The sequence below is a fragment of the Streptomyces daliensis genome, assembly GCF_054782395.1.
The window spans coordinates 32867-89395 of sequence record NZ_BAAGSO010000093.1; the positions used below are offsets into that span (position 1 = coordinate 32867).

General features: G+C 72.0%; 52 protein-coding genes (1 of these 52 running past the window's edge). 24 read left to right on the forward strand and 28 right to left on the reverse strand.

Annotated elements, in window-relative coordinates:
- Positions 1–304: 304 nt before the first annotated feature.
- Together ACYVOO_RS22275 and ACYVOO_RS22280 are read right to left on the reverse strand one after the other, a co-directional pair.
- Positions 305–616 (reverse strand): helix-turn-helix domain-containing protein, encoded by a 312-nt coding sequence (locus ACYVOO_RS22275; RefSeq protein WP_453344689.1) that lies wholly within the window; start codon positions 614–616, stop codon positions 305–307.
- 59 nt (positions 617–675) lie between these two features.
- Positions 676–930, reverse strand: coding sequence for a YkoF family thiamine-binding protein (locus ACYVOO_RS22280; RefSeq protein WP_461017437.1), 255 nt, complete (start codon positions 928–930; stop codon positions 676–678).
- Between the two features lie 162 nt (positions 931–1092).
- Between ACYVOO_RS22280 and ACYVOO_RS22285 the strand changes: the two genes are divergently transcribed.
- The 6 genes from ACYVOO_RS22285 to ACYVOO_RS22310 all read left to right on the forward strand — a co-directional run bounded on the left by ACYVOO_RS22285 (position 1093) and on the right by ACYVOO_RS22310 (position 8173).
- Entirely contained in the window at positions 1093–1947 is an 855-nt protein-coding gene (locus ACYVOO_RS22285) for a TIM barrel protein (RefSeq protein WP_461017438.1), read from the forward strand.
- Between the two features lie 122 nt (positions 1948–2069).
- On the forward strand, positions 2070–2975 hold the full coding sequence (locus tag ACYVOO_RS22290) for a 2-hydroxy-3-oxopropionate reductase (RefSeq protein ID WP_461017439.1): 906 nt from the start codon (positions 2070–2072) through the stop codon (positions 2973–2975).
- Positions 2976–3274: 299 nt separating this feature from the next.
- Positions 3275–5053, forward strand: coding sequence for a glyoxylate carboligase (gene gcl / locus ACYVOO_RS22295; RefSeq protein WP_461017440.1), 1779 nt, complete (start codon positions 3275–3277; stop codon positions 5051–5053).
- A 183-nt stretch (positions 5054–5236) separates the two neighbouring features.
- The gene (locus ACYVOO_RS22300) at positions 5237–6694 is read left to right on the forward strand and encodes a catalase (RefSeq protein WP_461017441.1); all 1458 of its coding nucleotides are present in this window, start codon (positions 5237–5239) and stop codon (positions 6692–6694) included.
- A 281-nt stretch (positions 6695–6975) separates the two neighbouring features.
- Positions 6976–7701, forward strand: coding sequence for a hypothetical protein (locus ACYVOO_RS22305; protein ID WP_461017442.1), 726 nt, complete (start codon positions 6976–6978; stop codon positions 7699–7701).
- Positions 7702–7765: 64 nt separating this feature from the next.
- A complete protein-coding gene (locus ACYVOO_RS22310; RefSeq protein ID WP_461017443.1) occupies positions 7766–8173 on the forward strand; it encodes a DnaJ family domain-containing protein in 408 nt (135 codons plus the stop codon).
- A 28-nt stretch (positions 8174–8201) separates the two neighbouring features.
- Here the strand turns inward: ACYVOO_RS22310 and ACYVOO_RS22315 are convergent, their stop codons facing one another.
- Positions 8202–9224 carry an aldo/keto reductase gene (locus ACYVOO_RS22315; RefSeq protein ID WP_461017444.1) on the reverse strand — a complete coding sequence of 341 codons (1023 nt, stop codon included), beginning with the start codon at positions 9222–9224 and terminating at the stop codon, positions 8202–8204.
- A 184-nt stretch (positions 9225–9408) separates the two neighbouring features.
- Between ACYVOO_RS22315 and ACYVOO_RS22320 the strand changes: the two genes are divergently transcribed.
- Positions 9409–10263 (forward strand): helix-turn-helix transcriptional regulator, encoded by an 855-nt coding sequence (locus tag ACYVOO_RS22320; RefSeq protein ID WP_461017445.1) that lies wholly within the window; start codon positions 9409–9411, stop codon positions 10261–10263.
- 40 nt (positions 10264–10303) lie between these two features.
- On the opposite strand, the gene ACYVOO_RS22325 is transcribed toward ACYVOO_RS22320, so the two are convergent.
- A complete protein-coding gene (locus tag ACYVOO_RS22325; protein ID WP_461017446.1) occupies positions 10304–12004 on the reverse strand; it encodes an AMP-binding protein in 1701 nt (566 codons plus the stop codon).
- 303 nt (positions 12005–12307) lie between these two features.
- Between ACYVOO_RS22325 and ACYVOO_RS22330 the strand changes: the two genes are divergently transcribed.
- Positions 12308–13687 carry an MFS transporter gene (locus ACYVOO_RS22330; protein ID WP_461017492.1) on the forward strand — a complete coding sequence of 460 codons (1380 nt, stop codon included), beginning with the start codon at positions 12308–12310 and terminating at the stop codon, positions 13685–13687.
- A gap of 19 nt (positions 13688–13706) precedes the next feature.
- Here the strand turns inward: ACYVOO_RS22330 and ACYVOO_RS22335 are convergent, their stop codons facing one another.
- Positions 13707–14552 (reverse strand): AMP-binding protein, encoded by an 846-nt coding sequence (locus ACYVOO_RS22335; protein ID WP_461017447.1) that lies wholly within the window; start codon positions 14550–14552, stop codon positions 13707–13709.
- A 318-nt stretch (positions 14553–14870) separates the two neighbouring features.
- On the opposite strand from ACYVOO_RS22335, the gene ACYVOO_RS22340 reads away from it, so the two are divergent.
- The 5 genes from ACYVOO_RS22340 to ACYVOO_RS22360 all read left to right on the forward strand — a co-directional run bounded on the left by ACYVOO_RS22340 (position 14871) and on the right by ACYVOO_RS22360 (position 18910).
- The gene (locus tag ACYVOO_RS22340; RefSeq protein ID WP_461017448.1) at positions 14871–16067 is read left to right on the forward strand and encodes an endonuclease/exonuclease/phosphatase family protein; all 1197 of its coding nucleotides are present in this window, start codon (positions 14871–14873) and stop codon (positions 16065–16067) included.
- Positions 16068–16164: 97 nt separating this feature from the next.
- Positions 16165–16608, forward strand: a complete 444-nt coding sequence (locus ACYVOO_RS22345) for a RidA family protein (RefSeq protein WP_461017449.1) — start codon at positions 16165–16167, stop codon at positions 16606–16608.
- A gap of 96 nt (positions 16609–16704) precedes the next feature.
- A complete protein-coding gene (locus ACYVOO_RS22350) occupies positions 16705–17160 on the forward strand; it encodes a Cif family virulence factor (protein ID WP_461017450.1) in 456 nt (151 codons plus the stop codon).
- Positions 17161–17354: 194 nt separating this feature from the next.
- Positions 17355–18515 (forward strand): methyltransferase domain-containing protein, encoded by a 1161-nt coding sequence (locus ACYVOO_RS22355; RefSeq protein ID WP_461017451.1) that lies wholly within the window; start codon positions 17355–17357, stop codon positions 18513–18515.
- Entirely contained in the window at positions 18512–18910 is a 399-nt protein-coding gene (locus ACYVOO_RS22360) for a hypothetical protein (RefSeq protein WP_461017452.1), read from the forward strand. Before ACYVOO_RS22355 ends, ACYVOO_RS22360 begins: the two co-directional genes overlap by 4 nt.
- Positions 18911–19104: 194 nt before the next feature.
- On the opposite strand, the gene ACYVOO_RS22365 is transcribed toward ACYVOO_RS22360, so the two are convergent.
- From ACYVOO_RS22365 to ACYVOO_RS22375, 3 genes are all read right to left on the reverse strand, one after another.
- Positions 19105–20184 carry a methyltransferase domain-containing protein gene (locus ACYVOO_RS22365; RefSeq protein WP_461017453.1) on the reverse strand — a complete coding sequence of 360 codons (1080 nt, stop codon included), beginning with the start codon at positions 20182–20184 and terminating at the stop codon, positions 19105–19107.
- A 129-nt stretch (positions 20185–20313) separates the two neighbouring features.
- Complete coding sequence (locus ACYVOO_RS22370) at positions 20314–20580, reverse strand: DUF397 domain-containing protein (RefSeq protein WP_461017454.1); 267 nt, start codon at positions 20578–20580, stop codon at positions 20314–20316.
- Positions 20577–21413 (reverse strand): helix-turn-helix domain-containing protein, encoded by an 837-nt coding sequence (locus ACYVOO_RS22375; protein WP_461017455.1) that lies wholly within the window; start codon positions 21411–21413, stop codon positions 20577–20579. Before ACYVOO_RS22375 ends, ACYVOO_RS22370 begins: the two co-directional genes overlap by 4 nt.
- A gap of 237 nt (positions 21414–21650) precedes the next feature.
- Between ACYVOO_RS22375 and ACYVOO_RS22380 the strand changes: the two genes are divergently transcribed.
- The 4 genes from ACYVOO_RS22380 (at position 21651) to ACYVOO_RS22395 (ending at position 25752) form a co-directional block, all read left to right on the forward strand.
- The gene (locus ACYVOO_RS22380; RefSeq protein WP_461017456.1) at positions 21651–22055 is read left to right on the forward strand and encodes an ATP-binding protein; all 405 of its coding nucleotides are present in this window, start codon (positions 21651–21653) and stop codon (positions 22053–22055) included.
- Between the two features lie 50 nt (positions 22056–22105).
- Entirely contained in the window at positions 22106–22705 is a 600-nt protein-coding gene (locus tag ACYVOO_RS22385) for an RDD family protein (RefSeq protein ID WP_461017457.1), read from the forward strand.
- 248 nt (positions 22706–22953) lie between these two features.
- Positions 22954–25293 (forward strand): MMPL family transporter, encoded by a 2340-nt coding sequence (locus tag ACYVOO_RS22390; RefSeq protein ID WP_461017458.1) that lies wholly within the window; start codon positions 22954–22956, stop codon positions 25291–25293.
- Between the two features lie 63 nt (positions 25294–25356).
- Positions 25357–25752 carry a hypothetical protein gene (locus tag ACYVOO_RS22395; protein ID WP_461017459.1) on the forward strand — a complete coding sequence of 132 codons (396 nt, stop codon included), beginning with the start codon at positions 25357–25359 and terminating at the stop codon, positions 25750–25752.
- Positions 25753–25808: 56 nt separating this feature from the next.
- Here the strand turns inward: ACYVOO_RS22395 and ACYVOO_RS22400 are convergent, their stop codons facing one another.
- Entirely contained in the window at positions 25809–26279 is a 471-nt protein-coding gene (locus ACYVOO_RS22400; protein ID WP_461017493.1) for a GNAT family N-acetyltransferase, read from the reverse strand.
- 534 nt (positions 26280–26813) lie between these two features.
- On the opposite strand from ACYVOO_RS22400, the gene ACYVOO_RS22405 reads away from it, so the two are divergent.
- Both ACYVOO_RS22405 and ACYVOO_RS22410 read left to right on the forward strand, forming a co-directional pair.
- Entirely contained in the window at positions 26814–27734 is a 921-nt protein-coding gene (locus ACYVOO_RS22405) for an alpha/beta hydrolase (protein WP_461017460.1), read from the forward strand.
- Between the two features lie 67 nt (positions 27735–27801).
- Positions 27802–29088 (forward strand): alpha/beta hydrolase, encoded by a 1287-nt coding sequence (locus ACYVOO_RS22410; protein WP_461017461.1) that lies wholly within the window; start codon positions 27802–27804, stop codon positions 29086–29088.
- Positions 29089–29164: 76 nt separating this feature from the next.
- On the opposite strand, the gene ACYVOO_RS22415 is transcribed toward ACYVOO_RS22410, so the two are convergent.
- A complete protein-coding gene (locus ACYVOO_RS22415; protein ID WP_461017462.1) occupies positions 29165–30322 on the reverse strand; it encodes an RNA-guided endonuclease InsQ/TnpB family protein in 1158 nt (385 codons plus the stop codon).
- A gap of 23 nt (positions 30323–30345) precedes the next feature.
- Between ACYVOO_RS22415 and tnpA the strand changes: the two genes are divergently transcribed.
- Complete coding sequence (gene tnpA / locus ACYVOO_RS22420; RefSeq protein WP_461017463.1) at positions 30346–30774, forward strand: IS200/IS605 family transposase; 429 nt, start codon at positions 30346–30348, stop codon at positions 30772–30774.
- A gap of 198 nt (positions 30775–30972) precedes the next feature.
- On the opposite strand, the gene ACYVOO_RS22425 is transcribed toward tnpA, so the two are convergent.
- The 3 genes from ACYVOO_RS22425 to ACYVOO_RS22435 form a co-directional block, all read right to left on the reverse strand.
- A complete protein-coding gene (locus ACYVOO_RS22425; RefSeq protein WP_461017464.1) occupies positions 30973–31464 on the reverse strand; it encodes a hypothetical protein in 492 nt (163 codons plus the stop codon).
- Positions 31451–31867 (reverse strand): DUF6973 domain-containing protein, encoded by a 417-nt coding sequence (locus ACYVOO_RS22430; RefSeq protein WP_461017465.1) that lies wholly within the window; start codon positions 31865–31867, stop codon positions 31451–31453. Before ACYVOO_RS22430 ends, ACYVOO_RS22425 begins: the two co-directional genes overlap by 14 nt.
- A 423-nt stretch (positions 31868–32290) precedes the next feature.
- Positions 32291–32629 carry an ArsR/SmtB family transcription factor gene (locus tag ACYVOO_RS22435; protein WP_461017466.1) on the reverse strand — a complete coding sequence of 113 codons (339 nt, stop codon included), beginning with the start codon at positions 32627–32629 and terminating at the stop codon, positions 32291–32293.
- 170 nt (positions 32630–32799) lie between these two features.
- Between ACYVOO_RS22435 and ACYVOO_RS22440 the strand changes: the two genes are divergently transcribed.
- Positions 32800–33942, forward strand: coding sequence for an FAD-dependent monooxygenase (locus ACYVOO_RS22440; RefSeq protein ID WP_461017467.1), 1143 nt, complete (start codon positions 32800–32802; stop codon positions 33940–33942).
- A gap of 216 nt (positions 33943–34158) precedes the next feature.
- Here the strand turns inward: ACYVOO_RS22440 and ACYVOO_RS22445 are convergent, their stop codons facing one another.
- The 5 genes from ACYVOO_RS22445 to ACYVOO_RS22465 form a co-directional block, all read right to left on the reverse strand.
- Positions 34159–35337 (reverse strand): XdhC family protein, encoded by a 1179-nt coding sequence (locus ACYVOO_RS22445; RefSeq protein ID WP_461017468.1) that lies wholly within the window; start codon positions 35335–35337, stop codon positions 34159–34161.
- Between the two features lie 80 nt (positions 35338–35417).
- On the reverse strand, positions 35418–36896 hold the full coding sequence (locus tag ACYVOO_RS22450; RefSeq protein WP_461017469.1) for an NCS2 family permease: 1479 nt from the start codon (positions 36894–36896) through the stop codon (positions 35418–35420).
- 172 nt (positions 36897–37068) lie between these two features.
- Entirely contained in the window at positions 37069–39480 is a 2412-nt protein-coding gene (gene pucD, locus ACYVOO_RS22455) for a xanthine dehydrogenase subunit D (protein ID WP_461017470.1), read from the reverse strand.
- Positions 39481–39482: 2 nt separating this feature from the next.
- Positions 39483–40124, reverse strand: coding sequence for a (2Fe-2S)-binding protein (locus ACYVOO_RS22460; protein ID WP_461017471.1), 642 nt, complete (start codon positions 40122–40124; stop codon positions 39483–39485).
- The gene (locus ACYVOO_RS22465) at positions 40115–41077 is read right to left on the reverse strand and encodes an FAD binding domain-containing protein (RefSeq protein WP_461017472.1); all 963 of its coding nucleotides are present in this window, start codon (positions 41075–41077) and stop codon (positions 40115–40117) included. The genes ACYVOO_RS22460 and ACYVOO_RS22465 overlap by 10 nt, the downstream gene beginning before the upstream one ends.
- 537 nt (positions 41078–41614) lie before the next feature.
- Between ACYVOO_RS22465 and ACYVOO_RS22470 the strand changes: the two genes are divergently transcribed.
- Complete coding sequence (locus tag ACYVOO_RS22470) at positions 41615–43405, forward strand: PucR family transcriptional regulator (RefSeq protein WP_461017473.1); 1791 nt, start codon at positions 41615–41617, stop codon at positions 43403–43405.
- Positions 43406–43441: 36 nt separating this feature from the next.
- Here the strand turns inward: ACYVOO_RS22470 and ACYVOO_RS22475 are convergent, their stop codons facing one another.
- From ACYVOO_RS22475 to ACYVOO_RS22485, 3 genes are all read right to left on the reverse strand, one after another.
- Positions 43442–44473 carry an aldo/keto reductase gene (locus ACYVOO_RS22475; protein WP_461017474.1) on the reverse strand — a complete coding sequence of 344 codons (1032 nt, stop codon included), beginning with the start codon at positions 44471–44473 and terminating at the stop codon, positions 43442–43444.
- A 68-nt stretch (positions 44474–44541) separates the two neighbouring features.
- The gene (locus ACYVOO_RS22480; protein WP_461017475.1) at positions 44542–44670 is read right to left on the reverse strand and encodes a hypothetical protein; all 129 of its coding nucleotides are present in this window, start codon (positions 44668–44670) and stop codon (positions 44542–44544) included.
- Positions 44671–44961: 291 nt separating this feature from the next.
- Positions 44962–45660: a FadR/GntR family transcriptional regulator gene (locus ACYVOO_RS22485; RefSeq protein WP_453344620.1), complete on the reverse strand. Its 699-nt coding sequence runs from the start codon at positions 45658–45660 to the stop codon at positions 44962–44964.
- Positions 45661–45873: 213 nt separating this feature from the next.
- Between ACYVOO_RS22485 and ACYVOO_RS22490 the strand changes: the two genes are divergently transcribed.
- Positions 45874–47091, forward strand: coding sequence for an aminotransferase class V-fold PLP-dependent enzyme (locus ACYVOO_RS22490; protein ID WP_461017476.1), 1218 nt, complete (start codon positions 45874–45876; stop codon positions 47089–47091).
- 137 nt (positions 47092–47228) lie between these two features.
- Positions 47229–48818 (forward strand): APC family permease, encoded by a 1590-nt coding sequence (locus ACYVOO_RS22495; RefSeq protein ID WP_461017477.1) that lies wholly within the window; start codon positions 47229–47231, stop codon positions 48816–48818.
- Here ACYVOO_RS22495 and ACYVOO_RS22500 read toward each other — a convergent pair.
- From ACYVOO_RS22500 to ACYVOO_RS22530, 7 genes are all read right to left on the reverse strand, one after another.
- Positions 48813–49379, reverse strand: a complete 567-nt coding sequence (locus ACYVOO_RS22500) for a hypothetical protein (protein ID WP_461017478.1) — start codon at positions 49377–49379, stop codon at positions 48813–48815. The genes ACYVOO_RS22495 and ACYVOO_RS22500 overlap by 6 nt on opposite strands.
- 97 nt (positions 49380–49476) lie before the next feature.
- On the reverse strand, positions 49477–49899 hold the full coding sequence (locus ACYVOO_RS22505; RefSeq protein WP_461017479.1) for an STAS domain-containing protein: 423 nt from the start codon (positions 49897–49899) through the stop codon (positions 49477–49479).
- A gap of 31 nt (positions 49900–49930) precedes the next feature.
- Positions 49931–52102 (reverse strand): ABC transporter ATP-binding protein, encoded by a 2172-nt coding sequence (locus ACYVOO_RS22510; protein ID WP_461017494.1) that lies wholly within the window; start codon positions 52100–52102, stop codon positions 49931–49933.
- Entirely contained in the window at positions 52081–52956 is an 876-nt protein-coding gene (locus ACYVOO_RS22515) for an ABC transporter permease (protein WP_461017495.1), read from the reverse strand. The genes ACYVOO_RS22510 and ACYVOO_RS22515 overlap by 22 nt, the downstream gene beginning before the upstream one ends.
- Positions 52957–52994: 38 nt before the next feature.
- The gene (locus tag ACYVOO_RS22520) at positions 52995–53984 is read right to left on the reverse strand and encodes an ABC transporter permease (protein ID WP_461017496.1); all 990 of its coding nucleotides are present in this window, start codon (positions 53982–53984) and stop codon (positions 52995–52997) included.
- 20 nt (positions 53985–54004) lie between these two features.
- Complete coding sequence (locus ACYVOO_RS22525; protein ID WP_461017497.1) at positions 54005–55645, reverse strand: ABC transporter substrate-binding protein; 1641 nt, start codon at positions 55643–55645, stop codon at positions 54005–54007.
- A gap of 127 nt (positions 55646–55772) precedes the next feature.
- Positions 55773–56529: the 3' portion of a class I SAM-dependent DNA methyltransferase gene (locus tag ACYVOO_RS22530; RefSeq protein WP_461017480.1), read on the reverse strand. The gene runs 92 nt beyond the window's last position; only the last 757 of its 849 coding nucleotides appear in the window; its start codon lies off the right edge, out of view — the gene reads right to left on this strand; its stop codon occupies positions 55773–55775.

Below are 56529 nucleotides of genomic sequence, written 5' to 3' on the forward strand. Positions count from 1 at the left end.
AAGCCGCGAACAACCGGTCCACACGCCGCGCCGCAGCCACCGGCCCGCACCCGGCGACGAAACCCCAAGGCGCACCCAGCGACGCCCCCACTGGCGACGGCGCCAAAAATGTTGTGGGCAATCGTCCCGCGGGCGGGACGGGTGGGCACAACCCGTGCCACCGGCCCGCCACACGCGAACGAACCCCCCAAGGGGCACCCACACCAGGCGCACCCCCACGAGAAACACGCACCCCGTGTGACCTTCACCCCGCACCCCGTGAAGGAGCACACCAGCGCGTAGGGGCAACCCTGCGTTTCCAGAACTACTCCGCGTTGGCGCGGTTCAGGTAGTTGTAGACCGTGAAGCGGCTGACGCCCAGCGCACCGGCCACCGTCTCCACACCGTGGCGTACCGAGAACGCACCCCGCGTCTCCAGAATCCGCACCACGGACTGCTTCGTCTTCCGGTCCAGCTCGGCCAACGGCATCCCGTGCCGCCGCTCCAGCTCGGCCAGGATGTGGTCGAGGGAGTCGGACAGGTGCGGCAGCCGCACCGCGATCACGTCCTCGCCCTGCCACGTCAGCACCACGTCGTCGCCCTGCGCCTGGCCGGGCGCGACCATCTCCCCGCCCATCGCGTCCACCAGCGGTTTCACCGCGTCCACGAACGCGTCCCCCGCAGCCCCCGCGTCGGTCACGAGTCCCCCTCCCCGTCCAGGACGTTGACCTGGAGCGACACCCGTGTCGCACCGGCGCGGAGCGACTCGCGGAGCAGGTCGGCGACGGCGGCCAGCACCTCGTCGGACGCGCCCTCGGCCGTGTTGCCGAAGGGCCCGACGTCGACCGCGTCCAGCTCGGCTCCCTGGACGATCTCGCGGGCCACCACCGCGTGCCGCGGAGCCTCGTCGAGGTCGAACGGTTCTGTCGTGAACTCCACTCGCAATCGCACGCCGCCAACCTACGCGACCCGTCTGAACTGCGGCATCCCCGAAAACCCGGCGAACCCTCTTGACAGCTCACGGGGACCAGTAGCACTCTTCCATCAAGTAGAAAGCTACTTCCACAATACGGAATACAGATACCGGACGACACGGAAGGGAGCACGATCGCAGTGGCCCCCCTCGCGGAAATCGGCAGCACCGAACACCGCTTCACCGTCAACCTGTCGATCCTCTTCACCGAACTGCCGCTCCTGGAGCGTCCCGCTGCCGCCGCCGCGGCCGGGTTCTCCGCCGTCGAGCTGTGGTGGCCCTGGGTCGACGCGCCCGTACCCGAGCAGTCCGAGCTGGACGCGCTGCGTGCCGCGCTGAACGACGCGGGGACGCGGCTGACGGGGCTCAACTTCTACGCGGGGCAGCTTCCAGGCCCTGACCGGGGCGCGCTCTCGGTGCCCGGCGAGGAGTCGGCGAGGTTCCGGCGGAACATCGACGTGGCGGCCGACTTCGCCGGGTCGATGGGCTGCAAGGCCCTGAACGCCCTCTACGGCAACCGTGTCGAGGGTGTCTCCGAGGCCGAGCAGGACGAGCTGGCGCTGGAGAACCTGGTGCGCGCGGCCCACGCGGCCGACCGGATCGGCGCCGTGGTGCTCGTCGAGGCGCTGAACGCGCCCGAGTCGCCCGCGTATCCGCTGGTCAGCGCCCCGAAGGCCGTCGAGGTCGTGGACCGGGTCAACGAGGCGACGGGGCTCGGCAACGCCAAGTTCCTCATGGACCTGTACCACCTGTCCATGAACGGCGAGAACCTGCACCAGGTCATCGACTCCTACACGGACAAGACCGCTCATGTGCAGATCGCGGACAACCCGGGCCGTGGCGCCCCCGGCACCGGTGAGCTGGACTTCACCGATCTGCTGGGCCGTCTCGCGAAGGCGGGCTACGACGGCTGGATCGGCCTGGAGTACAAGCCGGGCGACCGGCCGAGCGCCGGTTCCTTCGACTGGCTGCCCGCGCCGCTGCGCTCGGCGTGACCGGAGCGGCGACGAGCCGCCCCCGTACCCGTACCGCGTCCACGCCGCGCCCGTACCCCGTCCGCGTATCCCCTCCCGGGCCCCGAACGGTCCGGCACCGTCCTGAAAGGCAACCCACCCTCATGAGCAGCAACCTTCCGAAGATCGCCTGGATCGGCCTGGGCATCATGGGCTCCCCGATGGCGGAGAACCTGCTGAAGGCCGGGTACGAGGTCACCGGCCACACCCTGGAGCCGGCGAAGCTCAAGCGGCTCGCCGAGAAGGGCGGCAAGTCGGCCCCGTCGATCGCCGAGGCGGTCGGGGACGCCGACGTCGTGATCACGATGGTTCCGGCCGACCCGCAGGTGAAGCAGGTCTACCTCACCGAGGACGGCGTCATCGCGCACGCCAAGCAGGGCGCCACCCTCATCGACATGTCCTCCATCACGCCGCAGACCTCCATCTCGGTGGCCGAGGCCGCGGCGGCCGCGGGCAAGGACCTCAAGGTGCTGGACGCGCCGGTGTCCGGCGGCGAGGCCGGGGCCGTCGAGGGCGTGCTGTCGATCATGGTCGGCGGCGCGCAGTCCGACTTCGACCGTGTGAAGCCCGTCTTCGACGCACTGGGCAGGACCATCATCCTGTGCGGGCCGCACGGCTCGGGCCAGACGGTGAAGGCCGCCAACCAGTTGATCGTCGCCACCAACATCCAGGCGTGCGCCGAGGCCGTGGTCTTCCTGGAGAAGTCCGGTGTGGACCTCGACGCGGCGCTCGACGTCCTCGCGGGCGGCCTGGCCGGTTCCACGGTGCTGGACCGCAAGAAGGAGAACTTCAAGAAGCGCGACTTCCAGCCGGGCTTCCGCATCGACCTGCACCACAAGGACATGGGCATCGTCACCGACGCGGCCCGCGCGGTGGGCTCGGCCCTGCCCGTCGGCTCGCTGGTGGCCAGCCTGGTCGCCTCGCTGCGCGCCCAGGGCGACGGCGGTCTCGACCACTCCGCGCTGCTGCGCGGCGTCGAGCGGCTCTCGGGCGGCACGCCCGCCGCCTGAGCGGCCGGGCCCCCGGTGCCTGGGGCCCGGCCCGGTCCGGGGCCTTGAGCCCCGGGCAGTCCGAGGGGGCGGCCCGCTCCAGGGGGACCCGGGCCGTCCCCTCCCCCACCCGTCCGGGCGGCGGCGCTGACACCTGTCCTGTCGCGCCCAGGCGCCGCCGCCCGGATACCCCCTCATCCCTCGCGCCCCACCCCGCGCGCCGCATACCCCTCGCGCCTTCCTCCCGCCGCGTTCTCCTCCCGCTCTCCTCCGCCCGTGCCAGGCGGCCGTACGGCCGCCTGTCTTATCTGGAGCATCCAATGCCTCGAATGACCGCTGCCCGAGCGGCAGTTGAGATCCTCAAGCGTGAAGGTGTGGACACCGCGTTCGGCGTTCCCGGTGCCGCGATCAACCCGTTCTACGCGGCGCTGCGCGCCAGTGGCGGCATCGCGCACACGCTGGCCCGCCACGTCGAGGGCGCGTCCCACATGGCCGAGGGCTACACCCGTACCGAGCCGGGCAACATCGGTGTCTGCATCGGCACCTCGGGCCCGGCGGGCACCGACATGATCACCGGCCTGTACTCGGCGACGGGCGACTCGATCCCGATCCTGTGCATCACGGGCCAGGCGCCCACCGCCGTGATCCACAAGGAGGACTTCCAGGCCGTCGACATCGCGTCCATCGCCGCGCCCGTCACCAAGAAGGCGACGACGGTCCTGGAGGCGGCGCAGGTGCCCGGGGTCTTCCAGGAGGCGTTCCATCTGATGCGCTCGGGACGTCCAGGGCCGGTCCTCATCGACCTGCCGCTGGACGTGCAGATGACCGAGATCGAGTTCGATCCGGAGACGTACGAGCCGCTGACCCCGCACAAGCCCGCCGCGACCCGCAAGCAGGCCGAGAAGGCCCTGGCCATGCTGGCCGCCGCCGAACGCCCGCTGATCGTCGCCGGTGGCGGCGTGATCAACGCGGACGCCTCGGAGCTGCTGGTGGAGTTCGCCGAGCTGACGGGCATCCCCGTCATCCCGACCCTGATGGGCTGGGGCGTCATCGGCGACGACCACGAGCTGAACGCGGGCATGGTCGGCCTCCAGACCTCGCACCGCTACGGCAACGCCACGTTCCTGGAGTCGGACTTCGTCCTGGGCATCGGCAACCGCTGGGCCAACCGCCACACGGGGCAGCTCGCGAAGTACACCGAGGGCCGCACCTTCGTCCACGTGGACATCGAGCCGACCCAGCTCGGCAAGATCTTCGCCCCGGACTACGGCATCGCCTCGGACGCCGGGGCCGCGCTGAGGCTCTTCGTGGAGATCGCCCGCGAGCAGAAGGCGGCGGGCACGCTGCCGGACCGCTCCGCCTGGGCCGCCTCGGCCCGGGAGCGCAAGGCCACGCTCCAGCGGCGTACGCACTTCGACGACGTGCCGATCAAGCCGCAGCGCGTCTACGAGGAGATGAACCGCGCCTTCGGTCCCGAGACGCGCTACGTGTCGACGATCGGCCTCTCCCAGATCGCGGGGGCTCAGTTTCTGCACGTCTACCGGCCGCGCCACTGGATCAACTGCGGCCAGGCGGGCCCGCTCGGCTGGACCGTGCCCGCCGCACTGGGGGTGGCGACGGCCGACCCGGACGCGACGGTCGTCGCGCTCTCCGGCGACTACGACTTCCAGTTCATGCTGGAGGAGCTGGCGGTGGGGGCGCAGTTCAACATCCCCTACGTCCACGTCCTGGTGAACAACTCGTACCTGGGCCTGATCCGTCAGGCGCAGCGGAACTTCGACATGGACTACCAGGTCCAGCTCTCCTTCGAGAACATCAACGCTCCCGAGCTGGGCGTCTACGGCGTGGACCACGTCAGGGTCGTCGAGGGTCTGGGCTGCAAGGCGCTGCGGGTGACCGAGCCGGACGCGCTGCTGCCCGCCTTCAAGGAGGCCAAGAAGCTGGCCGCCGAGTACCGGGTGCCCGTGGTCGTCGAGGCCATCCTGGAGCGGGTCACGAACATCTCGATGAGCGGCAGCGACATCGCGAGCGTGAACGAGTTCGAGGACCTGGCGACGGAGCCCGGCCACGCCCCCACGGCCATCGCACCCCTGTCCTGAGCCGCCGCGCGCCCGCTCCGACAGGCGTCCGCACGGGACGCCCGGTGCGGCGGGAGGCCCCTGGCTTCCTGTGGCTTCCCGCCGCACCGATCAACTTCAACAAACTGTTGACGGCCCCTGAGGCCGACTCTACGCTCCAACATGCGGAAACCGTCTTCCGTATGCCTCGCACGAAAGGTCACCATGTCGAAGCCCACGCTGACGACTGAGTCAGGCGCCCCGGTCGCCGACAACCAGAACTCCGCCACCGCCGGCGTCGGTGGCCCCTTGCTCCTCCAGGACCAGCACCTGCTGGAGAAGCTCGCCCGCTTCAACCGCGAGCGCATCCCGGAGCGCGTCGTCCACGCCCGCGGCTCGGGTGCGTACGGCTACTTCGAGGTGACGGACGACGTCTCCGACTACACCCACGCGCACTTCCTGGGCGAGGTCGGCCGCCGCACCGAGACCTTCATCCGCTTCTCCACCGTCGCCGACAGCCTCGGCGGCCCGGACGCGGCCCGCGACCCGCGGGGCTTCGCGCTGAAGTTCTACACCGAGGAGGGCAACTACGACCTCGTCGGCAACAACACCCCGGTCTTCTTCATCAAGGACCCGCTGAAGTTCCCCGACTTCATCCACTCGCAGAAGCGCGACCCGTTCACCGGCAAGCAGGAGCCCGAGAACGTGTGGGACTTCTGGGCCCACTCGCCCGAGGCCACCCACCAGGTCACCTGGCTCATGGGCGACCGCGGCATCCCCGCCAGCTACCGCCACATGAACGGCTACGGCTCGCACACCTACCAGTGGACGAACGCCGAGGGCGAAGCCTTCTTCGTGAAGTACCACTTCAAGACCAACCAGGGTGTGCGCTGCCTCAGCAGCGAGCAGGGCGCCGAGCTGTCGGGCAGCGACCCCAACAGCCACCAGACCGACCTGCTCCAGTCCATCGAGCGCGGTGTGTACCCGTCCTGGACGCTGTACGTGCAGCTCATGCCCGCCGCCGAGGCCGACGACTACCGCTTCAACCCCTTCGACCTCACCAAGGTGTGGCCGCACGCGGACTACCCGCTCCAGCGCGTGGGCCGCCTCGTGCTCGACCGCAACCCGGACAACGTCTTCGCGGAGGTCGAGCAGTCCGCGTTCTCGCCGAACAACTTCGTGCCCGGCATCGGCCCGTCCCCCGACAAGATGCTCCAGGGCCGCCTGTTCGCCTACGCGGACGCGCACCGCTACCGGCTCGGCGTCAACCACACCCAGCTCGCGGTCAACGCGCCGAAGGCCACCGTCGCCGCCAACTACGGGCGCGACGGGCTCATGGCGGCCAACGCCTACGCGCGCCGCGCCAAGAACTACGAGCCCAACTCCTTCGACGGGCCCGCCGAGAGCGGCAGGCCGCTGTCCGCGCCGCGCCTCCTCACCGGCCACACCGGCACCCACGAGGCACCCGCGCACACCAAGGACGACGACTTCTTCCAGGCCGGTGAGCTGTACCGGCTGATGTCCGAGGACGAGAAGGGGCGCCTGATCGCGAACATCGCGGGCGGCCTCTCGCAGGTGAGCCGCGACGACATCGTCGAGAAGAACATCGCGCACTTCGCCGCCGCCGACACCGAGTACGGCAAGCGCGTCGAGGAAGCGGTGCGCGAGCTGCGCGACGCCTGAGCGAGGGCGCCTGAGCAGGGCGCCCGAGCGGGCGCCGCAGACCGCGCGCGGGCCGATTGGGAGGTCGGCCCGATGCGCAGCCCCGTACCGCCGGCCCAGTGATGAGGGGTGGCCGGTGGTGCGGGGCCTTGTGCTGTCCGGGCACGCCCGCGCCCGACCGGCCTCCGCTTCCGGAAGACACATACCTCGCGTACTCGCCGGTTCCGCCACACGAGGCCCACCCGGTCAGGGACGATTGACGTGTCGGTCCGCCCGTCGTCTGCGTCCCAGGAGCCGAGAACATGGCCGAGAGCGTGCCCGTACGGTGCCCCGTATGCCGTCGCGAGCACACCTACGCGGCGCCGGTGTATCCGTGCGCCTGCGGAGCGCCCGTGGCGCTGCCGCTGCTGCGCGGTGGTGTGCCCGTCCAGGTGGAGCACCGCACGTGGGCGGGTTCCTGGGTGCGGGTGCGGTGCCCCGCGTGCGGCTCTTCGGAGGAGTGGCCGCAGCCCGAGCTGGGGTGCGAGTGCGGGGCGACGCTCAGGCTCCCCGTCGACCACGCCCGGCTGCGCGCCTCTCCCCCGGCCCCGGCGTCCCCGTCGTCCCCGGCGCCCGCGCCGGTGCGGACGCCGCTGCCGCCCAGGCCCCGGCCCGCGTTCCGGCCCGTCACGATCCGCACGGCGCAGGACGCGAAGACCGCGTCGGCGCAGTATCTTCGCTGGCTCGGCTTCGAGGACGTGCGGGTGGCGGACAAGCGGCCCGCTTCCGGCGTCGACCTGCGCGGGCCCGGCGTGGTCGCCCACGTCGATCCGACGACCTCGCCGACGTCGCTGCGCGAGATAGAGACCCTCTGGCTGAACGGGCTCAACGAGTCCGCCATCGCCGTCTGCTTCTCCCTCGCGGGCTACGCGCGCGACGCCCGCGCCCGCGCCGACGAGCTGTCCCTCCCCCTCTTCGTGCTGGACCTGACGGGCGCACCGCAGCCCGTGAACGACCCGGCCGACGACCTCATCAGGGCGACCGCGTGAGGTGGTCGTAGGGCACACTGAGAAGGAGGTCGCAGCGGCCGTAGAGGCCGGGGAGGAGAGCAGCGTGACCGAGCGCAAACCACCCGGTGTCAGCTTCGAATCCTGGGTGGACCGGCAGATCCGCGAGGCCACCGAGCGCGGCGCCTTCGACGATCTCCCCGGCGCTGGCAAGCCCCTCGCGGGCGAGCGGGCGCCCTACGACGAACAGTGGTGGCTGCGCGAGAAGATGGTCCGCGAGAGCCTCTCGTACCTCCCGCCCTCCCTCGCCCTGCGCAAGGAGGCCGACGACGCGCGGGCCGCCGCCGCTTCGGCCAGGACCGAGCGCGAGGTGCGCCGGATCGTGGCGGAGATCAACGAGAAGATCGCCGAGGCGATCAGGACCCCGCCCGCCGGGCCGCCCCACAACCTGGTGCCCTTCGACGCGGAGGAGATCGTCCGCGAGTGGCGCGAGGCCCTGCGGCGCCGGCTGTAGCGGGGCTCCGGCGCCCGGGTACGCGGCGTCAGGCGGCGGCGCGTTCCGCGACGGGACGGCGGCGCAGGTCCGGGCTCAGCAGGGCCGGGGACACCGGGTCCTGGTCGAGCGTGCCGACGTCGGTGCCGGGCGGCACGATCTCGTCGATGCGGTCGAGGAGTTCGTCGCTGAGCGCGACGTCCGCGCCGGCGAGCAGGTCGTCGAGATGCTCCATGGTGCGCGGCCCGATGATGGCGCTCGTCACGCCGGGATGTGCGAGCGTGAACGCCACGGCGAGGTGGGTCAGCGGCATGCCAGCCTCCTTGGCGAGCGGGATGAGCCGTTCGACGGCGTCCAGTCGGCGCTCGTCGTTGAGGTGCCGGAGGAAACCGGCGCGGACCAGCTCGTTCCGTCCGCCCTTGCGGACACGTCCTGACAGCAGCCCCTGCGCCAGCGGGCCCCACACGAGCGTGCCCATTCCGTAGCGCTGCGCGACGGGCAGCATCTCGCGCTCGATGCCGCGGCTGATCAGCGAGTACGGCGGCTGCTCGGTGCGGAACCGCTCCAGGCCGCGCCGCTCGGCGGTCCACTGCGCCTCGACGATGTCGCACGCGGTCGTCGTGGACGTCCCGATCGCGCGTACTTTGCCGCTGCGTATCAGGTCGGTGAGCGCGGAGAGCGTCTCCTCGACGTCGGTCTCGGGGTCGGGCCTGTGGATCTGGTAGAGGTCGATGTGGTCCGTGCCCAGGCGGCGCAGCGAGTTCTCGACCGCCGTGACGATCCAGCGCCGCGAGGTGCCCTGCTGGTTGGGGTCGTCGCCCATCGGGCGGCTGACCTTGGTCGCGAGGACGACGTGGTCGCGGCGTCCCTTGAGCGCCTTGCCCACCACGTCCTCGGAGTCGCCGTAGACGTCGGCGGTGTCGAGGAAGTTGATGCCCGCGTCCAGCGCCTTGTGGATGACGCGGACCGAGTCGGCGGGGTCGGGGTTGCCGATGGAGGTGGCGAACATCAGGGTGCCGAGCGCGTACGGGCTGACCTTGATGCCGGTACGGCCGAGGGTGCGGTACTGCATGGGTTTCCTGCCTTCTCCGTGCGGCGGCGGGCGCCGCTTCCGGTGCGGTGTGCGGTGTCCGGTGTGCGGTGTGCGGCGAGCACCGCTCCAGACTGCGGCGGCGCGGATACGGGCGGGAGAGACGCGGTCATCCAGGGACCGGCGGTCCCTGGCTGCGCCCGGCGCTCCGGGGCATGGTGGGGGCGTGGACCGAACCGAGCTGGCCGACTTCCTGCGCCGCTGCCGCACCCGCCTCACCCCCGCCGCCGTGGGACTGCCGCAGGGTGCCAGGCGCCGCACCCCGGGGCTGCGGCGCGAGGAGGTGGCGCAACTGGCGGGCATGTCCACCGACCACTACACACGGCTGGAGCAGGCCAGGGGCTCGCGCCCGTCGCGTCAGATGCTCGCCGCCGTCGCCCGCGCACTGCGGCTGACGAGCGACGAGCGCGACCACCTCTTCCATCTGGCCGGTGAGGAGCCGCCCCGCGACCGCGCGGACACGGAGCACGTACGGCCCGGACTGCTCCTCGTCCTCGACCGGCTGACGGACAGCCCCGCCCAGGTGGTGAACGACCGAGGCGACGTCCTCGCGCAGAACGCGCTGGCCAAGGCGCTGCACGGGGACGCCTCGGCGCGTCCGGCGGCCGAACGTAACGCCGTCTGGCGCTACTTCACCAACCCCGCCGCGCGCGAGCTCTTCCCGCCCGAGGACCGGGACGGTGCGGCGCGCGCCGCGGTGGCGGATCTGCGCGCCGCGTACGCGCGGCGGCGCGACGACGCGCGACTGGCGGGGCTCGTGCGCCGACTCCGCGCCAGGAGCGAGGAGTTCGCGGCGCTGTGGGACGGCCACGAGGTCGCCGTACGCCGCAGCGCCGTCAAGCGCTTCCAGCATCCCGTCGTCGGCCTGATGGAGCTGGACTGCGAGGTGCTGCTGAACCCGGTGCACGACCAGCGGCTCGTCCTCTACACGGCCCGTCCTGGCAGCGAGTCCCACGAGCGGCTCGAACTGCTCCGCGTGGTCGGCCTCCAGGACGTCGGCGCCCCGGACGTCGGCGGCTGAGCCGAGAGGTCCACCGGGTCCGGGGCGACTCCGGCGCGCGCTACTCCTCGCGGTACTCCTCCCCCGGCGAGTCCGCCGCGTGCCCCCGCAGTTCGACGCGGCGGATCTTGCCCGAGATCGTCTTCGGCAGCGGCGCGAACTCCAGCACCCGCACCCGCTTGTACGGCGCCAGCGTCGCCCTGGAGTGCGCGAACAGGGCCTTCGCGGTCTCGGGGCCGGGCTCCCAGCCGTCGCTGAGCACCACGTACGCCTTCGGCACCGCCAGCCGCAGCGGGTCGGGCGACGGCACGACCGCCGCCTCCGCGACCGCCTCGTGCTCCAGCAGGGCGCTCTCCAGCTCGAACGGAGAAATCTTGTAATCAGAAGCCTTAAATACGTCGTCGCTTCTGCCCACGTACGTGATGTAGCCGTCCTCGTCCCGCGACCCGATGTCCCCCGTGCGGTAGTAGCCCCCGGCCATGGCCTCGGCCGTGCGCTCCTCGTCACCGTGGTAGCCCGTCATCAGGCCGACGGCGCGTGCCGAGAGGTCGAGGCAGATCTCGCCCTCGGACACGTCCGCCTCGCCGGTGACCGGGTCCACGAGGGTGACGGCGCAGCCCGGCACCGGCCGCCCCATGGAGCCGGGCTTGAGCGGCTGGCCAGGGCAGTTGGCGACCTGGACGCTGGTCTCTGTCTGGCCGAAGCCGTCCCTGATGGTGACGCCCCAGGTGCGGCGCACATGCTCGATGACCTCGGGGTTGAGCGGTTCGCCTGCGGCCACGGCCTCGCGGGGAACGTTGGCCAGGCGGGTCAGGTCGGCCTGGATGAGCATGCGCCACACGGTGGGCGGGGCGCAGAAGCTGGTGACGCCCGCGCGGTCGATCTCGTCCATGAGGCGGGTGGCGTCGAAGCGTGTGTAGTTGTAGATGAAGATCGTCGCCTCGGCGTTCCAGGGCGCGAAGAAGTTGGACCAGGCGTGCTTGGCCCAGCCGGGTGAGGAGATGTTGAGGTGCACGTCCCCGGGGCGCAGCCCGATCCAGTACATGGTGGACAGGTGTCCTACGGGATACGAGACATGGGTGTGCTCGACGAGCTTGGGCTGGGCCGTGGTGCCCGAGGTGAAGTAGAGGAGCAGCGGGTCCTCGGCGCGGGTCACGCCGTCCGGCTCGTACGTGGCGGGGGCGCGGTAGGCGTCCTCGTACGCCAGCCACGGCTGCCGCCCCTCGGGGTTCCCGAGGGGCGGGCCCACCGCGATACGGGTGTAGTCGCCGGGCACGTCGTCGAACTTGCCGGTGTCCTCGGCCCGTACGATCACGTGCCGCGCCTGGCCGCGCCCCACGCGGTCGGCGAGGTCCGCCGGTCCCAGCAGTGGTGTGGCCGGGATGACGACGGCGCGCAGCTTCATCACGGCGAGCAGGGTCTCCCACAGCTCGACCTGGTTGCCGAGCATGAGGATGACGCGGTCGCCCGCGCGCACGCCCCGCTCCCGCAGCCAGTTGGCGACGCGGTTGGAGCGGGCGCGCAGCTCGTCGAAGCTGAAGCGGCCCTCGCTCCCGTCCTCCTCCACGATGTGCAGCGCGGTGCGGTCGTTGCCCTCGGCCACGGCGTCGAACCAGTCCAGCGCCCAGTTGAAGTGCTCCATCCGGGGCCAGGAGAAGGCGGCGCGGGCCGCCTCGTAGTCCGTCCTGTGCCGCAGCAAGGTGTCCCGTGCGGCGCGGAAGGCACCGTGTGCCCCGGTGGCCTGGGGTGTGGTCGCCGTCATCTCTCCTCCTCGTGGTGGTGCGCGTCCGTTTCGCGGGGCCACGTCCCTCGGCCAGTCGCTTCAGCCGGTCGCTGCCGCACATCGTGCGACTCGCGGGCCCCCGCGCACCACCCCTGAGCAGCAGGTGTGCGTCGAAGGGTGGATGCTGGGGACATGTCATCGCGCACCAGCAGCACTTCCGGCACGGGTCCGGGCACGGGTACCGGTACGGGCACAGACCCCGGCGGCGGTTCCGGCTCCGGTTCCGGTTCGGGGCCCGCGCTCTCGCACCGGCGGCGGCTCCTGGTGCTGGCGATCTGCTGCATGAGCCTGCTGATCGTCAGCCTCGACAACACGGCGCTGAACGTGGCCCTGCCCTCTCTCCAGCGGGAGCTGAACGCCTCGGTCTCGGGCCTCCAGTGGACGATCGACGCGTACACGCTGGTCCTGGCCTCGTTCCTGATGCTGGCCGGGTCGACGGCCGACCGGGTGGGCCGCCGCCGGATCTTCCAGACCGGGCTGGCCCTCTTCACGGCAGGGTCGCTGCTGTGCGCGCTCGCGCCGAGCCTGGGGTGGCTGATCGCCTTCCGCGCGGTGCAGGCCATCGGCGGTTCGATGCTGAACCCGGTCGCCATGTCGATCATCACCAACACCTTCACGGAGCCCCGCGAGCGGGCCCGCGCCATCGGCGTGTGGGGCGGCGTCGTGGGCCTCGCGATGGCGGCGGGGCCGATCCTGGGCGGCGCGCTGGTCGCCTCCGTCGGCTGGCGCTCGATCTTCTGGCTCAACCTGCCCATCGGCCTGGCCGCGCTGGTGCTCACCGCGCGCTACGTGCCCGAGTCGCGGGCGCCCAGGGCGCGCCGCATCGACCCGGTCGGCCAGCTGCTGGTCATCCTGGCGCTGGGCACGCTCACCTTCGGCATCATCGAGGGCGGCTCGGCGAGCGGCGGCGGCTGGACGTCACCGCTGATCCTGGGCTGCTTCGCCGTCAGCGCGTGCGCGCTGGTCTCGCTGGTGCTCTACGAGCGGCGCCGCGAGGAGCCCCTGATCGACCTCCGCTTCTTCCACAGCGTGCCCTTCACCGGGGCCACGTTCACGGCGGTCACGGCCTTCTCCGCGCTCGCCGGGTTCCTCTTCCTGAACACCCTCTACCTCCAGAACGACCGCGGCATGTCGGCCCTGGAGGCCGGGCTGCACCTGCTGCCCATGGCCGTGATGACGGCGGCCTTCGCGCCCCTGTCCGGGCATCTGGTCGGCACCCGTGGCGCCCGGCTGCCGCTGGTGCTGGCGGGGGTGGCGATCGTGGCGAGCGGCGTGCTGTTCGCGGGGTTCGACGCGGAGGGCTCGGACCCGCTGCTGTTCGCCTCGTACGTGCTCTTCGGCATCGGCTTCGGCCTGGTCAACGCGCCCATCACCAACTCCGCCGTCTCCGGCATGCCGCGCTCCCAGGCGGGGGTCGCGGCCGGGATCGCGTCGACCAGCCGTCAGGTCGGCTCGGCACTGGGCGTCGCGGTCATCGGCGCCGCCGTGGGGGCCGGGATGCACACGCTCGGCTGGTGGATCATCACCGGCTGCGGCGGCGCCGTGCTGCTGCTCGGGGTGCTGACGACGGGGCGACGGGCCGCGGCGACGGCGGAGCGCGTCGCATCCGGCTTCTGCGGCCTGACGCCGGGCTCCCCGTCCGAGCCCGGGCCACGGACATAGCTGAGCGCCACGGCGCGGGTCACTGGTCCGCGAGGGGCGCGGGCCCTGCAGGCGGGGGCGGCGACGGGGGTGAGGGCGGGGGTGGGACGACGACGCGGTCGCCGTGTTCCGCGGCCGCCAGCAACTCCAGCGCCGTGCCCAGCGGATGGCTGAGCGGCAGCTCGGCCAGCGGGCCGCCACGCGCCGCGCCCGCGCCCGCGTCCTCCGCCTTCCCGACGAGCGCGTGCGCCCCGTTCACGAGGTCGCGGTGGGTGAGCGGCTCCGTCTCCGCCGTGCCGTAGGGGACGGCCACCGGGTCCTCCGCGCTCAGCTCCGCCTCGCGCTCGGCCACCCGGCGCGGGTCGCCGATCTGGAGGCCCAGGTCCATGGGCTCGGACCAGCCGTCGCCGAAGGGGAACACGTCGCGCAGCTCGGGGCAGTCGTCCCACACCTCCTCGACGTGGTCCTCGTACGCCTCCACCGTGAACAGGATCTCCGTACCGGAACGTTGCAGCGCCTCGCGCAGCCCCGCCGCGCCGCCCGACGGGTCCACGCTGACCAGCACGGCGCCGACGCGGGCCACGGCGAACTGGATCAGCGCACAGTCCCCGCAGTTGGGCGCCCACACGCCGACGCGCTCGCCCTTGGCCACCGCCTTGCCGAGCAGGCCGAGGGCGAGGAGTTCGACGTAGCGCGCGAACTCGGCCCACGTCCAGCTCCGGCCGCCCGCCACATCCACCAGCGCCTCGCGTTCGGGGAACCGTTCGACGGCCAGGTCCAGCCGCTCCCCCAGGGTTCCGCCGCCCGGCGCGGACGCGTCGTCGTCGGCGGAGACAGAGGAGGAGGAAGAGGCTGCCGGGTTCGGCGGCCTGGACGATGCGTTCACGCGCTCCTCCTGGTGCGGCGTCAAGGGTCGCGGCTCCAGGTCCCGGTCGCGGGTCGTTCCGCGTACGGGCCCGGCCCGTGCATCATCTTCGCGGCACGCCCGCGCACGCCATACCCCGGCCGGGCAAAATGTGCCGTCGGGATGTGCCTCCGGGCTCAGCCGTCAGCGTGTTGCCGACGCGCCCCGCGCGTCGCACCCGGCACGGGGCCCGTGCACGGGCCGTGTCTGGGCCCGGATCGCGCCCCGTGGGCGCGCGGAACCGGCCGTACGGGCGCCGCTTCCGCCCGTACGGCGCCGCGATGAGGCACCATCGGTGGTGTGCTGACGGGGGAAGAGGAGCATCACGAGCGGCGCGGAGCCGAGCGCGGCACGTCCGCGCGCCGCCCGCCCCGGCCCACGGCCGAGCCCGCGCACGCCCCGGAAGGCCCGGACCCGCACCGCGACGCCAACGGCAACGGCAACGGCAACGGCGACCCCAACGGCGACCGCGACCGCACCGCGGAAGGGCCGCACCCCACCCCGGACGGCACGCACCCCGACCCCGAGCGCGCCAAGGCGCGCCGCGCCCGTCTCCGCCGCCCCCTCGCCTTGTTCGCCACGCTGCTGCTGACGGCACTGAGCGTGCTCCTCGCCATCCGCGCCTCGGACGGCGACGGCCCCACGCCCGCACCCCAGCTCCTCGCCTTCCTCCCCTGGTTCCTCGCCCCCGGCTGGCTGGCGCTGCTGTGCGCGATCCTCGCGCGTCGCGTCCTGCTCTCGCTGTGGGCGGTGACCGTGCTGGTCGCGACGGGCTGGTTCACGCTCCCCTACGGGCCCGACGCCCCGGCCGCCTCGGGCGAGAGCCCGGCGAAGGCGCGGTTCCGCGTGCTGAGCGCCAACCTCCAGTTCGGCGGCGCGACGGAACCGCTGCTGGACACGGTGCTGACGGAGCACCCCCAGTTCGTCTCGGTCCAGGAGTGCGACACGCGCTGCGCCGACGCGCTGCGCACCGAGGAGGTGCGCAAGGCGTACCCGTACCGCGTCATCGTCCCTGGCCGCACGTCGGAGGGTTCGGCACTGCTGAGCGTCTACCCGCTGCGCGGCGAGAGTTCCGTGGACAGCCGCATGGCGATGCCGGGCGCGGTCGCCGACGTCCACGGCAGGTCCGTGCGCTTCCAGGTCGCGCACCCCGTGCCGCCCAAGCCCGACTCGATGGTCACCTGGCGCGAGGAGCTCGGCCGCCTCCGCGAGTACGCGGCGGCGCACGCCGGTGAACCCACCATCGTCGCCGGGGACTTCAACGCCTCGCAGGACCACGCCGCGTTCCGTGACCTCCTCGACACCGGCCTCCAGGACGCGGCACGCCAGACGGGCCTGTCGCGCACCCCGACCTGGCCCCGCCCCGCCGCGCCCCCGCTCGGCGCCCAGATCGACCACATACTGCTCGGCAAGCGCCTCGTCGCGACGGAGACCCGCTTCCTCGACTTCCCCGGTACGGACCACCGCGCGCTGATCGCCGACGTGAAGCTGTACTGATCCGGCGCGGGCCCGGCCCCCCTGGCCCTCCCCCGGCGCGGGGCGGCGCCGCGAAAACGGATGGCGACCGGCGAGAACGTTCATGGAGGCTGCCCCCATGAACTCCACGAACGCCACGAGCCCCACCGCACCGGCCATCACCCGCATCAACCCCTCCGAGCTGCACGCGACCCCCGGCTACCACCACATCACCGTCGTGGAGACGGGACGGACGGCATACCTCGCCGGACAGTGCCCGCTCGACGCGGACGGCAACGTCGTCGCACCCGACGACCCCGAGGCGCAGGCCGACCAGGTGGCGGCGAACGCGCTCACCGCACTCGCCGCGATCGGCGCGTCCCCCGAGCAGGTCGTACGGTCCGTCATCTACGTGGCCAGCGACGACCGGCCGGTCCTGGCCGCCGTATGGAACCGGCTCAACGCGTCGCCGCTGGCGGGCGCGTTCACGACGGCCAGCACGCTGCTCGGCGTCGCCCAGCTCGGCTTCCCCGCGCAGCGCGTGGAACTGGACCTCACCGTCGCCCTCCCGCCGCGCGATTAATCAAGTTTGACCAACAGTGGGACGGGCATTACGTTGAGGCCATTAGTCAAACTTGACCACTCGTGCCGAGACTCCCGAGAGCCCCTGGAGGCGCTGATGCAGGACACCACCACCCCGTACTCCCCGACCGAAGAGGACCGCCGCTCGCTGGACGAGTGGTTCGCGCGCTACGACGCGCTCGCGGCGCGGGGCGAGGTCGAGGCGATGGCCTCGATGGCGGTCTTCCCCATGAACCTGGTGACCGACGGCGCCGACGGCGAGGCGTGGACGGGCCAGTGGGACCGCGCGGAGTACGTGCGCACCATGACGGCCGTCATGCCCGAAAGCGCCGCCCAGGAGGTCCACTTCACCTCCGAGCGCACCCCGCACTTCCTCTCCGGAAGCCTCGCCCTCGTCTTCACGGACTCCACGATGACCGTGGGGGACAGCACGCAACGGATGCGGTACGCCGATGTCCTGGTGAAGCAGGGCGGAGAATGGCGCTTCCAGACCATGATCCAGGGCGGCTGGGCGGACGCGCTCACGGGGCGGACTCGCGAGGGCGGCCGGTAGCGCTCTGATGCATAGTCATCGACAGTCAGTAATGTGCGGCCTCGGAAGCGGGCGGTCAGCAGAGGAGGCCAGCATGGGACGTCACGATGACGGCAAGGGCGGCAGCGAGGGCGACAAGAAGCAGGCGCCCAAGGAGAGCGACGGCAAGTGGGACAAGCCCGTTCCGAAAGAGAAGAAGTAAGGGGCGCGGGCCGGTGTCGAGCCCGGAACGGCTGCTGGAAATCCTCCGGAACAAGGGCGCGGCCCTCCAGGGGTGGGAGGAGAGCGTCACCACAGTACGGCGGGAGTTGTTCCTGCCCGACACCATCGAGACGCCCCACGGAACCGTCTCCCGCGACGCGAGTCCTGACGTGTGGCTGACGGCCGTCTACGGTGACCTGCCGTTGACCACCCAGGTAAACGACGGTCGCCCCACGGAAGATGGGGAGTACCGGCTGCCGACCTCCTCCAGTTCGATGCCGTCGATGATGCTGGAGATGCTCGACCTCCTCCAGGTCGCCGACGGGCACCGTGTGCTGGACGTGGGCGCGGGCACCGGCCTGCAAGCCGCATGGCTCGCGCACCGGCTCGGCTCCGGCAACGTCACCGCCGTCGACGTGGATCCCGTACTGGTCGAGCAGGCGGCGAAGAACGTGCGGGCTGCCGGGTACAGCCCGCACGTCGTGTGCGGCGACGGAGCGGCCGGATGGCCGCACGGCGCCCCGTACGACCGGATCATCGCCAGCTACACGGTGCCGGAGATCCCGTACGCCTGGGTCGAACAGGTCCCCCGCGGCCGGATCGTCGCACCCTGGGGCGGGAGCTTCTTCTCCCACTCGTTCGCCGCGCTCGATGTCTCCGACGGCGAGGCACACGGCCGCTTCTCCGGCTACCCGGCCTTCATGCGCTCGCGCACCGCCCGTCCGCCGCGCGGCTTCCTGCGCGACTTCCTCCACCATCAGGAGGAAGCGGTGGAGACGCGGACGACCGTCGATCCGCTGGAGATCGCCCGCGACGCCGACGCACAGTTCTGGATCGGCCTCTTCCTGCCCGACGCCTGGCATGTGGAGATCGAGGCCGAGGACGGCAGCGACGAGGTGACGTGGTGGCTGCTCGCGGACGACCGCTCCTCCTGGGCAGCCGCCGACCATGTGCCGGGCCAGCACGAGTACGTCATCGCCCAGTACGGGCCCCGACGCCTGTGGGACGAAGCCCTCCACGCCTGGCGGACGTGGCGGCGACACGGCAGTCCCCCGCGTGACCGCGCCGGAATCACGGTCACGCCTGACGACCAGCACGTATGGCTCGACGAACCGGGCCGCGTCATCGCCTCGACGGGGGCGGACGGGCCGGGTCCGGGGAGACTCGGCCCGTGATCGAGCGACCTTCACTCGCTGGTCCGCTGCTGGGTGAAGCGCATGCGAATCTTCCTGTTTTCCTCCCCGTGCCGGGCGACCTCCCGGAAGCCGTGCCGCTGATAGAAGGCATGGGCACGGGTATTGACCGCGAGCACGTCAAGGATGAGGTGCTGGCGCCGCTGGGCCGTGGTTTCGACCAGGGACCGGATCAGCCGGGCGCCGATGCCTCGCCCCTGGTAGTGGGGGTGAAGTTCGATCCGTCCCAGGTAGACCTCGGTCGCGCGGTACTCGACGACCAATATGCCCGCGTCGGCCCCGTCGACGGTGATGATCTGCCATCGGCCGGGGTCGAACCCGCGCTCGTGATAGGCGCGTTGATCGTCGTCGTTCCAGCCCCAACCGCCGCGACGTAGTCACGCATGGCGGCCTTGTGGAGCTGGAAGCAGACCTCGCTGTCGGCCGGCACCGCCGGCCGCACGGCAACGGTGCTCATGCGGACCGCCACGCGTCAGCGATGCGTCGCGTACGCGACGAATGGTCGCCGCCACGAGTGGTCGCTGTCACGGGCCTGCTCGGGTTCAGTGGGAACGTGTGCCGTCCAAGAGTGTCAGCTCACCGGAGCCCGGGGAACGGGCCGGGGTCGCCGTCGTGCGCGGGGAGTCAGGGGCCACCGAGGACCGGCGGCCGGGTCCCAGGCCCACGCGTACTGCACCCGGCCCTCATCGGTGACGGTGAGGCCGTAGTCGTACAGTTCGGGCCGACCATGGGCGCACCATTGGTCCCAGGCCCGTTCGACCTCGTCAATCAGGCGCCGGGTGCCGCCGTACCGTGCGAGGCCCCCTTCGGCGGCGGGCGTCACCCGAGCCCAGGAACCCGCATCGTCAACGAGGCGGACCTCCCACTCGTCGCCACTGCCGAGGACGGTGATGTGCACGTCGGACAGCGCGACCCGAAGCGCGAACAGCAGGTGCGCATCGCTCAACTGCCCCATGTCCCACCCGACGGGGCGCTCGTTCCCGCCCACGCGGGCGTCGAAGTCCACTCCGGCGTCGCCCGGTACGACGACGGTACGACTGGGCATGAAGGCGGCCAGTCCTTGCACCCACCCGGTGGCGGAGGCACCGTCGTCCGCGACGGTCAGGGCCACGTGCCCCAGCCGCCCCCACGGGGTGACGATGCGCCCGCCCGGTCTCACCTGCGCCACCCACGAGCACGGAACGGTCTCGACCGCGTAGGTGGCGATCAGCCGGTCGTACGGTGCGCCGTCGGCCCACCCGCCCGCCCCGTCCGCCACCTCCACACACACGTCCGCGCCCGCCTCGGCCAGGTTGGTGCGGGCCACCGCGGCCAGATCGGCGTCAATCTCCACGCTGGTCACCCGGCCAGGGCCAGCGCGGGAGGCGAGGAGGGCCGCGTTCCAGCCGGTGGCCGTGCCCAGTTCGAGGACGGTGTGGCCGGGCTCCAGGAGCAGCGAGTCGAGCATGTCCGCCACCACGGAGGGGCAGGAGAGGCTGGAGGTCGCGATGCCATCGGTCACCTGCGTGACCGACGGGTCGTACGGGCCTCCGTAGACCTCTCCGGCCCACCGCTCCTCGTCCGCCTCCCGGTCCACGGGCACATACGCGTACCCGTCCCACCGCCACAGCCTCTCGGGGGCGAACGCGTGGCGCGGCAGCGCGTCGGACATCGCCCGTCTGATCCACGGCGCGCGGGAAGGCCACAGCCCTTCCCGTTCCATCTCCCGTGCCAGCCGGGCCCATCGGCGCCTCAACGAAGCCTCATGGGCCGGGCCCAGACTGACCCGGCCCATGAGACGTCAGCGGTGCGTCGCGTACGTGACGAAGTCGGCCCAACGTGACGGCTCGAAGGACAACACCGGTCCCGTCGTGTCCTTGGAGTCCCGCACGTGAACGGTTCCGGGGCAGTTGGCGACCTCGACGCAGTCCCCACCCTCCCCGCCGCTGTAGCTGCTCTTCCGCCACTCGACGGCGACTTCGAGGCACTGGCCGCCATCGCCACCGCTGTAGCTCGACTTGAACCAAGCCAGTTCACGTCCGGCTGCGACCGTCTCTTCGACGCTCATAGTTCTCCCAGCAATCTCTCGATGAAGGCCAACGACTCACGCGGAGTGAGTGCCTGTGCACGGATGATCCCATACCGTGCGGCGATGGCGCGGACTTCTTCCCGGGCAGTGACGGTCGAACTGCGCCCCTGTCCTTCGATATACGCAACTTGTTCACCACCCTTCGGAACGAGAAGCGTGAAGGGCCCCTCCATACCCGCGTGGTCGTCGCGATCGAGCGGCATAACCTGGATTTCCACGTTGCGTCGACGCCCGACGAGAAGCAACTGCTTTAGCTGCCCCTGGAGCACACCCTTTCCGCCGATCGGGCGCCGCAACACAGGCTCCTCGATGACGAAGCTCAGCATGGGCGCAGGATGCCGGTTCACCAGCGCCTGGCGTGCCATTCGCGCTGCAAGCCTCTCCTCAACCGTGTCCTCATCCAGCAACGGGCGCCACATGGTGAATGCGGCCCTCGCGTACTCCTCGGTCTGCAACAGACCGTTGATGATGTGGGTGTCGTACGCGCTCAGCTCAACGGCTTCGGCCTCCAACCGCGCCGCGTCACGGAAGAACGCGGGGTACCGCGCACGCGCGACCTCCTCCTTCATCGCGCTGAGGACCCCGCCCGCCTTGGCGACGCCGTCGACCGCGTCGATCATCTCCGGCTTGGGGATGCGGCGACCCCGTTCCACGGACGCCACATGGTCCGCGCCGTACCCCACCTGCTCGCCCAACTGCGGCTGGGTCAGGCCCGCCTGTTCGCGGAACAGCTTCATCTGCTTGCCGAAGCACCGCAGAAAGGCGGCGGAGCCGTCCCCGTCCGGTGGTTCCGGTCGGTCGGATTGCGTCATCTCCGTACCTCCGTGATTCGTTGGCGTCACCTTCACACCGCGTAACGACCGTCAGTCCGGCCAAGAAACGCGCTTAGGGGGTACGAAGCGCCTTCGTCCGCCCTGAATTCCTGGTCAGGCTATGCACGGGACAACAGGCTCGGAGGCATGACGACAGAAAATCACGCACCAATTTCCTTCCGGAATCCGGAATGCGGGCCAGAACCTGAACTCTCCGTAGTCAAGGAACGTTTCGCCATGCGCTTCACGTCCACCCCGCGTGGAGCGCGCCTCGCGCGCAGGCTGGTGACGCGGCGGCTCGACGGGTGGGGGTATCCGCAAGGGTCCGAGGTCAACGAGACCGCAACCCTCATCGCGGGCGAGCTGAGCGCGAACGCGGTGCGCCACGGACACGTGCCGGGGCGGGACTTCCAGCTCTGCCTGCTCGCGACGGAGGACCACATCCGCGTCGAGGTGACGGACACGAGGGGCGAGCGTCGGCCGTCGTGCAGGGTCACAGGGCCCGACGCGGAGAGCGGGCGCGGGCTGTACCTCGTCGCGCGGCTCGCGGACCGGTGGGCCGTCACGACGGTCGGGCCCACGACGCCCGGCAAGACGGTGTGGGCGGAGATCTCCGTCCGCGAGCCGCCTCATAGTCTGTGACGCCTACAGCAACCTCCCCTGTCAGGGGACATCCGCGAGGAGTGTTCGCAGTGAGCCACCCCGGTCCGCCGCCGCAGGCGCCGTACGGCTATCCGCCCCAGCAGCAACCGCAGCCGCAGCCGTACGGGTATCCCTACGCGCCCCCGCAGCCCGGACTCCCGTACGCGTCCGCATTCGCGCCGCCGCTCCCTCCGCGTGCGGGCTGGGGGCAGCGTGCGGGCGCGTTCCTGCTCGACGTGGCGATCAACTTCGGACCGATGTGGCTGCTGATGGGCGTCGCCATCGGCATCGAGGAAAGCTCGGGCGAGAGCGGCGAGGTCGTCGCGAACATCCTGTCCTGGCTCGGAATCCTGGCGATGATCGTCGCCGTGGTCTTCCAGTTGATGCGCGAGGGCCTGACCGGGCAGACGGTGGGCAAGGGGGTGCTCGGCATCCGGGCCATGCGCGAGCGCGACGGGCAGCAGCCGCTCGGCATCGGTCTCGCCTTCGGCCGCCGACTGCTCCAGTGCCTGAACTACCCGCTGTTCGGGCTCGGTTGGTGGTGGCCCCTGTGGGACGACAAGAGCCAGACGTTCGCCGACAAGCTCACCGGTGTGGTGGTCGTCCGCGCCGACCCGGCGCCGGTGCCTCAGCCCGGCACCTGGCAGTAGCCGACCGGTCGGGTGGCCGCGCGGCGACGAACCGTCAGCACTCCATCGGGGGGTTTACGCCGCCGTCGCGCCTCCCGTACGGGGGACTTCGCGCATCCCGTCGTCCGCGACCGGCAACGCAGGCTCCATGAACCGATGTTCTTCGCCCGCCGCCCGTCGCCGCTCCCGTACGGGATCCGCTCAGCGCACGGCCGCTCGCCCCGCGATACAGCCTTTCCCGTACGCCGGGACGGGCAAGGCGCGGCGCCGTGCGCCCTGACGGCGGGCCGCCGGGGCCCGGGTCCGGGTCCGCGCGGAGGGCGCGGCGGCGGGCGTGGGGCGTCGCGGGGCTGGTGGCCGTGGTCACCGTGCTGTGCGCGCTGGTGGCGGGCGGCACTTGGGACAGGCTCGTCAGCGGGGGCTTCGACGCGTCGGGCACGGAGGCCGTGCGCGCCGAGTCCCACGTGGCCGAGCGCTTCCACGCGGGGCCGCCCCATCTGACGTTGCTCGCCCGCACGGGCAAGGACGGGCGCGAGGACGGGCGCGGGGTGGACGCGCCCGGCGCCGTACGGGACGGGCGGGAGCTGACGGAGCGGCTGCGGGACGCGCCCGGAGTGCTGTCGGCGCACTCGTACTGGACGACGGGCGACCGCACCCAGCGCGCCGACGACGGCGACGCCGCGCTCGTGACCGCCGTACTGTCCGGCTCCGACGCCGAACGCACGGAGACGGCACGCACCCTCGTCACACAACTCACGGGCACACAGGGCGAGTTGGAGGTCGGGGCGACCGGCACGGCATGGACGGCCGTTCAGTCGACCGACGGCAGCGAGCACGATCTCGTACGGGCCGAACTCCTCACCGCACCCCTGGTCTTCGTCGTCCTCGTCTTCGCCTTCCGCTCCCTGGTCGCCGCCTTTCTGCCCGTGGTCGTGGCCGCCGTCGCCTCGGTCGTCACGCTGGCGCTGCTCAGGCCGCTGTCCTCGGCCATGTCCCTCTCCGTCTTCTCCGCGAACCTCACCACCGCGCTCGGGTTCGGCCTCGCCGTCGACTACTGCCTGTTCCTCCTGACCCGCTACCGGCACGAGATCGCCCAGGGCCTCGCGCCGCCGGACGCCGTGGCCGTGTGCCTGCGCACGGCGGGCCGGGCCGTCGGCTTCTCGGTGGCGACGATCGCGCTCGCGATGGCGGCGCTGTTCGTCTTCCCCGTCGGCTTCCTGCGCTCGATGGCGTGCGCGGGCATCGTCGTGACGGTGTGCGCCGGACTCGTCGCGCTGATCCTGCTTCCGGCGCTGCTGCTGCTTCTGGGGGCGTACCTGGAACGGTGGGACCCGGCCGCGTGGCTACTGCCTCGGGGTGGCGCCGCCGGTTCCGGTGGGGACCCCTGGGAGTCCAGCCCCGGCTGGCGTCGTGCGGCGCGGGCCGTGTGCCGCAGGCCCGTCGCGTGGGGTGCGACGGCGCTCGCCGCCCTCTGCCTCCTCGCGACACCCGTCGCACACCTCGCGCTGGGCCCGATCGACGAGCGGACGCTGCCCAGGTCAGCCGAGTCCCACGCCGTCGTGGAGGAGATCAGGGACGGGTTCACGGGTGCGTCGGGAACGACGGCCGTCGTGGTCCTCCCCCACTTGAAGAGGGCGGGTGCGGATGAACTGGGCGACTATGCGCGGCGGTTGTCGACGGCCGGTGCCGTCACGGAGGTGACCGCGAGCACGGGTGACCGGTACCGGGAGGGGCGGCGAACCGCCGAGGCCCGGTCCGCGACCGGGTCCGGGACCGGGCCGGGGGCCGAGGGTGCGTGGCTGTCGCTGCACGTCGACGCGTCGCCGGAGTCGGACACGGCGGCCGACACCGTACGCGAGGTGCGGGACGCGCCCGTCGCGCACACCGCGTGGGTCGGCGGCGACGCGGCCCGGTTCGCCGACACGCAGCGGGAGTTGGGCGACGCACTGGGCGCCGCCGCGGCCCTGATCGGCACGGCAACGGCACTGCTGCTGTTCCTCTTCACCGGCAGCGTGCTGATCCCGGTGAAGGCGGTCCTGGTGGGGGCGCTGAGCCTGGGCGCGTGCTTCGGCGCGGTGGTGTGGGTCTTCCAGGACGGCCACGCGGCCGGTGCGCTGGGGGTGTCCGCGCAGACCGGCACGGTGGACGCCTGCATGCTGCTGCTCGTGTTCTGCGTGGCCTTCGGACTGTCCATGGACTACGAGGTGTTCCTGCTCTCCCGCATCCAGGAGGAGTACCGCCGCACGGACGACAACCGGCTCGCCGTGGAGCGTGGCATCGAGCAGACCGGGCGGCTGGTGACGGTGGCGGCGCTGGCCGTGGCCATCGCGATGGCGGCCCTGGCCACGTCGGGGATCACCCTGCTGAAACTGCTGGGCTTCGGCCTCGCGCTGGCGGTGGTCGTGGACGCGACGCTCGTACGGGCCGTGCTCGTACCGGCCGCGATGCGGCTCGCGGGCCGGGCCAGCTGGTGGGCGCCGCGGCCTCTGCGGTGGCTGCACGGGAGGTTCGGGCTGCGGGAGGAGGAGGCGGGAGCGGGTCCGGGTCGTGGGGGTGACGGGCCCAGACCGGGGCCCGTTCCCGGCTCGGGGCCCGGTCCGACGGGCTGAGCCCCGCCCGCCCGTCCTGTCACCCCCGTCCCCGCCCGTCGCGCTCAGGAAGGAAAACCCGCCATGCACGGCCCTCACCACCACCTCGTACGACCCGCCCTCCGGGCGCTCGGGCACCAGGCGTGGCTGGCCGAGGTCTCATACACCTTCTGGTACGACCTGTGCCTGCTGCGCACCCGCATCGAAGCCCTCGGCCGCGACGCCCCCACAGCCGCACCCCACCTGCGCCGCGCGGGACACGCACTGACCCGCGCCCGGTTGGCCATGGCGGTGCGATGGGGCCACGGGGCGGTACGGGAACTGGAACGGTGCCGCCGCGAACTCCTGTGCGCGACACGGAAGTTACCGGTGCGGACGCCAGTGGGAGTACAGATCGCCGGCCACCTGGAGGGCCTCCCCCACATCTGGTCCTACGCCGCGGGCTTCCCCGCCCCGCCCCTCGCGGGGGACCGCCCGTGACCCTCGGGCCGTCAGGGCGGAACCCACGTCGGCGGCCCCGGGTGCGTTGCGCGCCGTCAGGTGACGCGGCGGGACAGTAGCTGGCCCGGCCAGGTGCCCGCGTCGCCGGCCAGGAAGCGGGCGGTGGGGGTGAAGCCGTTGCGTTCGTAGAACGCGACGAGTTCGCCTCCGCCGCCCGCCCAGCAGTCCACCCGCAGCAGGCCGACACCCGCCCGGCGGGCCTCCTCCACGGCGCGGGCCAGCAGGGCGGCACCGATGCCCAGACCGGCGTGGCGCCGGTCGGAGACCAGCAGGCGCACGTAGCGCTCGGGTTCCCCTGCCGGGGCGATCGGCATGTGCGGGCTGGGCCCGGTGCCCAGGATCAGGGCGCCGACGGGAGCCCCGGACAGCTCCGCGACGTACGGGTCGTCCTCGGCCGTGTACCGCTCCACCCGTGCCGCCCCGCCCGGCCTCCGCGAGTACGGTGTCGTGCCCCACTGCTCGGTGTTGCCCCGCGCGTTCATCCACGCCACGGCGCCGTCGAGCATGCCGAGTACGGCCGCCGCGTCGGAGGGGCCGCCCGGTCTGATCCGTATGCGCTGTGTGCTGGTGTCCTGTGTGCTGGTGTCCTGGGCACTGTCGCCCTGTGTGCCGGTGTCCATGTCTGTGCTCTCGTCCACAGCGGAAGCCTAGGAGCGCGCGGGCGATACGTCAGGGGCGGGCCGACGCCGCCCGACGCCACCGGGAAGTCCGGGGACGCCCCCGCGTTGCCGTGGCGGAACCCCGCCGACAGCCGTGCGGCGGACCCCATGAAACCGTCCCAGGACCTGCCGGTGGTGTCGGCCCGCCCCTGACGACACGAGAAGAGTTCTACGGTGCTCCAGGTCCAGGCATGGTGTGGCGTGGCGTGGCGTGTCCGTCTCCGGCCTCCCCCGCTGCCGGAACATGGATCGTCGCGGCCTGCAACCTCGGGCAGGTCCGCACGTCTGTCAAGGCGTAGGGGATGTTCCGCCCTGGTGCGGACGTGCGTGTCCAGCATGCGCGGGACACGTCGCCGTCGGATGTGAGACCTGAGGATGACCATGCGGAAAGTCAGAGCTGTCGCCGCCGCCGCGCTGGCGTGCCTGGGCCTGAGCCTGGGCCTGGTGTCGGGCTGTGCGAGCCCGGCCGACGAGTCCGGGCGCGACACGGAAGCGGGGGCCGCGACGCCCACCGCGCCGACACCCTCCGGGGCGCGGAGCAGTGCTCCTGCCGCACCGCCGGATCATGAGCCCGTCTCGTACAAGCCGAGCTCTCCCGACCGCACGGTGCGCACGGCACGGGGGCATCTCGTCAACACCTGCGTGCCCAAGGACCTGAGGAGCAAGGCCACCACGCTGACGACCAGCGACGGGGCGCATCTGTCGGCGCTGGTCCTGGGGGACGGGCCCGACGGCGTTCTCCTGGATCACGAGCAGGGCTACAACATCTGCTCGTTCATCGACATCGGACGGCAGTTGGCGAAGCGTGGCTACCACGTGGTGATCCCCGAGTACCGCAATCACGGTGCGTCCGAGAAGCTGGCCGTCAACGAGCACATCACCCGGGATGCCCGTGCCGGACTGGCGGAACTGCGGCGCGTCGGCGCGAAGAGGGTGTTCCTGGCGGGGGCGTCGTGCGGGGGCTCGACGGCGGCGGTCGCCGGGACCGACACACCCTTGCGGGTGGTGGGCCTGCTGATGATGTCCTCGCCTGCCCGGTGCATCGGGGCGGACGCCGTGGCGGCGGTGCGGAAGCTGGACGTTCCGACGCTTCTCGTCGTGTCGCCCGGAGACATGCGGGGCGCCGTGGAGAAGCAGGTCCGTGAGGTCTACGCAGCCTCCGTCGCCCGCGAGAAGGAACTGGTCATCGACAAGAGCGGTCGCCACGGAACGGACATGATCAGGCGCGGAGGTGACTCAGGAGCCGCGTTGCAGGACCGGGTCATCCGCTTCGTGGTGGATTCCTACGCCACCGCCCGCTGAGGCCGGCCTTCACCTTCACCTTCACCCGGGCCCGGTCCTGTACTCACCTGCACTCACCGAGAGAGACATGATGAAGCGACACAAGCGCACGAGGGCTTCGGCCCGTCTGCTGGGCCTGTCGGCGGCGGTGCTGTCCGCGGCAGCAGCGGCCTTCACATATACGGCCGCAACCGGCGCCGCAGCGCCGAACGAGGAGACGGAACGGAGCGCGAACCCTTCGTCCGGGGCCACGAGGACGGTCCGCTACGACTTGGGCGACGAGGCATGGAAGCTGCCACAGACGGGTGAGCCGGCCGAGCTGACCGGGGTGGTGCACTACCCCGCCAACCTGGGCACGGGGCGGCATCCACTGATCGTGATGCTGCACGGCTGGCACGAGACCTGCGCCGACCGGAAGGCGGACGCGGCGCGCACCGCCGCCGAAGCCAGCGGGGACGATGCCGCGTACGAAGCCGCCAGCGCCATGCTGTTCGCCTGGCCGTGTGCGAAGGGAACACCCGCCCTGCCCAGCGAGCGCGGATATGACTACGTGGCCCGCGAGTTGGCCGCTCAGGGGTTCGTCGTGGCCTCGGTCGGCGGCAACGGCATCAACGCCTCCCCGCTGTCCGGGGATGACAACCCCGCCGCGCGGGCGGATGTCATCAACCGGCATCTGCGCATGTGGCAGGAGCTCAGCTCCAAGGGCAAGGGTGAGCTGGCCGGGAAGTTCGTCGACCCGGCGACCGGAGCGGCGCGACGCGTCGGCTTCGCCCACCACGTCGACATGGGCAACGTAGGGATCATGGGGCACTCCAGGGCAGGGGCCGGAGCCACCTGGCAGGCGGCCGACAGCCATCGGAGGCAGTGGCCCAAGGGCGTCGACGTCAAGGCGGTGGCGGCAGTGGCGCCCGCCTACAACGTGATGACGGAGGACATGTCCCCGTACACGATCACCAAGACTCCCTTCGCCACCTTCCGGGGAACATGCGACGGACAGGTCGGCGGCGAGGCGTTCTCGTTCGCGGCCGACGCAGCGAAGGGGAACCGCAGCGGCTTCTACCGGTTCGCGATCCACGGGGCGAACCACAACTACTTCAACACGCAGTGGTCGCCTCAGAGCCGGCAGGTCGCGGCCTTCGACGACGCCACACCGGTGAAAGGACACCCCGGGCAGTGCACTGACCGTGAGGACGCGGCGCCGACCAGACAGCTCACCGAGAAGCAGCAGCGCCATGTCGCCACCACATACCTCGGCGCCTTCTTCCGCCGCCACCTCCTCGGCGACACCGGGCAGGACCAGGTACTGACGGGGGCACGGCACCCCGACGCGGCCATCACAGACGTGGACGTCACCGCTACCGCTCCGTCAACTTGACCCGGCCTTGAAGGACCGGGCTTGGAGGTAGTGCCCAACTGGCTGCTGGGGTGAACTCCTCCGTCCAGACACCCCGTTATGGGGTGGCAGGGACGCGTGACTCACGCCCCGCATTCCACACGCTCTCGCCACGGGTGGCGATGTTGTGGGAAGCATTCCGGTCGGCGTGGGCAACGACCCCGCACCCCCGGCAGATGAAAAGCCCCTGGCCGACACGGTTGCGCTTGTCGACATGGCCACACTCGGCGCACATCTGCGACGTGTACGCGGGATCAACGAAGACCAGGGGCACACCGGCCCGCTTGGCCTTGTAGACGATGAAGTCTCCGAGCTGGGCAAAGGCCCAGGAATGGAGTGCGACCCGTTGGGGCTTGCGAAGCCGTACCCTCTGCCGGATCCCCTTGAGTTCTTCCAGGGAGATCCCGGCCGAGGTGCGTTCAGCCTCGGTCACGATCGTCTTGGAGATGATGTGGTTCTGGTTGGCGGCGTGCCGCGCTTCCTTGCGGGCACCGGCCTTGAGCCGCCGCTTGGCGCTCTTGGTGCGCTTCTTCTGGAGCTTGGCCCGCAAGGCAAGCTGTCGCTTGCGGTACCGGTTGAGTCCCCGCCCGGCCGCGAGGTAACCGGTGGAGGCGGTGGCGATGTTCTCGATCCCGAGGTCCACGCCGATGAAGCCGTCCGGCTCGTACTGCTCAGCTTCGGGCACGTCACAGGTGGCGACGAGGTAGAACACGCCATCGCGCTCGATCAGGTCGGATTCGCCTTGCCGGTGCGCCTGGAGCATCTTGAGCGCGTCCGGGGAGCACACGAATGAGACGTTCTTGACCCGGCCGTCCACGGTCCAGACGGACACGGTCCGCTGGTCATACTGCCAGCTCAGGCACCGATCGTCATACGGCTGCGCGGCCTGGGGCCGGAACGTGATCGGCTTGGACTCAGCCTTGCGGCGGCGCTTGGAGCCTTCCTTGCCGAGATTCCCGGCACGGATGTTGGCTTTGAGCGTGGTGTAGGCGTCGCGCACCTTCTTGATGACGTGTTGCGCGGCCTGCGCTCCCAGCCCACGGGCTTTGAGGTGGGCGTAGGTGTGCTTGCGCAGCTCGTACTCACGCGGCACCCCGTGCTCGAACGCCACCTGCGACACCCAGTTCGCGGCGTCATTGACCGTGCCCAGGGTGCGCTCAAGCACGGATGCCTGCACGGCATCCGGCAGGAGTTTGACCTGCGTCACGATCTTCATGGGAGCAATCGTAACATTGGTCTATGTCACCACGCTGGGAGCCAGACCCCGATATCCGCAGGGGCCGTAGCGTCGTCTACAGCCTCCACGCACACTTGGTCTTCACCCCCAAGTATCGGCGCGGACCATTCACCGACGAGATCCTTCGGCGCTGCGAAGAGGTCATGCGCGACGTGTGCACCGACTTCGGCGCGGAGCTGCGGGAGTTCAACGGCGAACGCGATCACGTCCACCTGCTCGTGCACTACCCGCCCAAGGTCGCCATCTCCCGACTCGTAGGCTCCCTCAAGGGTGTCTCCGCCCGGCGCCTCCGACAGGAGTTCCCCGGCCACATCCGCACGTACCTGTGGGGTCAGCACTTCTGGTCGCCGTCCTACTTCGCCGCCTCGTGCGGGGGCGCCCCACTCGCCGTCATCAAGGAGTACATCGAGAACCAGAAACGTCCCGGCTGAGGTCAATAGCGCAGACCCGTGCAACCCGCGCGGGTCAGAGCCGCATGAAGAAGCGCTTCCTCCCGGGCGTGAACGCCCGGGGTTCCGCGCTAGATCACGCTGAAAGGGGGCGGCGACCGGGCCCCGGCCCGGGTTCGGGATCGGGTTCGGGTTCGGGTTCGGGTCCGGCATGTGCGGGGTCTTCTCCGTGGGGCGCGCCTACTTGCGCTTGTAGACCTCGTGGCCACCGATCTCGTGCATGAGATAAAGCTTCGAGGGCGCATCCGGGTCAGGGAAGGACGCCCGCATCCGGCACTTCTCCACCCGCCCGCTGTCGGGTCTGAACACGATGTCCGCGCCGGGCCCCTCGTCAGGGAAGTCCTCCAGCTTCCAGGTGCCCGTTCCCGAGATGCGCGCACCCTCCGCCGGGGCGCCCTCGCCGGGCGCGCAGTCCGCGCCGAGGCTGACGCTCGTCGCGCTGAATCCGCCGTCCTCGCGGAAGTGCATCTCGCCGCCCTGGTCGCCCTTCCAGGCCCCGGTGAGGTCGGACTCGTCCACGTCGGGCGGTGGGCCGCCGAGGAAGCCGAAGTACACGACGACGCCGAGCGCGACGACCGCGATCGTGACCCCGCCCACCGCGATACTCAGAGGGCGCAGCCACCTCCTGACGCGGGAGGCGTCGGTGGCCGGTGCGTCGTCAGTCGAAGTCATTGAAGTGGTCCTCGTGTGCGAAGTCGTCAGACTGCGCGTAGCGGCGGGCCTCGTCCAGGATGCGTTCCTCGGCCTGCGCGTCAGCGCTCGGACCGCCGGGGGTGATCGGTTTCGCCGGGCCCTCGCTCTCCGTCCGGTGGCCGAGGTCTCTGCCGTATTCGTTGTTGACCAGGTCCGCCATGTGGTCCGGGTGCGCCGATTTCGGGTGGTACGCCTCGTGCGCGTCGGCCCAGAGCTTCGCCTTGTCCTCCCCCATGAGGTAGGTCAGTTTGGCCTGCCAGATCGCGTGACGGAAAGCATTCTTGTCGAGGTTCGGGTTCTTATCCGCCTCTTCCTCCGCAGTCTTCGAGGCCCATTCCGAGATCTTCAGGTAAGCGGTGCCTTCCAGCGGTCTGCTCTTCATCAGGTCCCGCTCCGCCCATCCGACCTGACCGACGTACTCCGAGTCACCCCACCTCTCGTGCTCACCGTTCTCGTCCCACTCGTACGGCCACCTCGTGTCCTTCTTGTACTGCTTCTCCAGCTCGATGCCACGGTGCCGGATCGCAGCCCGCCTCAGATCGGCCAGGGCGTGGTCGCGGTCCTTGATGACGGGGGCGTCGGCGAAGCCGGTCTTCGAGAGGTCGGCCAGCTCGCGCAGGGCCTTCGCCGCGTCGTCGTCGGATGTGGTGGCCTTGTCCAGGAAGCCCGTGACCTCGGTCTTGACCGCTTCCAGCTCGGCGGTGGTGGGCGGGTCCTCGCCCTTGGGTATGGGCGTGAGGGAGCGCTCGCGGCTCAGGGCCGACTCGGACTCCCCTCCGGTGTGCTCAGCGGTGCTCAGCTGTGCTCAGCGAGGAGCGGTACCGGCCGGGGGCTCTGCTCCCAGGAGGAGCGCGAGCAGCCCGGGGAATCTCTTCTCGATGTCCGCGCGTCGTAGACGGATGCCCTTGCGGTTGCCGTAGTCGATCTCGTCGATGAGACCTGCCTCGCGCAGGACCCGGAAGTGGTGGGTCTGGGTCTGCTTCGAGATCGGAAGATCGAACGAGTTGCAGCCCCGCTCACTGTCGCTGCGGTCGGCGGCCAGCTCCGTCATCACCGAACGACGGTGCTCGTCGGCGAGGGCGCGGAACACCGCACCCAGATCGAGCGCATCGGCCTCCGGGCCGACCAGGTTCTTCCCGGTCACGCGGCACCTCCTTCAAGTACGACTTGCATCGTACCTGAAGGATGTGCTCCCCTGAGGTACGAAATCTTTCGTACCTTGACCGGGTTGCGCTGCCCCGTGCCGCCGCACCCTCAGACCCGGCCCGGCACTCGCCGGGGACCTGGTCATCGACACTCCGAGAGGACATCGTCATGAAGAAGCCCGAGGTGCTGATAGTCGGTGCCGGAATCGCAGGGCCCGCACTCGCCTACTGGCTCTCCCGGAACGGCTACCGGCCGACGGTCGTCGAACACGCCCGGCAGCTGCGCTCCGGTGGCAGCGCGATCGTCGTGAAGGGGCCCGCGATCCCGGTCGCCGACCGCATGGGCATCCTCCCGCAGCTCCACGGGCTCGCCACCCGCAATCGGTCACTGACCCTGCTCGACCCCGACGGCAGGCGAATCCTGCAACTCCCCCTCACCTCGGACAAGGCGCCGACGGTCGAGGTGACCCGAGCCGACCTGTCCGAGGTGCTCCACCGGTCGGCGCAGACCGAGGTCGAATTCTTGTTCGACGACACGGTCACCGCTCTCGACCAGGACGAAGGCGGGGTCGACGTCACCTTCCGGCGGTCCGCGCCACGGCGCTTCGACTTGGTAGTCGGTGCCGACGGGATCCACTCCACCGTACGGCGCCTGGTATTCGGCCCCGAGCGGCAGTTCGCGAGCGACCTGGGCCTGTACGGCGCGACCGTCCCGCTGGAACCCGACGCCATCGAGGACCCGACCGAGATGACGATGCTGACCGTGCCGAACCGGATGCTGGTCCTCCACCCCTCGCGGACCACCCCGCTCGCGATCTTCACCTTCCGGGCCGCACAGCCGGCGCCCTACGACCGCAAGAACATCGCCCTTCACAAGCAGATCGTGGCCGACGCCTACGCCGACGTGCGGTGGCGGGCACCGGAACTCGTGGCGGCCTTCCTCGACCACCCGGCTCCGTACTTCGACCCCCTGACCACCGTCCGGGTGCCCTCGTGGTCCCGCGGACGGGTCGTACTGCTCGGGGACGCGGCGGCGGCGACGGCCCTGCTGGGCGACGGGTCCAGCATGGCGATGGCGGGCGCGTACGCCCTCGCAGAAGAGCTCGCCGCCCATCCCGGTGATCACACCCGCGCCTTCGCCGCCTACGAGTCGCGGCTCCGCCGTGAGGTAGGCCCGCGGCAGCGACGCGTCGGTCCGCTCTCCAGGCTCATGGTGCCCCGCACCCGGCCGGGCCTCGCGGTGCGCAACACGGTGGGCCGCGCGGTCGGCCGCAGGAACCGGATCGCCTCTCGCGAAACCGCGAACCGGTAGACCGAGCCCGCACCGACCGGTCACCGGTCGGTGCGCAGCTCCGCGGTAGCTCTCAGCCGGATCGGCGCCATCGTGAAGACCATCCCGCCCTTCGTCACGACTCACCCTGAGGTTGGAAAAAGCTCATTCTCGTTCAGGAGCCGCCTCCGCGTCCGGATGGAACCGGGATCGGATTTAACGTCAACTCGCTTATGCATCAAGGAGATTGACGCTCCGTCACGCCACCGAGCCGATCCGCCCCGGCAGCGCCGTCACGTCGTGGTGGATCGGGGTGTGCGCGCCCGTGAGGGAGGTGCCCGAGCCGCCGCGGCGGACGGCGACGATCTCGGAGGCGATCGACAGCGCCGTCTCCTCGGGCGTACGCGCCCCCAGGTCGAGGCCGATCGGCGAGTGCAGCCGGGACAGCTCGATCTCCGTCAGCCCCGCCTCGCGCAGCCGCCCGAGCCGGTCCTCGTGGGTGCGGCGCGAGCCCATCGCGCCGACGTACGCGACGGGCTGCCGCAGCGCCCGCTCCAGCAGCGGCACGTCGAACTTCGCATCGTGCGTGAGGACGCAGACCACCGTCCGCCCGTCGAGACCCCCCGCGGCGGCATGCTCCTCCAGATGGCGGTGCGGCCAGTCGACGACGACCTCGTCCGCCTCCGGGAAGCGGGCCGCCGTCGCGAAGACGGGGCGCGCGTCGCACACCGTGACGCGGTAGCCGAGGAAGCGCCCGGCGCGCACGAGCGCGGCGGCGAAGTCGATCGCGCCGTACACCAGCATCAGCGGCGGCGGCACGCTCGACTCGACCAGCAGCGTCAGGGGGCTGCCGCAGCGGCTGCCCTCGGCGCCGATCGCGACGGTCGCCGTGCGGCCCGCGTCGAGCAGGGCGCGGGCCTCGGCAGCCGCCGTGGCGTCCAGCGCGGGGTGGCCGCCGAGGGTGCCGGTGGTGCTGGTGCTGATGCCGTCGGCGCGTGCGTCGCGTACGTGCAGGGCGCCGCCCAGCAGGTCGTCAGGGCCCTCCACGACGCGGGCCACGGCCGCGCTCTCCCCGCGCGCCGCCGCGCCGAGCGCGGCGGCGAAGGTGGCGCGCCGCGCGCTGTCGGCCCGTACCGGCGTGACCAGGATGTCGATGACGCCGCCGCAGGTCAGGCCGACGGCGAACGCGTCCTCGTCGCTGTATCCGAAGCGCTCGGACACGACGGTGCCCTCGGCCAGCGCCTGCTGGCACAGCTCGTAGACCGCGCCCTCCACGCAGCCGCCCGACACGCTGCCGACCGCCTCGCCCGCCGCGTCGACGGCGAGCGCCGCACCCGGCTGCCGGGGCGCGCTGCCGCCCACGGCCACGACCGTGGCGACCGCGAAGTCGCGCCCCTCCTCGCACCACTGGTGCAGTTCGGCAGCGATGTCCAGCATCTGGTGCTCCTTAACGTGTGCGGGACGGGTTCGTGGCCGCGCGGTCGTACGAGCGAGCGTACGGCCGCGCGGCCCGCCCGTTACCTGCCCAGCCAGCCCTCGATCGGGCTGAGCGCGAAGTAGACGAGGAACACGGCCGCCAGTGCCCACATCAGCCAGCCGGGGTCGCGCCACTTCCCCTGGACCGCCTTGATGAGGACGTACGAGACGCAGCCTGCCGCGATGCCCGCCGTGATGGAGTACGTGAACGGCATCAGCACCGTCGTCAGGAAGACCGGGACGGACGTCGCCGGGTCGTTCCAGTCGATGTGCTGTGCGTTGGTCATCATCATCGAACCGATGACGACCAGCGCGGCAGCCGCCACCTGTGTCGGGATGACCTGCGCCAGTGGGGTGAAGAACAGGCACAGGGTGAAGCCCAGCCCGGTGACGACGCTGGCGAGGCCGGTGCGGGCTCCGTCCCCGACGCCCGCCGTCGACTCGACGAAGACGGTCTGCCCTGAGGCCCCGGCGACGCCGCCGACGACGCCGCCCGCGCCATCGATGGCCAGCGCCTTGTTGAGCCCCGGCATCTTGCCGTCCTTGTCGGCGAGGTCGGCCTGCTGGCCGATGCCGATGATGGTGCCGATGGCGTCGAAGAACCCGGCGAGGACGAGGGTGAAGACGATGACGCCCACCGTGACCGCGCCGACGTCGGCGATGCCGTCGAAGGAGACATTGCCGAACAGCCCGAAGTCGGGGGTGCTGACGACACCGCCGGTGATCTCGGGCGCGTTCCTGCCGCCCCAGTCCTTCTTGTCGAGCCCGGCGAACTGGTGCACCGCTGCGGCGAAGAGCGTGCCGCCCACGATGCCGATCAGGATGGCGCCCGGCACGCGCCGCACCTGAAGCATGAAGGTCAGCAGCACGGTGACCGCGAAGCACAGCACCGGCCAGCCGGTGAGCATGTCGTGCGTGCCGAGCTGGATCGGCTTCTCGCCCGCGAGACCGCCAGGGCCCGGCATGCTGGTGACGAAGCCCGCCTGCACGAGCCCGATCAGGGTGACGAACAGGCCGATGCCCATGGTGATGGCGTGCTTCATCGCCAGCGGGATGGCGTCCATGATGAGCCGCCGCAGCCCGGTGACGACGAGCAGGATGATGACGGCGCCGTAGATGACACACATGCCGAACGCGTTGGCCCAGGTCATCTCGGGTGCGACCTGGAAGGCGAGCACGGCGGAGACGCTGAGCCCGGCCGCGAGGGCGAGCGGCACATTGCCGAGCAGGCCCATGACGATGGTGGTCGCCGCGGCGGCGAACGCGGTGGCTGTGGTGACCTGGCCCGCGTCGAGGGTGGCCTTGCTCGCGTCGGGGACGGAGAGGATGACGGGGTTGAGCAGGACGATGTAGGCCATCGCCATGAAGGTGGTGACACCGCCGCGCACCTCGCGGGCGAGCGTCGATCCTCTGTCGGAGATGTGGAAGTAGCGGTCGAGCCAGGACCGTCCTGCGGGGACGCGTGAGCCGGGGCCCGCGTCCTCCGCCGAGGTCTTCGGCTCCACTTGCGAGTGGGTCATGGTGTGCTGACTCCCAAGGTTCATAGGGGCACCCCTGGCGGAGTGCCGGGGATTTGGGATGCACGACCCGGGGGACGGCCCGAGACGAACGGTGGGGTGGGGAGCGGGGGTGACTGGCGGGGCGGGTGACGGGCGGGCGCTGCTGTGGTGAACGCCCCCGCCCGTCGAACGGCTACGTGCCCGTCAGGTGCTCCGGGCGGACCGGGACGCGGTTCAGCGCCAGGCCCGTCGCATCGCGTATCGCCGCGACGACGGCCGGGGTGGACGAGAGCGTCGGGGCCTCGCCGATGCCGCGCAGCCCGTACGGCGCGTGCTCGTCCGCCAGCTCCAGGACATCCACGGGGATGGTGGGGGTGTCGAGGATGGTGGGGATCAGATAGTCCGTGAAGGAGGGGTTGCGGACCTTCGCGCTCGGGTCCACCACGATCTCCTCCATGACGGCCAGCCCCAGGCCCTGTGTCGTACCGCCCTGTATCTGGCCGACGGTGGACAGCGGGTTCAGGGACTTGCCGACGTCCTGCGCGCAGGCCAGTTCGATGACCTTGACCAGGCCGAGGTCGGTGTCGACCTCGACCACGGCGCGGTGCGCGGCGAAGCTGTACTGGACGTGGCCGAAGCCCTGCCCGGTCTTCAGGTCGAACGGCTCGGTCGGCCGGTGCCGGAACTCCAGCTCCAGGTCGATGGCCGTATCGCCCAGGACCTCGGCCAGGTCGGCGACGACTTCGCCGCCGTCGGTGACGACCTTGCCGCCCTCCAGGAGGAGTTCGGCACGCGCCCACGCCGGGTGGTACGAGCCGAGTTTGGCCCGCCCCAGCTCCAGCACCTTCGCGCGCACGGCCTCGCAGGTGTTCTTGACCGCGCCGCCCGTCATATAGGTCTGCCGGGAGGCGGAGGTGGAGCCCGCCGAGCCGACCTGCGTGTTCGCGGGGTGGATGGTGACGTCGGTGACGCCCAGTTCGGTGCGCGCGATCTGCGCGTGCACGGTGACACCGCCCTGGCCGACCTCGGCCATCGCCGTGTGCACCAGCGCGACGGGCCGGCCGCCGACGACTTCGAGGCGCACCCGCGCGGTGGAGTAGTCGTCGAAGCCCTCGGAGAAGCCGACGTTCTTGATGCCCACCGCGTAGCCGACGCCCCGTACGACACCCTCGCCGTGCGTGGTGTTGGACAGGCCGCCGGGCAGCGCCCGCACATCCACGGTCGTACCGCCCGTACCGGGGTCACCGGAGCCGCCTGAACCGCTCTCCCACTGCTTCTCCGGGGGCAGCGGCATGGCCTTGACGCGGCGCAGGATCTCAGCGACAGGGGCCGGGGAGTCCACCTCCTGGCCCGTGGGCATGACCGAGCCCTGGGACATGGCGTTCTTCTGGCGCAGCTCGACGGGGTCCATGCCGAGCGCCTCGGCGAGGCGGTCCATCTGCGACTCGTACGCGAAGCACGCCTGCACCGCGCCGAAGCCGCGCATGGCCCCGCAGGGCGGGTTGTTGGTGTAGAGCGCGAGTGCTTCGACGTCGACGTTGGGGATGTCGTACGGGCCGACCGCGAGCGAGGCGGCGTTGCCGACGACGGCCGGGGACGAGGAGGCGTAGGCGCCGCCGTCCAGGACGATGCGCGCGGTCATGTAGAGGATGGTGCCGTCGCTGGTGGCGCCGTGCTCGTAGGTGAGCTTGGCGGGGTGGCGGTGCACATGCCCGAAGAACGACTCGTACCGGTTGTAGACGATCTTCACGGGCTTGCCGGTGGCCATCGCCAGCAGGCACGCGTGCGCCTGCATGGACAGGTCCTCGCGGGCACCGAAGGCACCGCCGACGCCCGAGAGCGTCAGCCGCACCTTGTCGGCGGGGAGGCCGAGGACGGGCGCGAGCTGGTCGCGGTCGACGTGCAGCCACTGGGTGGCGATGTACAGGTCGACGCCGCCGTCCTCGGCGGGCACGGCGAGCCCCGACTCCGGGCCGAGGAACGCCTGGTCCTGCATGCCCACTTCGTAGTCGTGCCGCACGACCACATCGGCCCGCGCCTTCGCCGACGCCACGTCACCGCACTTCACGGGCTGCCGGTGGACGACGTTGGGGTGCGGGGAGTGGGGCGCGTGGTGGTCGTCGCGGCCGGGGTGCAGGAGCGTCGCGTCCGGGCCCGTCGCGCTCTGCTCGTCGTGGACGGGAGGCAGCTCCTCGTAGTCCACGACGATCTTCGCGGCGGCTCGGCGCGCGGTCTCCGGATGGTCGGCTGCGACGATGGCGACGGCCTCGCCGTGGTAGCGCACCCGGTCCTTGGCCAGCACCGGCTGGTCGTGGATCTCCAGCCCGAAGTGGGTCTTGGCGGGGAGGTCGTCGTGCGTCATGACGGAGTAGACGCCGGGTGTCTTCAGCGCCTCGGACACGTCGACGGAACGGATCAGCGCGTGGGCGTGCGGGCTGCGCAGGGTGAAGCCCCACAGCATGTCCTCGTGCCACAGGTCGGACGAGTAGGCGAACTCGCCGGTGACCTTGAGCGTGCCGTCGGGGCGCAGCGTGGACTCGCCGATGCCGCCCTTGGTGGTGCTGCCCTGGGTGATCTCGGTGGGGGTCCTGGTGGCTCCGGCCATGGTCAGACCGCCTTTCCCGTCGTCGCCGTCGTGGCGTGGTCGCCGCGTGCCGCGGCCAGCCGTACCGCGTCGAGGATCTTCTCGTAGCCGGTGCAGCGGCACAGGTTGCCCGAGAGCGCCTCGCGGATGTCGGCGTCGGACGGCTGCGGGTTGCGCTCGATCAGCTCGTCGGCCGCGACGAGGAGTCCCGGCGTGCAGAAGCCGCACTGGACGGCGCCCGCGTCGATGAACGCCTGCTGGACGGGGGCGAGTTCGGCGCCTGCGTCCTGGGTGGGCTTCGCCTCCCAGCGCTGCTCGGCGGCGGCGCTGGTGCGGTGGGCCGCTGCGGCGTGGCCGCCGGTGGCGTCGCTTCCGCAGGCGCCGCTCGCGCAGCCGCCCGCCGCGCGTGCACGTGCCTTCGCGTAGTCCGCGAGCCCTTCGACGGTGACGACCTCGCGGCCCTCGACCTGACCGGCAGCGACGAGACAGGCGCAGACGGGCTCGCCGTCGAGCCGGACCGTGCAGGAGCCGCATTCACCCTGCTCACAGGCGTTCTTCGAGCCGGGCAGGCCCATGCGCTCGCGCAGGACGTAGAGCAGGGACTCGCCCTCCCACACGTCGTCCGCCTCGTGCCGCCGTCCGTTGACGGTGAATGTCACGCGCACTGTGCGCCCCCTTCGCTGATGTTTCCGCTCGTACGGGCGCCGGTTCCGGTTCCGGTGCCGGTTCCGCTTCCCGAGCCGTTCGCCGGGCCCGAGGCCCGGTAGCTCTCCCAGGCCCAGCCGAGCGTGCGACGGGCCATGACGCCGACCGCGTGGCGGCGGTAGCGGGCGCTGCCGCGTACGTCGTCGATCGGGTTGCAGGCCCCCGAGCACAGCTCGGCGAACTGCTTCGCGACCGACGGAGTGATGATCTTCCCGCTGTCCCAGAAGCCGCCCTCCTCCAGCGCCGCGTTGAGGAAGTCCTCGGCCGCCGTGGCGCGGAAGGGAGTGGGCGCGGCCGAGCCGACGCCGGTCCGCACAGTGCGCGTTTCCGGGTGCAGCGCGATGCCGAAAGCGCAGACCGCGATGACCATGGCGTTGCGGGTGCCGATCTTCGAGAACTGCTGGGGCCCGTGCGCCTTCCTGATGTGCACGGCCCTGATCAGCTCGTCGTCGGCCAGCGCGTTGCGCTTGACGCCCGTGTAGAACTCCTCGGCGGGGATGAGGCGGGTGCCGCGCACCGAGACCGCCTCGACCTCGGTCCCTGCCGCGAGCAGCGCCGGGTGCGAGTCCCCGGCGGGCGAGGCCGCGCCGAGGTTGCCGCCGACGCTGCCCCGGTTGCGGATCTGCGGGGAGCCGACGGTGTGGCCCGCGAGGGCGAGCCCCGGCAGCTCGGTACGCAGGTGCTCGATGATGTGCGTGTACGGGACGGAGGCCCCGAGCCGCACGTGCTCCTCGCCGGTCTCCCACTCCCGAAGCTCGGCGATACGGTTCAGGTCCAGCAGGTACTCGGGACGACGGTGGTCGAAGTTGATCTCGACCATGACATCGGTACCGCCCGCGATGGGCACAGCGGTGGGGTGCTCGGCCTTCGCGGCGAGCGCCTCCTCCCAACTGGCGGGGCGCAGGAACTCCATGGTGTCTCTTCTCGATTCGCTGACTTCGCTCGATGCGTCGGACGAGGGGGTGAGGGGTCGGAGGGGGGTACGGGCCGGCCCGCGAGGGCCTGTTCATGTCCTGTTCACGCGATGCCGCCTCAGTACACCGATCCGTGCCCCACCCGGTGCAGTCACCGAAACCATGAAGCGTTTGGCTGGCCAGCGGCCATGTCTTGTAGATTCGAACGAAAACCGGGGAACAGAAACCTCGCGGCATTCCACCGGCAACACGGCGCACACGGATACCCCGCCGCGCCGCGGGCAGGGCCGAAGGCACGGGGCTTCCGGTCCCGGCCACCACCGGGCGCCCACCCCACGGGCGCCCACGACCTACCGGGCGCCTTCCCCACGGGCGCCCACGACCTACCGGGCGCCACCCCCGCGGCGCCCACGACCACGTACCGAATCCGACCCGAGCACGACCGAGCACGGCCCGCACACCCCCGCGGGCACGCCCCGCGCACCCGCGGGCACGGCCGGACCCGGATCCTGACCGAAAGAACGGCGGCGACCACCATGCGGCTGCGCGCACTCCTGGAGACCGGCTCCCTCGGCCTCCGCCTCCTCGGCGGCGAGGACGAGCTGGACCGCACCGTACGCGGCGTCATGACCACCGACCTGCGCGATCCCAGCCGCTACCTCTCCGGGGGCGAGCTGGTGCTGACGGGTCTGGCCTGGCGCCACTCGCCCGAGGACTCCGAGCCCTTCGTCCGCATCCTCGGCGCGGCCGGGGTCGCCGGGCTCGCGGCGGGCGAGGCCGAAATGGGTCCGGTGCCGGAGGACCTGGTCGCGGCCTGTGCGAGGCACCGGCTGCCGCTGTTCTCCGTGTCCGAGGACGTGGCCTTCGCGACGATCACCGAGCACGTCGTGCGGCAGGTCTCGACGGAGCGCGCGGGCGATCTGGCCGCCGTGGTGGACCGGCACCGGCGCCTGATGTCCTCGGGCCCGGCCGGGGGCGGCCCCGACGTGGTCCTGGACCTCCTCGTCACCGACCTCGACCTGCGCGCCTGGGTGCTCTCGCCCACGGGGCGCACCGTCGCGGGCTCGGGCGAGCTGGCCCCCGGCATCTCCGCGCGGCTCGCGGGCGAGCACCTGGCGGCGGCACGGACGGGGCGCCTCGGCCCGCACCGGGTCACCGTCGAGGGCGCCACGTACTCGCTGTTCCCCGTCAGCGGCGGGGGCCGCGACCTGCGCGAGACGGTGCTCTCCGACTGGCTGCTGGCCGTCGAGGCCGACGCGGGCGACTGGCCCGCCGAACGGCTGGACCTGCTGCACGGCGTCACCCAGCTCATCGCCGTCGAACGCGACCGGCGCGACGCGTCGCGCACGGTGCGGCGCAGACTCGCGCAAGAGGTGCTCGAACTGGTCCAGACGGGTGCGCCGCCCGCCGAGATCGCGGCGCGGCTGCGCGTCGCGGCGCCCGTGCTGCTGCCCGGCCTGGGGGCCGCGCCGCACTGGCAGGTCGTGGTGGCCCGCGTCGAGTGGGAGGACAGCGCCGTCCCGGGCGGGCCCGTCGCCCAGTCGCTGCTGGAGGAGACGCTGGTGGACCCGCGCGCCGACGGCACCGACGTGTCCGACCGCATCGCCGTCGCCCATACGGGTGAGGAGGCGGTGGCGCTGGTGCCGTTGCCCGCGCTCAGCGGGGAGGCGGGGCGGCTGCGGGAGGGCGACGGGGAGGGGTGGACGGGGTCCGGAGCCGGGTCCGGGTCCGGGTCGGGGCCGGGGTCGGGGGGCGCTGCGGATTCCGGTTCCGGTTCCAGTTCCGGCTCCGGCTCCGGCACCGCTTCCGTCGCGGAGGCCGGTGCGGAGACGGGCCTGGAGGCCGACGCGCTGCTGGCCGCGCTGCGCGCGACCATGGAACGCGGCCTGGGCGACGACGGCCGCCTCACCCTCGGCGTCAGCGCGCCCGTCCACTCCGCCGAGGGACTGCGCGGCGCGCTGGAGGAGGCGCGCCACGCCCGTCGCGTCGCCGCCGCGCGGCCGGGGCGGGTCTGCGCGGCGGGCCACGAGGAGCTGGCCTCGCACGTGCTGCTGCTGCCCTTCGTGCCGGACGACGTACGGCGCGCGTTCACCGCCCGCCTGCTGGCGCCCCTGCACGACTACGACCGCCGCCACCGCGCCGAACTGGTCCCCACACTGGAGGCGTTCCTCTCCGCCGACGGCTCCTGGACCCGCTGCGCCTCACGCCTCCACCTCCACGTCAACACCCTGCGCTACCGCGTGGGGCGGATCGAGCAGTTGACGGGCCGCGATCTGTCGCGGCTGGAGGACAAGCTGGACTTCTTCCTGGCACTGCGCATGAGCTGAGGGCGCGACGGCGGGGGGCCGGTGCCTGACGCGACGTCAGAGGCGCCCGTCCACGCGCCCGTCCAGGCGCGCCGACACCTCGCCGAACACATGGGGCGAGGCGTTTTCGATGAACTCGGAGGGGAAGCCGGGCCGGAACCCGGTGACCTCCTCCAGCTTCCGCACCGCCTCCTCGGGCAGCCGCACCTCCGCCGCGCCGAGGTTGTCCGTCAACTGCCCGACCGTACGGGCCCCGACGATGGGGTGCACAGCCGCCGAGTGCGCCCTGGTCCAGGCGATGGCGGCCTGCGAGGGCGTGACCCCCAGCTCGTCGGCGACCTCCTGGACAGCCCGCGCGACGGCGTGCTCGTGCTCGCTGACCGAGCCGACGGAGCGGCGCGTCCCCTCGCCCGGACCGCCGGGCCGCGTGTACTTCCCCGAGAGCACCCCGCTCCCCAGCGGCCCCCATGCCGCGACGGTCATCCCGAACGCCTCGGCCATGGGCAGCAGTTCACGCTCGACGTCGCGGTTGAGCAGGCTGTAGGGAACCTGGAGCCCGGCGAAGGGCGTCCAGTCGCGCCACTCGGCCAGGGTGTTGGCGCGGGCGACGAACCAGGCGGGCGCGTCGGAGATCCCCACGTACAGGACCTTCCCCGCCCGTACGGCGTCGTCCAGCGCCCGCATCGTCTCCTCGACCGGCGTGTGCCGGTCCCACATGTGGACCCAGTACACGTCGATGTGGTCGGTGCGCAGTTGCCGCAGGCTGGTCTCCAGCGAGCGGGTGAGGTTCTTGCGGTGGTTGCCCGCCGCGTTGGGGTCGGTGCCGTCCCGGGTGACGGTGTACTTCGTCGCGACGACGAAGCGGTCCCTGCGCCCCTTGAGCGCCTCACCGAGGACGGCCTCGCTCTCCCCGTCCCGGTAGTTGACGGCGGTGTCCACGACATTGCCGCCCGCCTCCACGTACACGTCCACCATGCGCCCGCACTCCTCCGGCGAGACCCCGGCCCCGCCGGACTCCCCGAACGTCATGGCGCCCAGAAACAGCTCTGACACCCGGAGCCCGGTCCGGCCGAAGAGTCGGTAGCGCACGGTGGTGTTCCCTCTCGTCGATGGAGTCGCCCGGCGTCGGCCGGGCCATTCAACTCGACGGGGCCCCCTCACGCCAGCAGCAGCCGCCAGAGGGCGATCAGCGCGAAGAGCACGGTGAGGCTCGTCAGCACCACCATCGCCGCGGCGGTGGCGCGGCTCGTCCCCTGGGTACCGGGTAAGTGACGTTTACCGTCCACGCGTCCTCTTTTCCCATACGGCGACAACGGTCACAACGCCAGGGTGACGGGAGGGTGGTGAAGGCGTACAGGGGGTCACGGAGGAGCACTGCGGCACGCGCCGCTCTCGGGGTGCGCCGTGGGTGGGCCGCTCATGAGCCCCGTGCGGAGGGGGCGCGCGTGCCCTCGGGTGCTGGTGGCGGTGTGGGTGCGGGGAGGCGCACGGGGCGGACGTGCGGGCGGTTTCCACTGTCGCGGAACGCGCGGGCGCGGGGCGCTCCCGCGGCCCGTACCGGGGCTTTCCGTACCGGTTCAGTCCGTGCCGCGTACCACCGGTGACGGGCGCAGCCTGCGCAGCCAGTTCTCCGTGCGGGAGAGGTGGGCGCTGATGGCTGCGGAGGCGGCGGCCGGGTCCTTCGCGGCCAGCGCGTCGATCAGCGCCTCGTGGCCGAGGTCGCTGAGGGCGCGGACCTGCGCGGCCTCCGGGGTGCCGTAGACGCTGTAGTGCCTGCCGCGCGAGCGCAGCACCCCGGCGAGCGCCGCCAGCGTCTCGTTGCCGCTGGCCTCGCACACGGTGGCGTGGAACTCGCGGTCCAGGGTGTGCAGTTCCTCCTCGTCCTCCGTGCGCGCGAGCCGGTCCTGGAGCGCGCGCAGCCGGGCGACGACCGCCTCGTCGGCGCGCGCCGCCGCCAGCGCGGCGGCGTGCGACTCCAGCGCCCTGCGCACGTCGTACAGCTCCAGCAGCCCGTCCAGCGGCAGTACGTCGACCGTCGCGGCGAACCCCGCCAGCATCTGCGCGGGCCGCAGCCCCGAGACGAACGTGCCCGCGCCGTGGCGGGACTCCAGCATGCCGAGCGCCGCGAGCGACCGTACGGCCTCCCGCAGCGAGCCGCGCGACACGCCCAGCCGGGCGCACAGTTCGGGCTCGGGCGGCAGTTGCTGGCCCGCGACCAGCTCGCCGCCGGCGATCATGGCGCGCAGTCCGCTCGCCGCCGTGTCGGTCGCCGCCATCCCCGTGCACCTCCGCTCCGCGCCGCCCGCCGCTCGGGCCCCGCTTCCGCTCGCTCTCCCGGCAACCATGGCACACCCGAGTCATCAGATGACTTGCCGGAGCCGCCTCGGAATCCGTGACGACGAATTTACACGCGACCTCTGTTCACAAGGCTCTTCGCGTTCTACCGTCCCGGGGACATCAAAAGTCATCGGACAACTCTGTGGAGTGGTATGACCTCCTCCCCCACTGCCTCCCGGCGTCCTGCCGCTCAGGACGGCGCCGCGCACGCCGCGCGCCCTGAGCGGACCGCACTGGACGACTGGGCGCTCGACCCGTCCGTGCGCCACCTCAACCACGGCTCCTTCGGCGCCGTCCCGCGCGCCGCGCTCGCCGAACAGCGGGCGCTGGCCGAGGAGATGGAGGCCGACCCCTGCCGCTGGTTCCGCGGCCTCCCCGAGCGCGTGGCGCGGGCCCGCACGGACGTGGCCCGCTATCTGCGCACCGGCGCCGACTCCCTCGCGCTCGTCGCGAACGCCAGCGCGGGCGTGAGCACCGTCCTCGGCTCCGTCGTCCTGCCGCGCGACTCCGAGGTGCTGCTGACCGACCACACCTACGGTGCCGTCGCCATGGGCGCGGAGCGCGCCGCGCGGCGCGCCGGGGCGCGGGTGCGGACGCTGCACGTGCCGCTCGACGCAACGGAAGAGCAGGTCACGGCCCTTTTCGCGGATGCGCTCGGCCCTTCCGTCGCGCTCGTCGTCGTCGACCAGATCACCTCCCCCACCGCGCGCCTCTTCCCGGTGGGCGACATCGCGCGCCTCGCGCACGAGGCGGGCGCCCGCGTGCTCGTGGACGGCGCCCACGCGCCCGGCATGCTCGCCGACCCCGTCGGGCTGTCGGGCGAGGCCGACTACTGGGTCGGCAACCTGCACAAGTGGCCCTGCGCCCCGCGCGGCACGGCCGCACTCGTGGCGCGCGGCGCGCAGGCGCAGGAGCTGTATCCGCTCACCGACTCGTGGGGCACGCCCGACCCGTTCCCCCAGCGCTTCGACCAGCAGGGCACCGTCGACCTGACCGCCTGGCTGGCGGCGCCCCGCGCGCTCGGGTTCGTCGAGGAGCGCTACGGGTGGGACGCGGCACGCGCCCACATGGCACGGCTCGCCGACGCGGGCCAGCGCACGGTGGCACGGGCGCTCGACGCCGACCTGACGGCGGTCGCGGGCTGCGAGGCCCCCGCCATGCGGCTCGTGCCGCTGCCGCCCGGACTGGCGACGGACCAGGAAGCCGCGCACGCGCTCCAGCGGCGCATCGCGGACACGACGGGCTGCGAGACGGCCGTGACCTGCTTCGGCGGACGCGGCTTCCTGCGCCTGTCCGCGCACCTCTACACGACCGAGGCCGACTTCGCGCTGCTGGCCGAGCGTGTGCCCGGCTGCCTGAAGGGCGCGTAGGCCCGTAGGCGGCGGGCGGCGGGCGCGGGCGCCGGGCGGCAACGGGGTGCCCCGTCGCCGCGGAACGACAACCGCGGGACGACGAGAACCACAGGACGAGCAGCGGAGAAGCGGAACAGAAGGACGGGAAGGTCAGCGTGCGCACCAAATCCATCGAGGCGACCCTGCGGGACGCCGAACGGCCCTCGACACGGCTGGCCCGCTCCCTGGGCCCGCTCCAGCTCACGATGATGGGCATCGGCGTCACCATCGGCGGCGGCATCTTCGTGCTCACCGGCACGGCTGCGGCCAACTACGCGGGCCCCGCCATCGCGGTCTCCTTCGCGCTCGGCGCCCTCACCTCGGGCCTGGTCGCCCTGTGCTACATGGAGTTCGCGAGCACGGTGCCGGTCGCGGGCAGCGCGTACACCTTCGCCTACGTCTCCCTCGGCGAACTGGCCGCCTGGCTCATCGGCTGGGACCTCATCCTCGACATGACCATGGGCGCGGGGGCCGTGGCCAGCGGCTGGTCACAGTACGTCGCCGACTTCCTCGCGTCGTTCGGCGTCCACCTGCCCGCCTCGGTCGCGGGCCCCGAGGCGGTGGTCAACGTCCCGGCCGTGCTCATCATCCTCGTGCTGACGGCGGTGCTGGCCTCCGGCGTGCGGACCACGTCCCGCATCAACACGGCCATGACGCTGGTCAAGCTCGCGGCCATCCTGATCTTCCTCTGCGTCGGCGTCTTCCACATCCACACGGCCAACTGGGCACCGTTCGTGCCCGATTCGCAGCCGCCGGGCGGCGACGGCGGGGTGTGGGAGCAGCCGCTGCTGGGCTGGGCCGGGATCAGCACGAACGCCACGTTCGGGTTCGCCGGCATTCTCACGGGCGGTGCCATCGTCTTCGGCGCTTATTCCGGCTTCGACATCATGGCGAGCAGCGCCGAGGAGGCCAAGCGGCCCCAGCGCACCCTGCCGATCGCGCTGATGGCGACGGTCGTCGTGTGCGCCACGCTCTACGTCGCCGTCGCGCTGGTGGTCACCGGCATGGACCACTACACCCACTTGGACAACGCGGCGCCTGTCACCGCCGCGCTGAAGGCCGTCGGGGCCGACTGGGCGGTGCGGGTCGTGGGCATCGGGGCCATCTGCGGGCTGACGACCGTCGTCATGATCATGCTGCTGGGGCAGAGCAGGGTCTTCCTCGCGATGAGCAGGGACAGGCTGCTGCCCGAGTGGTACTCGCGGGTCCACCCCGTGACGCGCAGCCCGCGCCGCATCACCTGGACGCTCGGGCTGCTCGTCGCCTTCATGACGGCGGTCCTGCCGATCCAGGACCTGGCCGAACTGGGCAACATCGGCATGCTGACCTCGTTCATCGCGGTCTGCGTCGGCGTGATGTACCTGCGCAGGGCACGCCCGGAACTGCGCCGCGGCTTCCGTACGCCATGGGTCCCGTTCCTGCCCGTGGTCGCGCTGCTGCTCTGCCTGCTCCTGGTGGGCAGCCTGCCGCTGATCACCTGGGCGCGGTTCCTGGGCTGGATGGCCGTGGGCCTGCTCATCTACGTGCTGTGGGGGCGCAGGCACAGCAGGGTCGCGACGGGTGAACTCGCGGCGGACGGGTCGGACGGGGAGGAAGGGCCTGACGAGGAGGGCGGGGACGGCGGTCACGGTCAGGGCGGCCCGGACGAGGCCGCCCCACCCGTCACGACGGAACCGGCGCCGGAACCGGGCGGCGCACGGTCATGACGCCTTCCGGCCCCGTACGGGCTTCCCGCTTACGGTGCCGTGCTCCTTCAGGAAGGCGCCCGCGTGGGCCGCGGCCTCTTCCCTCGTGGTGAGGGAGAGGGCGCCGTCGGCCTCACCGTGCGCGCCGTCGGCACCCTGCCCGGCCCACCGCCAGCCGCCCCGTGCCGGGTCCCACGCCAACTCGGCGCTCCCGCCGAACAGTTCGACGGTGACCGGCTCCCACTCCGGCGCTGCCGCTGCCGACCTGTTCACGGCGTCGGGCCACTTCTTGCGGGCGCCCTGCCTGGTGATGCCCCACGCGGCACCCATGCGTTCGTAGCTGGCGCCGTAGGCACCGGCCGTGCGCGCCGCCTTCGCCGTCAGCCGCTCGACCTCCTCGTCCACCACCTTCCAGGCGGCCAGGACCGACAGGGCCACCTCGGCGGGGTCCGCGTCCCACATGCGTTCCTCCGGCAGCCCGGTCTCGCGGGCGCGCACCGCCGAGGCGAGCGGGTTGAGCGCTTCGCAGAGTGCCTCGGTGAGCGCGACCCGTTCGGCGCTGGTGATCTCGATGGATACCATGACGACAACTTTAGTTTCCGCGTCGCTCGTTCGGAAACTAAAGTTGTCGATTGGCATATGCCGATATCGTTCGGGGCCGCCCAACGGCCCCGACGTCTCACAGCGTGGGCGGGACCGGGGAGGTGAGCAGGTCGAACGCGTCGTAGACCGTCGCGGCGAGCGTCAGGAACGGGATCGTGCCCGCGATCTCCAGCACCCGCCGCATCGGCACGGGCACCCGGGCCAGCACGAGCGCCCCGCCCGTCTCGCGCACGGACATGTGCGTGGACAGCAGTGCGTTGAGACCGGAGGAGTCGCAGAAGGTGATGCCGGAGCAGTCCGCGATGACGTGGTCGTGACCGGCGGCGCGCACCTCGGCGACCGCCCGCCGCCACACGTTCTCGCTGGCCAGGTCCAGCTCTCCGACGGGACACAGCAGCGCCATGCCGTCGCGTCCGCGCACGGGAGGGGGGATGAAGAGACCGGAACCCACCTCGGCGAACACGGGTTGCGGTTCCTTCGCGTCGTGGCCTGAGAGCATGTCACGTGATCTTGGCGCGCCAACTCCAAGATCACAAGCGGATCGCACGGTCCCGGTCCTGTGAACTCCCCGCTCCCGTCGCGGAGACGGCTCCGGGCGACGCCGGTCGGGGCACGTCTCGCGGGGGCACATCGACGCCGTGGGCCGCGGCCACCAGCGAGGCCGTGAACGGGTGCCGGGGCGCGGTCAGTACGCGGGTGGCAGGGCCCTGTTCGACGATCTCGCCCGCGTCGAGCACGGCCACGCGGTCGGCCAGTGCCGCCGTGTCCAGGTCGTGCGTGATGAGGACGAGGCTCATGCCGCCCCGCCCTTCCCGCGGCTGGGACTGCGGGTCCGGCTCCGGCTCCGGCTCCGGCTCCGGCTCCGGCCGCCCATGTTCCCGCTCCCCCTCCTGTTCCCGCTCCGCGAGCAGGCCGACGAGCAGATCGAGCACGGCCGCACGGGTGACCGTGTCCAGGCCCGAGGTGATCTCGTCGCACACGAGCACGCGGGGGCGGGCCGCCAACGCGCGGGCCAGTGCGGCGCGTTGCAGCTCGCCGCCCGAGAGCCCGCCGGGGCGGCGCGCGGCGAGCGACTCGTCCAGGCCGACGCGCGAGAGCACGGCGCGCGCCTCGCGCAGCGCCTCCCGTGCGTCGGTCCCGCGCAGCCGTACGGCGGTGCGCGCGACCTGCGACAGCACGTCGCGGTGCTCGTCGAAGGCGGCCCGCGCGTCCTGGAACACGTACTGCACCGCCGCCAGTTCCGCGCGCGTACGCGCCCGCAGGCCGCGCGGCAGCGGGGCGCCGTCGAGCGTCACCTCGCCGTCCCAGTCGCGGTGCAGCCCGGATACGCAGCGGCCGAGGGTCGTCTTGCCGCTCCCCGACCGGCCGACGACCGCCAGGCACTCGCCCGGCTCCACCGCCAGCTCCGCCGCGCGCAGCGCGCGCACGGTGCCCCGGTCCCCGGCGCGGTCCCGGTAGCGGGCCACGTCCACGCGTACGCGCAGCCCGCGCGCGTCCGGCACCGGCTCCGACTCCGCTCCCGGCTCCGGGACGGCCGCCTCCGCCACTGGCTCCATGTCCATATCCGTGTCCCCGACGGCGGGGCACGGCGCGCCGAACTTCGCGTCGGCAGCGAGGAGTTGACGGGTCCAGGGATCGCGCGACCCGCGCGCGTCCGGCACCGTACCCGGCTCCGGCTCCGGGACGGCCGCCTCCGCCGCTGGCTCCATATCCGTGTCCGCGACGACGGGGCGCGGTGCCCCGAACTTCGCGTCCGCAGCGAGGAGTTGACGGGTCCAGGGATCGCGCGACCCGCGCGCGTCCGGCACCGTACCCGGCCCCGGCTCCGGGACGGCCGCCTCCGCCACTGGCTCCATGTCCATATCCGTGTCCGCGACGACGGGGCACGGCGCGCCGAACTTCGCGTCGGCAGCGAGGAGTTGACGGGTCCAGGGGTCGCGCGGCCCGGCCAGCACACGCCGCGCGGTACCCCGCTCGACGACGCGCCCCTCCCTCATCACCACGACCTCGTCGGCCAGTTCGCGCACCACGTCCAGGTCGTGGCTGAGGAGCAGCACGGCGATGCCGCGCCGTGCCACGGCCGCCAGCTCGGTCACGACGCGCCGCTTCGTCAGCGCGTCCTGACCCGTCGTCGGCTCGTCCGCGACGACCACCCGCGCGCCCAGCAGCAGTGCCTGTGCCAGTACGACCCGCTGCTGTTGCCCGCCGGAGAGCTGGTGCGGGTAGCGGCGCGTCACATCGGCGCCGTCGGGGAGCTGGGCCGCCTCCAGTGCGCGCAGCACACGTGCGCGTGCCTCGGCGCGACGTTGCCTCCAGCGCCCACGGCCCGCCTCGGCCCGCACCTGGGCGCGTGCGATGTCGTGGAGCAGCGCGCCCACCCTGCGCGCCGGGTTGAGGACGGCGGCCGGGTGCTGCGGCACATAGCCGACGAGGCCGCCGCCCGCGATCCGTACGTCGCCCGCCACCACCGCACCCGCCGGGTACTCGCCGAGCAGGGCGAGACCCGTCGTGGTCTTGCCGCTGCCCGACGCGCCCACCAGGGCCGTGACCGCACCGGCGCGGGCGCGCAGCGACACCCCGTCGACGATCGCCCGGCCGCCGATCTCCACCCGCAGCCCGTCGATCTCGGCCGCCACCTCGGCCTCGGCCTCCGTCCCGGCCACCGCGTCCCCGTCGTCCGTCACTTGCGCCACGCCTTCCATGCCCCCGGCCTCGTGTTCGTCCACGGCAGCGTCCTCGTCCTTCCGGCTCCGCCCCGGCCGCGCGCGAGTGCCGCGTCGAAGAGCATGTTCGTGCCCATCGACAGGCACACGATCAGCAGCGCGGGCACCACCACGGCCCAGGGCTGGACGAAGAGCCCGGTGCGGTTCCTGTCCACCATCACGGCCCAGTCGGGCGCGTCGGGCGCGACGCCGACGCCCAGGAAGGAGGCCGTCGCCACCAGGTAGAGGACGCCCGTCATCCGTACGCCCGCGTCGGCCAGCAGCGTGCGCAGCGCGGACCGCGCCACGTAGCCGAGTGCCGTACGCACCCAGCTCTCGCCCTGCATCCGCAGCGCCTCCACCGCCGCGCGTGCGGCGATCTCGGCCGCCGTGGCGCGGACGATCCGCGCCGTGTCGGGGACGTTGACCAGCGCCACCAGCAGGGCGAGCCCCAGCGCTCCTGGCGAGAACACCGTCGCGACCAGCAGGACCATCAGCAGGGACGGCACTGCCAGCACCACGTCGAGCGGGCGCATCAGCAGTTCCTCCAGCCACGTGCGGTGCGTCAGCGCGGCGGCGAAGCCGAGGGGGAGCGAGACCGCGTACGCGAGGACCGTCGCCGCGAGCGCGACCAGCACCACGGACCTGCCGCCCAGCAGGACCTGCCGCCACACGTCGCGTCCGGTGAAGTCCGTGCCCAGCCAGTGCCCGTCGCCCAGCGTGAACGACGCGCCGCGCGCGCCCGCCTCGCCCGCGAACAGCGGGCCGAGCAGGGCGAGTACGAGCGGTACGCCCACACACAGCAGCCCCACCCCGAACCGGCCGGAACGGTCGAACCGTCCGGGCCGGAACACGGCACCGGCAACCCGCGCGGCGCCACCCGTGTCCGCGTTCACGCAGCCACCCCCGCCCTCGGCGCGAGCCGGTGTGCGACGAGATCGGCGCCGAGGTTCAGCACCACCGTCACCACCCCGAAGACCACGGCGAGCCCCTGCACCACGGGCACATCGCGCGCGGCGACCGCGTCCATCAGCACCGTGCCGAGCCCGGGGATCACGAACAGCGCCTCCACGACGATCACTCCGCCCAGCAGCCAGTCGACCGTGCGCGCCAACTGCTGGGTGGCGGGCGCGACGGCGTTCGGGAGAGCGTGCGCGAAACGGACGCGCGCGGCGGAGAGCCCGTACCGGCGCGCCTGCGCGACGTACGGGGAAGCCAGCGCGTCGATCATCCCGGCCCGCACCAGCCTGCTGAGGGAACACACGGGGCGGGCGAGCAGCACCACGACGGGCAGCACCAGCACCGCCGGATCGGCGGTCAGGTCGCTCCCGTAGCCGACGGCGGTCGGCGGCAGCCAGCCGAGCCGCAGCGCGAACACGACGACGAGCAGCACCCCGAAGGCGAACTCCGGCACCGCGTAGACGCCCAGCGTGAGCGAGCTGATCAGCCGGTCAACGCGCCCTCCCTCGCGCCGCGCTGCCAGCACCCCGAGCCCGACGGCGACGGGCACCAGCAGCACGACGGTCAGCCCGGCCAGCACCAGCGTGGGCCCGAAGCCCTCGCCGAGATACCCGCTCACGGGACGGCCCGTGGCCAGCGAGGTGCCCAGGTCGCCGTGCAGCAGCCCGGCGGCCCAGTCGGCGAACCGCTCGTACGCGGGCAGGTCCAGGTCCAGCGAGTCGCGGATCGCGGCGATACGCGCCGGGTCGGGCTGGTCGCCCGCGAGCGCGACGGCCGCGTCCCCGGGCAGCGCCTCCGTCAGCGCGAAGACGAGCAGCACGACGGCCGCCGTCTGGACCAGCCCGAGCAGCAGCCGCCTGAGCACCCAGGAGCGCGGCCGCACGACGCGCCCGGCCAAGGCCCCCAGGGTGCGCAGAGGCATCGGTGCTGGTGCCGGTGGCGTCACGCCAGCCACACCTTGTCGAAGCGCGCCCAGTCCAGGGTGTTGGCGGGTGCCTCGCGGGCGACTCCGCCGACCTTCTTGGCCGTGCCCACGATCCAGTCCGCGAAGCCCCACACCAGGAAGCCGCCCTCGGCGTGGAGGCGGCGCTGCATCCGTGCGTAGAGGTCAGCGCGCGCCGAGTCGTCGGCAGTGGACTGGGCCTCGCGGTAGAGCGCGTCGAAGTCCTTGTGCTGCCACTTGGTGGCGTTGGTGGTGGAGCCGGTCAGGAGCCGCTGGGATATGTGGGTGCCGATGGGCATGGCGCCCGAGCGGTAGGAGCACAGGGTGCCGGAGTCGAGGATGTCGCTCCAGTAGCTGTCGGGGTCCCCCTGCCTGACCTTGACGGTGACGCCCGCCTTCGCCGCCTGGTCGCGGAAGATGCCCGCCGCCTCGGTGAACCCGGCGGCGACGTCCGAGGTGTCCAGGGTGACCTTCAGATCCTCGGCCCCGGCCTTCTTGAGCAGTTCGCGCGCACGGTCGAGGTCCTGTTCGCGCTGGGGGAGGTCGTCCGCGTAGTTCTCGTAGCCCTTGCCGAACAGGTCGTTGCCCTTCTCGCCCGCGCCGGAGAGCGCGCCCTTGACCAGTTCCTCGCGGTCGGCGATGAGGAAGAACGCCTCACGGACGCGCTTGTCGTCGAAGGGCGGCCTGTCCGTCTTCATGGCGAACGCCTGCATGGCGCTGTTCTTGAGCCGCACGATCTCGATCTGGCCCTTGCCCTCGTGGGCGCGCGCCGTCGTCGGGGCCAGCTCGTGCGCGTACTCGACCTGTCCGCCCAGGAGCGCGTTGATACGGGCCGACTCCTCGTTGACGCCGACGAACTCCAGCTCGTCCAGGTACGCGGCGCCGTCCCAGTAGTCCTCGTACCGCTTGAGCACGGTGGAGGTGCCCGGCTTGAAGGAGACGAAGCGGAAGGGGCCCGAGCCGACGGGCTCGTCGAAGCGCTTCTCGTCCTCCCCGGAGCCCTCGGGCCCCTCGGGCACGATGTAGGCGCCGAAGGCGGCCATGACGTGGGGGAACTCGGCCGTCGGACGCTTGAGCCGGAACTCCACGACCCTCTTGCCGACGGCGCGGCTCTCCTCCAGATCGATGGGCTCCAGATCGGCCTTGGAACGGAACGCCTTCTTCGGGTCGGCGATCCGGCGGTAGCTGTAGAGCACGTCGGCCGCCGTGACGGGCTTGCCGTCGTGGAACGTGGCCTCGCGGAGGGTGACCTTCCAGCGGTCGAGCGCCTTGTTGGACTCCCACTTGGCGGCGAGGCGGGGTTTGGCCGACAGGTCGGGACCGTAGTCGGCCAGCTTGTCGAAGAGCGCCTTGGCGCGGGCCACGTCGCCGAAGAGGTTGGCGAGGTGCGGGTCGAGGGTCTCGTTGGCGCCGCCGCCCGCGAAGGCGGCGCGCAGCCGTCCGCCGCGACGGGGCTTGCCGTCCCCGGCACCATCGGCGCCGGCGCCCCCGGACGCGCCGCCGCACCCTGCCAGCCCGAACGTCCCGAGCGCCGCCACCCCCGCCCCTGCCCCCGCCGCGAGGAAGCCGCGACGGCGCAGCGCGGGGAACGCCGGGGAGGGGGAGGAGGCGGGGATGTGTTCGTGTTCGTGGTCACGCATCGCGGTCATGGCGGTGAACTCCTCGGGGAGGGGGCAGGGGGTGAAGGTCGGGGGGGCGGGGCGAGGGAACGGATAACAAAATTGGTTATCCGTTATCTGAAAGCTGTTATCTGAAAGGTGTTATCCGTCAGTTCCTGCGGGCCACGACATGCAGGCGGTCCGCGTCCGCCGTACGGCCCGGCTCGTCGCCCTCCGTCCAGCGAGGCTCCGTGCGCGGCCCAGGGCCGTCGTGCAGTTCGAGGACGGTGAAGCCGTGCACCGTCAGGAAGTAGCGCAGCTCCTGCGGGAACAGCAGTCGCCACGCCGAGTGCTGTTCGCGCGGCGGGGAGCCGTCGTCGGCGGTCCACACGCGCCTGCGGCGCAGCAGTTGGGCGGTGCGGTCGGCCCAGAGGGTGGTGACGGAGCGGTAGCCGGTGCCGTGCCAGGTGAAGGAGTTCTCGGCGGGCGCGTCGAGGAGTTCCGTACGGCCGAGGAAGAAAGCACCGTTGCGCATCTCCGCGACGAGGAGGCCGCCGGGGTCGAGGGCGCGGTGGCAGGAGTCGAAGAAGCCGTCGAGTTCGTCGTTGCCGTGGCAGTAGAGCAGCGCGCTGTCGAGGCAGACGACGGCGTCGAACGCGCCCGCGCCCAGGTCGAACCCGCGCAGGTCGGCGCGGGCGTAGGCGGGTCCGGGGTGGTGGGTGCGGGCGTGGGCGAGCATGGCCTCGGACAGGTCGGCGCCCACGACGTGGCGCCCGGCCGCTGACAGGTGCGCCGCGTCGCGCCCCGTGCCGCAGCCCAGGTCCAGCACGCGCCGTCCGGCCCCGTGGCGGCGCAGGCAGTCCTCGGCCCAGCGTGCGGCGAGCCGTTCCCGGTCCGGGAAGCGGGCCTCGTACAGCGCGGGGTTG

Bases quoted from the DNA above. Each gene is read 5' to 3' on its own strand.
- ACYVOO_RS22520 (WP_461017496.1), bottom strand. From the start codon at position 53,984: ATGCCTCTGCGCACCCTGGGGGCCTTGGCCGGGCGCGTCGTGCGGCCG.
- ACYVOO_RS22410 (WP_461017461.1), top strand. From the start codon at position 27,802: ATGATGAAGCGACACAAGCGCACGAGGGCTTCGGCCCGTCTGCTGGGC.
- ACYVOO_RS22470 (WP_461017473.1), top strand. From the start codon at position 41,615: ATGCGGCTGCGCGCACTCCTGGAGACCGGCTCCCTCGGCCTCCGCCTC.
- ACYVOO_RS22440 (WP_461017467.1), top strand. From the start codon at position 32,800: ATGAAGAAGCCCGAGGTGCTGATAGTCGGTGCCGGAATCGCAGGGCCC.
- ACYVOO_RS22290 (WP_461017439.1), top strand. From the start codon at position 2,070: ATGAGCAGCAACCTTCCGAAGATCGCCTGGATCGGCCTGGGCATCATG.
- ACYVOO_RS22365 (WP_461017453.1), bottom strand. From the start codon at position 20,184: ATGTCCGACGCGCTGCCGCGCCACGCGTTCGCCCCCGAGAGGCTGTGG.
- ACYVOO_RS22405 (WP_461017460.1), top strand. From the start codon at position 26,814: ATGCGGAAAGTCAGAGCTGTCGCCGCCGCCGCGCTGGCGTGCCTGGGC.
- ACYVOO_RS22505 (WP_461017479.1), bottom strand. From the start codon at position 49,899: ATGCTCTCAGGCCACGACGCGAAGGAACCGCAACCCGTGTTCGCCGAG.
- ACYVOO_RS22300 (WP_461017441.1), top strand. From the start codon at position 5,237: ATGTCGAAGCCCACGCTGACGACTGAGTCAGGCGCCCCGGTCGCCGAC.
- ACYVOO_RS22525 (WP_461017497.1), bottom strand. From the start codon at position 55,645: ATGCGTGACCACGAACACGAACACATCCCCGCCTCCTCCCCCTCCCCG.
- tnpA (WP_461017463.1), top strand. From the start codon at position 30,346: ATGTCACCACGCTGGGAGCCAGACCCCGATATCCGCAGGGGCCGTAGC.
- ACYVOO_RS22345 (WP_461017449.1), top strand. From the start codon at position 16,165: ATGAACTCCACGAACGCCACGAGCCCCACCGCACCGGCCATCACCCGC.
- ACYVOO_RS22315 (WP_461017444.1), bottom strand. From the start codon at position 9,224: ATGCAGTACCGCACCCTCGGCCGTACCGGCATCAAGGTCAGCCCGTAC.
- ACYVOO_RS22330 (WP_461017492.1), top strand. From the start codon at position 12,308: ATGAGCCTGCTGATCGTCAGCCTCGACAACACGGCGCTGAACGTGGCC.
- ACYVOO_RS22305 (WP_461017442.1), top strand. From the start codon at position 6,976: ATGGCCGAGAGCGTGCCCGTACGGTGCCCCGTATGCCGTCGCGAGCAC.
- ACYVOO_RS22500 (WP_461017478.1), bottom strand. From the start codon at position 49,379: ATGGTATCCATCGAGATCACCAGCGCCGAACGGGTCGCGCTCACCGAG.
- gcl (WP_461017440.1), top strand. From the start codon at position 3,275: ATGCCTCGAATGACCGCTGCCCGAGCGGCAGTTGAGATCCTCAAGCGT.
- ACYVOO_RS22510 (WP_461017494.1), bottom strand. From the start codon at position 52,102: ATGGAAGGCGTGGCGCAAGTGACGGACGACGGGGACGCGGTGGCCGGG.
- ACYVOO_RS22485 (WP_453344620.1), bottom strand. From the start codon at position 45,660: ATGGCGGCGACCGACACGGCGGCGAGCGGACTGCGCGCCATGATCGCC.
- ACYVOO_RS22425 (WP_461017464.1), bottom strand. From the start codon at position 31,464: ATGACTTCGACTGACGACGCACCGGCCACCGACGCCTCCCGCGTCAGG.
- ACYVOO_RS22450 (WP_461017469.1), bottom strand. From the start codon at position 36,896: ATGACCCACTCGCAAGTGGAGCCGAAGACCTCGGCGGAGGACGCGGGC.
- ACYVOO_RS22400 (WP_461017493.1), bottom strand. From the start codon at position 26,279: ATGCTCGACGGCGCCGTGGCGTGGATGAACGCGCGGGGCAACACCGAG.
- ACYVOO_RS22325 (WP_461017446.1), bottom strand. From the start codon at position 12,004: ATGACGGCGACCACACCCCAGGCCACCGGGGCACACGGTGCCTTCCGC.
- ACYVOO_RS22415 (WP_461017462.1), bottom strand. From the start codon at position 30,322: ATGAAGATCGTGACGCAGGTCAAACTCCTGCCGGATGCCGTGCAGGCA.
- ACYVOO_RS22375 (WP_461017455.1), bottom strand. From the start codon at position 21,413: ATGACGCAATCCGACCGACCGGAACCACCGGACGGGGACGGCTCCGCC.
- ACYVOO_RS22395 (WP_461017459.1), top strand. From the start codon at position 25,357: ATGCACGGCCCTCACCACCACCTCGTACGACCCGCCCTCCGGGCGCTC.
- ACYVOO_RS22350 (WP_461017450.1), top strand. From the start codon at position 16,705: ATGCAGGACACCACCACCCCGTACTCCCCGACCGAAGAGGACCGCCGC.
- ACYVOO_RS22445 (WP_461017468.1), bottom strand. From the start codon at position 35,337: ATGCTGGACATCGCTGCCGAACTGCACCAGTGGTGCGAGGAGGGGCGC.
- pucD (WP_461017470.1), bottom strand. From the start codon at position 39,480: ATGGCCGGAGCCACCAGGACCCCCACCGAGATCACCCAGGGCAGCACC.
- ACYVOO_RS22370 (WP_461017454.1), bottom strand. From the start codon at position 20,580: ATGAGCGTCGAAGAGACGGTCGCAGCCGGACGTGAACTGGCTTGGTTC.
- ACYVOO_RS22430 (WP_461017465.1), bottom strand. From the start codon at position 31,867: ATGAAGAGCAGACCGCTGGAAGGCACCGCTTACCTGAAGATCTCGGAA.
- ACYVOO_RS22275 (WP_453344689.1), bottom strand. From the start codon at position 616: ATGGGCGGGGAGATGGTCGCGCCCGGCCAGGCGCAGGGCGACGACGTG.
- ACYVOO_RS22465 (WP_461017472.1), bottom strand. From the start codon at position 41,077: ATGGAGTTCCTGCGCCCCGCCAGTTGGGAGGAGGCGCTCGCCGCGAAG.
- ACYVOO_RS22380 (WP_461017456.1), top strand. From the start codon at position 21,651: ATGCGCTTCACGTCCACCCCGCGTGGAGCGCGCCTCGCGCGCAGGCTG.
- ACYVOO_RS22490 (WP_461017476.1), top strand. From the start codon at position 45,874: ATGACCTCCTCCCCCACTGCCTCCCGGCGTCCTGCCGCTCAGGACGGC.